The sequence below is a fragment of the Anaerosolibacter sp. genome, assembly GCF_029240175.1.
Classification (GTDB): Bacteria; Bacillota; Clostridia; order Peptostreptococcales; family Thermotaleaceae; genus Anaerosolibacter.
Window position 1 is genome coordinate 1 of the sequence record NZ_JARBTM010000020.1, and the last position, 57,481, is coordinate 57,481.

61 protein-coding genes and 2 riboswitches (1 of these 63 cut by a window edge) are annotated in these 57,481 nt (G+C 40.3%); of the genes, 21 read left to right on the forward strand and 40 right to left on the reverse strand.

Annotation, left to right across the window (positions count from 1 at the left end):
• Nucleotides 1-581 (forward strand): DUF3888 domain-containing protein (locus K0R93_RS14405; protein ID WP_300302667.1); only part of this gene is annotated, 581 nt, incomplete at its 5' end.
• 314 nt (nt 582-895) lie between these two features.
• On the opposite strand, the gene K0R93_RS14410 is transcribed toward K0R93_RS14405, so the two are convergent.
• The 3 genes from K0R93_RS14410 to K0R93_RS14420 all read right to left on the reverse strand — a co-directional run bounded on the left by K0R93_RS14410 (nt 896) and on the right by K0R93_RS14420 (nt 3,747).
• Nucleotides 896-2,638, reverse strand: a complete 1,743-nt coding sequence (locus K0R93_RS14410) for a methyl-accepting chemotaxis protein (RefSeq protein ID WP_300302669.1) — start codon at nt 2,636-2,638, stop codon at nt 896-898.
• 117 nt (nt 2,639-2,755) lie between these two features.
• Nucleotides 2,756-3,448 (reverse strand): hypothetical protein, encoded by a 693-nt coding sequence (locus tag K0R93_RS14415; protein ID WP_300302671.1) that lies wholly within the window; start codon nt 3,446-3,448, stop codon nt 2,756-2,758.
• 119 nt (nt 3,449-3,567) lie between these two features.
• Nucleotides 3,568-3,747: an asparagine synthase gene (locus tag K0R93_RS14420; protein WP_300302673.1), complete on the reverse strand. Its 180-nt coding sequence runs from the start codon at nt 3,745-3,747 to the stop codon at nt 3,568-3,570.
• A 356-nt stretch (nt 3,748-4,103) separates the two neighbouring features.
• On the opposite strand from K0R93_RS14420, the gene K0R93_RS14425 reads away from it, so the two are divergent.
• Complete coding sequence (locus tag K0R93_RS14425) at nt 4,104-4,661, forward strand: hemerythrin domain-containing protein (RefSeq protein WP_300302675.1); 558 nt, start codon at nt 4,104-4,106, stop codon at nt 4,659-4,661.
• A 53-nt stretch (nt 4,662-4,714) separates the two neighbouring features.
• Nucleotides 4,715-4,827: riboswitch (TPP riboswitch) on the forward strand.
• A 61-nt stretch (nt 4,828-4,888) separates the two neighbouring features.
• Nucleotides 4,889-5,410 carry an energy-coupled thiamine transporter ThiT gene (gene thiT / locus K0R93_RS14430; protein WP_300302678.1) on the forward strand — a complete coding sequence of 174 codons (522 nt, stop codon included), beginning with the start codon at nt 4,889-4,891 and terminating at the stop codon, nt 5,408-5,410.
• Between the two features lie 102 nt (nt 5,411-5,512).
• Here thiT and K0R93_RS14435 read toward each other — a convergent pair whose 3' ends face one another.
• The gene (locus tag K0R93_RS14435) at nt 5,513-6,736 is read right to left on the reverse strand and encodes an FprA family A-type flavoprotein (RefSeq protein WP_300302680.1); all 1,224 of its coding nucleotides are present in this window, start codon (nt 6,734-6,736) and stop codon (nt 5,513-5,515) included.
• A gap of 196 nt (nt 6,737-6,932) precedes the next feature.
• Here K0R93_RS14435 and K0R93_RS14440 point away from each other — a divergent pair, with 196 nt between their 5' ends.
• Nucleotides 6,933-8,063, forward strand: a complete 1,131-nt coding sequence (locus K0R93_RS14440) for a zinc-dependent alcohol dehydrogenase (RefSeq protein WP_300302681.1) — start codon at nt 6,933-6,935, stop codon at nt 8,061-8,063.
• Between the two features lie 44 nt (nt 8,064-8,107).
• Here the strand turns inward: K0R93_RS14440 and K0R93_RS14445 are convergent, their stop codons facing one another.
• The 3 genes from K0R93_RS14445 to htrA all read right to left on the reverse strand — a co-directional run bounded on the left by K0R93_RS14445 (nt 8,108) and on the right by htrA (nt 10,214).
• On the reverse strand, nt 8,108-8,461 hold the full coding sequence (locus K0R93_RS14445; protein WP_300302683.1) for a cupin domain-containing protein: 354 nt from the start codon (nt 8,459-8,461) through the stop codon (nt 8,108-8,110).
• A 13-nt stretch (nt 8,462-8,474) separates the two neighbouring features.
• Nucleotides 8,475-8,633 (reverse strand): hypothetical protein, encoded by a 159-nt coding sequence (locus tag K0R93_RS14450; protein WP_300302685.1) that lies wholly within the window; start codon nt 8,631-8,633, stop codon nt 8,475-8,477.
• 309 nt (nt 8,634-8,942) lie between these two features.
• The gene (htrA, locus tag K0R93_RS14455; protein WP_300302687.1) at nt 8,943-10,214 is read right to left on the reverse strand and encodes a serine protease HtrA; all 1,272 of its coding nucleotides are present in this window, start codon (nt 10,212-10,214) and stop codon (nt 8,943-8,945) included.
• A 232-nt stretch (nt 10,215-10,446) separates the two neighbouring features.
• Between htrA and K0R93_RS14460 the strand changes: the two genes are divergently transcribed.
• Nucleotides 10,447-12,249, forward strand: coding sequence for a sensor histidine kinase (locus tag K0R93_RS14460; RefSeq protein ID WP_300302689.1), 1,803 nt, complete (start codon nt 10,447-10,449; stop codon nt 12,247-12,249).
• Between the two features lie 48 nt (nt 12,250-12,297).
• On the opposite strand, the gene K0R93_RS14465 is transcribed toward K0R93_RS14460, so the two are convergent.
• The 3 genes from K0R93_RS14465 to K0R93_RS14475 form a co-directional block, all read right to left on the reverse strand.
• A complete protein-coding gene (locus tag K0R93_RS14465) occupies nt 12,298-13,713 on the reverse strand; it encodes a sensor histidine kinase (protein ID WP_300302691.1) in 1,416 nt (471 codons plus the stop codon).
• Nucleotides 13,706-14,398 carry a response regulator transcription factor gene (locus tag K0R93_RS14470; RefSeq protein WP_300302693.1) on the reverse strand — a complete coding sequence of 231 codons (693 nt, stop codon included), beginning with the start codon at nt 14,396-14,398 and terminating at the stop codon, nt 13,706-13,708. The genes K0R93_RS14465 and K0R93_RS14470 overlap by 8 nt, the downstream gene beginning before the upstream one ends.
• Nucleotides 14,399-14,575: 177 nt before the next feature.
• Nucleotides 14,576-15,430: a lytic transglycosylase domain-containing protein gene (locus K0R93_RS14475; RefSeq protein ID WP_300302695.1), complete on the reverse strand. Its 855-nt coding sequence runs from the start codon at nt 15,428-15,430 to the stop codon at nt 14,576-14,578.
• Between the two features lie 436 nt (nt 15,431-15,866).
• Here K0R93_RS14475 and K0R93_RS14480 point away from each other — a divergent pair, with 436 nt between their 5' ends.
• Nucleotides 15,867-17,015 carry an HD-GYP domain-containing protein gene (locus K0R93_RS14480; RefSeq protein ID WP_300302697.1) on the forward strand — a complete coding sequence of 383 codons (1,149 nt, stop codon included), beginning with the start codon at nt 15,867-15,869 and terminating at the stop codon, nt 17,013-17,015.
• Nucleotides 17,016-17,075: 60 nt separating this feature from the next.
• Here K0R93_RS14480 and K0R93_RS14485 read toward each other — a convergent pair whose 3' ends face one another.
• From K0R93_RS14485 to K0R93_RS14510, 6 genes are all read right to left on the reverse strand, one after another.
• Nucleotides 17,076-17,279, reverse strand: a complete 204-nt coding sequence (locus K0R93_RS14485) for an aspartyl-phosphate phosphatase Spo0E family protein (RefSeq protein WP_300302699.1) — start codon at nt 17,277-17,279, stop codon at nt 17,076-17,078.
• A 281-nt stretch (nt 17,280-17,560) separates the two neighbouring features.
• A complete protein-coding gene (gene asrC / locus K0R93_RS14490; protein ID WP_300302701.1) occupies nt 17,561-18,559 on the reverse strand; it encodes a sulfite reductase subunit C in 999 nt (332 codons plus the stop codon).
• 12 nt (nt 18,560-18,571) lie between these two features.
• Nucleotides 18,572-19,369 carry an anaerobic sulfite reductase subunit AsrB gene (asrB, locus tag K0R93_RS14495; protein WP_300302703.1) on the reverse strand — a complete coding sequence of 266 codons (798 nt, stop codon included), beginning with the start codon at nt 19,367-19,369 and terminating at the stop codon, nt 18,572-18,574.
• Entirely contained in the window at nt 19,369-20,382 is a 1,014-nt protein-coding gene (gene asrA / locus K0R93_RS14500; RefSeq protein WP_300302705.1) for an anaerobic sulfite reductase subunit AsrA, read from the reverse strand. Before asrA ends, asrB begins: the two co-directional genes overlap by 1 nt.
• 107 nt (nt 20,383-20,489) lie before the next feature.
• Entirely contained in the window at nt 20,490-21,332 is an 843-nt protein-coding gene (locus K0R93_RS14505; protein ID WP_330685175.1) for a formate/nitrite transporter family protein, read from the reverse strand.
• A 105-nt stretch (nt 21,333-21,437) separates the two neighbouring features.
• Nucleotides 21,438-21,779, reverse strand: a complete 342-nt coding sequence (locus tag K0R93_RS14510) for a hypothetical protein (RefSeq protein ID WP_300302706.1) — start codon at nt 21,777-21,779, stop codon at nt 21,438-21,440.
• Between the two features lie 234 nt (nt 21,780-22,013).
• On the opposite strand from K0R93_RS14510, the gene K0R93_RS14515 reads away from it, so the two are divergent.
• A complete protein-coding gene (locus K0R93_RS14515; protein ID WP_300302708.1) occupies nt 22,014-22,565 on the forward strand; it encodes an RNase H family protein in 552 nt (183 codons plus the stop codon).
• 50 nt (nt 22,566-22,615) lie between these two features.
• On the opposite strand, the gene K0R93_RS14520 is transcribed toward K0R93_RS14515, so the two are convergent.
• The 5 genes from K0R93_RS14520 to K0R93_RS14540 form a co-directional block, all read right to left on the reverse strand.
• Nucleotides 22,616-23,104 (reverse strand): hypothetical protein, encoded by a 489-nt coding sequence (locus K0R93_RS14520; RefSeq protein ID WP_300302710.1) that lies wholly within the window; start codon nt 23,102-23,104, stop codon nt 22,616-22,618.
• An 86-nt stretch (nt 23,105-23,190) separates the two neighbouring features.
• Nucleotides 23,191-24,222 carry an HlyD family secretion protein gene (locus K0R93_RS14525; protein ID WP_300302713.1) on the reverse strand — a complete coding sequence of 344 codons (1,032 nt, stop codon included), beginning with the start codon at nt 24,220-24,222 and terminating at the stop codon, nt 23,191-23,193.
• Entirely contained in the window at nt 24,219-24,896 is a 678-nt protein-coding gene (locus K0R93_RS14530; protein WP_300302715.1) for an ABC transporter ATP-binding protein, read from the reverse strand. The genes K0R93_RS14525 and K0R93_RS14530 overlap by 4 nt, the downstream gene beginning before the upstream one ends.
• Before the next feature lie 10 nt (nt 24,897-24,906).
• Nucleotides 24,907-27,396, reverse strand: a complete 2,490-nt coding sequence (locus K0R93_RS14535) for an ABC transporter permease (RefSeq protein ID WP_300302717.1) — start codon at nt 27,394-27,396, stop codon at nt 24,907-24,909.
• 138 nt (nt 27,397-27,534) lie between these two features.
• Nucleotides 27,535-27,969 (reverse strand): hypothetical protein, encoded by a 435-nt coding sequence (locus K0R93_RS14540; protein ID WP_300302719.1) that lies wholly within the window; start codon nt 27,967-27,969, stop codon nt 27,535-27,537.
• Nucleotides 27,970-28,385: 416 nt separating this feature from the next.
• Nucleotides 28,386-28,477: riboswitch (cyclic di-GMP riboswitch) on the forward strand.
• A gap of 77 nt (nt 28,478-28,554) precedes the next feature.
• Here K0R93_RS14540 and K0R93_RS14545 point away from each other — a divergent pair.
• The 10 genes from K0R93_RS14545 to K0R93_RS14590 all read left to right on the forward strand — a co-directional run bounded on the left by K0R93_RS14545 (nt 28,555) and on the right by K0R93_RS14590 (nt 35,911).
• The gene (locus tag K0R93_RS14545) at nt 28,555-28,908 is read left to right on the forward strand and encodes a DUF192 domain-containing protein (protein ID WP_300302721.1); all 354 of its coding nucleotides are present in this window, start codon (nt 28,555-28,557) and stop codon (nt 28,906-28,908) included.
• A gap of 21 nt (nt 28,909-28,929) precedes the next feature.
• Nucleotides 28,930-29,121, forward strand: coding sequence for a Flp family type IVb pilin (locus K0R93_RS14550; protein ID WP_300302723.1), 192 nt, complete (start codon nt 28,930-28,932; stop codon nt 29,119-29,121).
• An 89-nt stretch (nt 29,122-29,210) separates the two neighbouring features.
• Nucleotides 29,211-29,735, forward strand: a complete 525-nt coding sequence (locus K0R93_RS14555; protein WP_300302725.1) for an A24 family peptidase — start codon at nt 29,211-29,213, stop codon at nt 29,733-29,735.
• On the forward strand, nt 29,729-30,112 hold the full coding sequence (locus K0R93_RS14560; RefSeq protein ID WP_300302727.1) for a TadE/TadG family type IV pilus assembly protein: 384 nt from the start codon (nt 29,729-29,731) through the stop codon (nt 30,110-30,112). The genes K0R93_RS14555 and K0R93_RS14560 overlap by 7 nt, the downstream gene beginning before the upstream one ends.
• Before the next feature lie 12 nt (nt 30,113-30,124).
• Nucleotides 30,125-31,039 carry a TadE/TadG family type IV pilus assembly protein gene (locus tag K0R93_RS14565; protein WP_300302729.1) on the forward strand — a complete coding sequence of 305 codons (915 nt, stop codon included), beginning with the start codon at nt 30,125-30,127 and terminating at the stop codon, nt 31,037-31,039.
• 8 nt (nt 31,040-31,047) lie between these two features.
• Nucleotides 31,048-31,722: a Flp pilus assembly protein CpaB gene (cpaB, locus tag K0R93_RS14570; RefSeq protein WP_300302731.1), complete on the forward strand. Its 675-nt coding sequence runs from the start codon at nt 31,048-31,050 to the stop codon at nt 31,720-31,722.
• 14 nt (nt 31,723-31,736) lie between these two features.
• Entirely contained in the window at nt 31,737-32,591 is an 855-nt protein-coding gene (locus K0R93_RS14575) for an AAA family ATPase (protein ID WP_300302733.1), read from the forward strand.
• Complete coding sequence (locus K0R93_RS14580; RefSeq protein WP_330685176.1) at nt 32,588-34,021, forward strand: CpaF family protein; 1,434 nt, start codon at nt 32,588-32,590, stop codon at nt 34,019-34,021. Before K0R93_RS14575 ends, K0R93_RS14580 begins: the two co-directional genes overlap by 4 nt.
• On the forward strand, nt 34,018-34,983 hold the full coding sequence (locus K0R93_RS14585) for a type II secretion system F family protein (RefSeq protein WP_300302735.1): 966 nt from the start codon (nt 34,018-34,020) through the stop codon (nt 34,981-34,983). The genes K0R93_RS14580 and K0R93_RS14585 overlap by 4 nt, the downstream gene beginning before the upstream one ends.
• A 4-nt stretch (nt 34,984-34,987) precedes the next feature.
• Entirely contained in the window at nt 34,988-35,911 is a 924-nt protein-coding gene (locus K0R93_RS14590) for a type II secretion system F family protein (protein WP_300302737.1), read from the forward strand.
• A gap of 225 nt (nt 35,912-36,136) precedes the next feature.
• Here the strand turns inward: K0R93_RS14590 and K0R93_RS14595 are convergent, their stop codons facing one another.
• From K0R93_RS14595 to K0R93_RS14635, 9 genes are all read right to left on the reverse strand, one after another.
• Nucleotides 36,137-36,718, reverse strand: a complete 582-nt coding sequence (locus K0R93_RS14595) for a DUF4230 domain-containing protein (protein ID WP_300302739.1) — start codon at nt 36,716-36,718, stop codon at nt 36,137-36,139.
• A gap of 357 nt (nt 36,719-37,075) precedes the next feature.
• Nucleotides 37,076-37,267: a cold-inducible protein YdjO-related protein gene (locus tag K0R93_RS14600; protein WP_300302742.1), complete on the reverse strand. Its 192-nt coding sequence runs from the start codon at nt 37,265-37,267 to the stop codon at nt 37,076-37,078.
• A gap of 86 nt (nt 37,268-37,353) precedes the next feature.
• Nucleotides 37,354-38,325, reverse strand: coding sequence for an acyl-CoA dehydratase activase (locus tag K0R93_RS14605; protein ID WP_300302744.1), 972 nt, complete (start codon nt 38,323-38,325; stop codon nt 37,354-37,356).
• Between the two features lie 18 nt (nt 38,326-38,343).
• A complete protein-coding gene (locus K0R93_RS14610; protein ID WP_300302746.1) occupies nt 38,344-39,444 on the reverse strand; it encodes a 2-hydroxyacyl-CoA dehydratase in 1,101 nt (366 codons plus the stop codon).
• Nucleotides 39,401-40,432, reverse strand: coding sequence for an acyl-CoA dehydratase activase-related protein (locus K0R93_RS14615; RefSeq protein WP_300302748.1), 1,032 nt, complete (start codon nt 40,430-40,432; stop codon nt 39,401-39,403). Before K0R93_RS14615 ends, K0R93_RS14610 begins: the two co-directional genes overlap by 44 nt.
• A gap of 510 nt (nt 40,433-40,942) precedes the next feature.
• Nucleotides 40,943-41,341 carry a hypothetical protein gene (locus K0R93_RS14620; protein WP_300302750.1) on the reverse strand — a complete coding sequence of 133 codons (399 nt, stop codon included), beginning with the start codon at nt 41,339-41,341 and terminating at the stop codon, nt 40,943-40,945.
• Nucleotides 41,342-41,574: 233 nt separating this feature from the next.
• Nucleotides 41,575-42,510, reverse strand: a complete 936-nt coding sequence (locus K0R93_RS14625) for a DMT family transporter (protein WP_300302752.1) — start codon at nt 42,508-42,510, stop codon at nt 41,575-41,577.
• A gap of 98 nt (nt 42,511-42,608) precedes the next feature.
• Nucleotides 42,609-42,752, reverse strand: a complete 144-nt coding sequence (locus K0R93_RS14630) for a hypothetical protein (protein ID WP_300302754.1) — start codon at nt 42,750-42,752, stop codon at nt 42,609-42,611.
• A 335-nt stretch (nt 42,753-43,087) separates the two neighbouring features.
• Entirely contained in the window at nt 43,088-44,557 is a 1,470-nt protein-coding gene (locus K0R93_RS14635) for an aminotransferase class I/II-fold pyridoxal phosphate-dependent enzyme (RefSeq protein ID WP_300302756.1), read from the reverse strand.
• Between the two features lie 317 nt (nt 44,558-44,874).
• Here K0R93_RS14635 and K0R93_RS14640 point away from each other — a divergent pair, with 317 nt between their 5' ends.
• A complete protein-coding gene (locus K0R93_RS14640; protein ID WP_300302758.1) occupies nt 44,875-46,788 on the forward strand; it encodes a sensor histidine kinase in 1,914 nt (637 codons plus the stop codon).
• A gap of 179 nt (nt 46,789-46,967) precedes the next feature.
• Here the strand turns inward: K0R93_RS14640 and K0R93_RS14645 are convergent, their stop codons facing one another.
• Nucleotides 46,968-48,080, reverse strand: a complete 1,113-nt coding sequence (locus K0R93_RS14645; protein ID WP_300302760.1) for a M20/M25/M40 family metallo-hydrolase — start codon at nt 48,078-48,080, stop codon at nt 46,968-46,970.
• A 113-nt stretch (nt 48,081-48,193) separates the two neighbouring features.
• Nucleotides 48,194-49,759, reverse strand: a complete 1,566-nt coding sequence (locus K0R93_RS14650; protein ID WP_300302762.1) for an AbgT family transporter — start codon at nt 49,757-49,759, stop codon at nt 48,194-48,196.
• 332 nt (nt 49,760-50,091) lie between these two features.
• Between K0R93_RS14650 and K0R93_RS14655 the strand changes: the two genes are divergently transcribed.
• Complete coding sequence (locus K0R93_RS14655; protein WP_300302764.1) at nt 50,092-50,262, forward strand: hypothetical protein; 171 nt, start codon at nt 50,092-50,094, stop codon at nt 50,260-50,262.
• 46 nt (nt 50,263-50,308) lie between these two features.
• Here K0R93_RS14655 and K0R93_RS14660 read toward each other — a convergent pair whose 3' ends face one another.
• Nucleotides 50,309-51,493, reverse strand: coding sequence for a SpoVR family protein (locus tag K0R93_RS14660; protein WP_300302766.1), 1,185 nt, complete (start codon nt 51,491-51,493; stop codon nt 50,309-50,311).
• Between the two features lie 255 nt (nt 51,494-51,748).
• On the opposite strand from K0R93_RS14660, the gene K0R93_RS14665 reads away from it, so the two are divergent.
• Nucleotides 51,749-52,213 carry a DUF3189 family protein gene (locus K0R93_RS14665; RefSeq protein WP_300302768.1) on the forward strand — a complete coding sequence of 155 codons (465 nt, stop codon included), beginning with the start codon at nt 51,749-51,751 and terminating at the stop codon, nt 52,211-52,213.
• Between the two features lie 4 nt (nt 52,214-52,217).
• On the opposite strand, the gene K0R93_RS14670 is transcribed toward K0R93_RS14665, so the two are convergent.
• The 5 genes from K0R93_RS14670 to K0R93_RS14690 all read right to left on the reverse strand — a co-directional run bounded on the left by K0R93_RS14670 (nt 52,218) and on the right by K0R93_RS14690 (nt 55,713).
• On the reverse strand, nt 52,218-52,490 hold the full coding sequence (locus K0R93_RS14670; protein WP_300302770.1) for a metal-sensitive transcriptional regulator: 273 nt from the start codon (nt 52,488-52,490) through the stop codon (nt 52,218-52,220).
• 83 nt (nt 52,491-52,573) lie between these two features.
• Nucleotides 52,574-53,047, reverse strand: coding sequence for a DsrE/DsrF/DrsH-like family protein (locus K0R93_RS14675; RefSeq protein ID WP_300302772.1), 474 nt, complete (start codon nt 53,045-53,047; stop codon nt 52,574-52,576).
• An 11-nt stretch (nt 53,048-53,058) separates the two neighbouring features.
• Nucleotides 53,059-53,283 (reverse strand): sulfurtransferase TusA family protein, encoded by a 225-nt coding sequence (locus tag K0R93_RS14680; protein ID WP_300302774.1) that lies wholly within the window; start codon nt 53,281-53,283, stop codon nt 53,059-53,061.
• Nucleotides 53,284-53,309: 26 nt separating this feature from the next.
• Nucleotides 53,310-54,962, reverse strand: a complete 1,653-nt coding sequence (locus tag K0R93_RS14685; RefSeq protein ID WP_300302776.1) for an FAD-dependent oxidoreductase — start codon at nt 54,960-54,962, stop codon at nt 53,310-53,312.
• A 379-nt stretch (nt 54,963-55,341) separates the two neighbouring features.
• Nucleotides 55,342-55,713, reverse strand: a complete 372-nt coding sequence (locus K0R93_RS14690) for a hypothetical protein (protein WP_300302778.1) — start codon at nt 55,711-55,713, stop codon at nt 55,342-55,344.
• Between the two features lie 180 nt (nt 55,714-55,893).
• On the opposite strand from K0R93_RS14690, the gene K0R93_RS14695 reads away from it, so the two are divergent.
• Nucleotides 55,894-56,331 (forward strand): rhodanese-like domain-containing protein, encoded by a 438-nt coding sequence (locus tag K0R93_RS14695; protein WP_300302780.1) that lies wholly within the window; start codon nt 55,894-55,896, stop codon nt 56,329-56,331.
• Nucleotides 56,332-56,354: 23 nt separating this feature from the next.
• Here K0R93_RS14695 and K0R93_RS14700 read toward each other — a convergent pair whose 3' ends face one another.
• Nucleotides 56,355-57,359 carry a M14 family zinc carboxypeptidase gene (locus K0R93_RS14700; RefSeq protein WP_300302782.1) on the reverse strand — a complete coding sequence of 335 codons (1,005 nt, stop codon included), beginning with the start codon at nt 57,357-57,359 and terminating at the stop codon, nt 56,355-56,357.
• A gap of 86 nt (nt 57,360-57,445) precedes the next feature.
• Nucleotides 57,446-57,481, reverse strand: the 3' end of a protein-coding gene (locus K0R93_RS14705; protein ID WP_300302784.1) for a DUF7922 domain-containing protein. Its footprint extends 1,434 nt past the window's final position; only the last 36 of its 1,470 coding nucleotides appear in the window; its start codon lies beyond the right edge, outside the window; the stop codon is at nt 57,446-57,448.

The following is a 57,481-nucleotide window of genomic DNA, read 5'->3' on the forward strand; positions in this document are numbered from 1 at the left end:
ATTCATTTCTATGGTTAGCGTTTATAACCCATAATTTTATTGCAAATGCAAAACAACTAATATTTGCTGAAACAACGCTAGTCGATACTGGAATGAAGGAATTGGTAAAACATGTTGGTAATATTAGAGCATTGGTAGGAATAATCAGTATACCAATTATGAGATATTCTAACCTTAACAAATTTGAGATAACAGGTAAATTACTTTCAGATTTAAAAAAATCGGAATCTTTTAATGCAAAAGACGAACCCTATAAAAACTTAGTTATTATCTTTATACACCCGTATGTTATGGATGCAGTTCATAGCTATTACAATAAATATTTAAAGGAATCTCCAGTTGTCAATCCAAATGATATTAAAATTATAAATATCGAAAAAGATAAGGCAGCCTATTACACCTATTTGTTGACAGTTGAAGCAACTCCATATATTGGTCCTCACAATACAATAGGAGTTGATCATATCACTTTGAAAGTGAAACCATATAACGAGGTCAGTATTGAAAAATTTCAGCATATAGAGAGCTTTCCAATAGCACCAGGTTGGCAAGAAATTATTAAGAAATGGCCTCCAAAATAATTCGATAGAAATTTGCATAATGGCTGTTTTTTACATGAATCGTTGCCATTATTGATTACCCCTTAGAGTGGGTAAAAATTGAGTTTTTTACCCATTTATTGTCTTAGGGTGGGATTTGTGGGAAATGTTGGCGAGACCCCTGTATTAAAAAATCACCTGTTTTTCTATAAAAAGAGCGTCTCCGACGCTTTCGCTAGGGGAACCTAGTTCCCCTTCGACGGCTGCTAGGCAGCCTGAGCACCCCTCTGACTACGGCATGGGAATACTTCCCCTGCACCCCTGATTCTTTGCTTTTTAAGGTTCTTCCCATCTTATTAAACATTAAATCGCTTAATACATCCATTTAACTCTTGGGATAGCTGCTTCAGCTGCTCCATGGAAGAGGCAATGGTCTCAATCGATGCCAATCCTTCCTGGGCTGTGGCAGCTGCCGTCTGACAAGCAGCTGTAGTTTCCTCAGAGATTGCTGATACTTCATTGGATTGTTCTACAATCTGCTGATGACTACGCGCTTGGGTATCAATGGTTTGAGCTACTTCTTGAATGACTTCCTGGGTACTCTTAATTTTTTCCAAAAGATGCTCAAAGGTTTTTCCTGTGGTACCAGCCATTTGCAGGCCATCTTCCACAATTTCCTTCACATTCGTCATATGAACTACAGAATCTTGGGCACCTTGGGTCACAGAATCAATCATGCCCGTAATTTCCCCGGCGTTGTGCTTCGTTTGCTCTGCCAATTTCCTTACCTCTTCTGCCACCACTGCAAATCCCCTACCGGCTTCCCCTGCCCTAGCCGCTTCAATATTGGCATTTAAAGCCAGCAGATTTGTTTGTTCTGATATTTGGTTGATGACTTGAACAATCATACCAATACTTCTTGTTTGCTCATTTAAATTTTGTATGGTATGGGCAGTATCTTCCACCGAATTGGCTATGGCTTGAATTTTGTCAATAATTTCATCGACTGATCTGCCTCCATGTTTGGCAGCATCGTTCATCTCATGGGCAACTTTTTCCCCATAGCCAATACGCTCGACTGCATATTGCATGGACTTGGCTAAATTTGAAAGAATTTGATTTAAAGCTACAACACTGCTGGAAGTACTTTCAGAGCCCGCAGCAATTTCGCTTACGTTTTCCGCAATCAACTTCACTGCCCCTGTGGTCTGATGGGTAACCTCATTCATTTCATAGCTATTATGGGCCAACGTATTGGATACATGGGTAACATGGCTGACAATATCTTGGAGATTATCCGCCATCACCTCGAAGGCATGAGCCAATAACCCAATTTCATCCTTATTTGTAATCTGAAGCTTTTCTACTTTCAAGTCATAGCTTGCAATTTTCCTAGCCTGAATAGCCATACCCTCAATGGGCTTTGAAATCTTTCTGGATATTCCATAACCCAATAGCATTGTTAAAATCCCTAGTCCTACCGCTGTTGTGAAAACAAAAATTTTAGATTTGTTAAACGCTCTATATTCCGCTTCCACATCATAATCTACACCAACAAATCCAACAATCGATCCAGTTTTATCTTTTATTGGATAGTAGGCAGATATCAATGTACCCCAATCAGAAATCTCAATTTCATTGGAAATATAGGTATTTCCATGAATTGCCTCATCAAAACCATCTAACATTTCCTCTTCCACGTCTCCAATATGAGAGATATTCTCAAGATCCAAGCCATCAACTACATAAATGAATTGTCCTTGGTCATTCTGACGCATCGTATATAAGTATTTGGCGCCAGAGATTTGTCTGATATAATTCAGTTCATTATTCATATGTATATATGCTGTAGTCTTTTCATCTCCAACAGTTTTCATTGCTTTAAAATCTTCAACATCGATTTTATTAGCAGCTGTTTCTGCGATCTTCAAAGCTCTAGTACCCAAATTGTCCAATAGCATCTGATAGCTCTGAACATACATCACGCTGGATAGAATGATGACCACCGCCAATACAATCACGAGAAACATTAATGTTAGTTTGGTGCCTACTCTGTTAAAAATATTTAACTCCACTTTCCCTACTTGCTGTCTTTCCAACGAAAATCCCCCTCAAGTTGTACCACTTTTCTAGTTTATTCTTCAAATTTCAATAAATTCCAACAATATTCATTGTTAACATTATAACGGATTTTCATAGGAATAGAAAGGACTTATTTATTGCTGCTTTTTTTCGATCAATCCCAAGGTATAATTGAACATAAAATCATATTCCTTACCCAAGGTACTTTCAAAATGATATAACCCTACACCCTTTTTATAGGTTCTGATTTCTTTATACGTATCGTTTGGCATACCTGCCATAGGTACAGTATAGACAACGGTATAGGTGTCTCGCTTATCTTGGGGATCTATATCTACAGATTCAATCTCTGCTTTCAATGTTTCCTCGGTTCCATTGATCAGCATTTTCTGTTCCCACTGGTTGCCTTCTTCCAAAGGCAGTCTAAGTACTTCCAGCTCTGGGATCTTATGGGGCAATTTTTGCCCTTGAAGAATTTTTTCTGTGATTTTTTCACCATCTACAACATATTGCATTTCCAAGGTAAAATCTCCAGTAGCTTCTCCACCCGAGGGATCGTCTACCATCCCTACCACATGATATATTCTTTTGCCTTCTTCCTCGTCTATACGATCAATTTGTTGTATATGCCCATATTCTGCAAAACCATTATAGAAATATTGATCCCCTGTTTCTGTAGGCAACATCTCCAGCAGCGCTTCAGCCGGCACCTTTATCTCCCCATCGGGTTTTTCTGGCACTGTGGGCGGTTCAACCCTTCGCACACATCCAATCAATAGCAGCAACAGCATTATAACCGTAAACCCTATGTAAATTCGACGTTTCATTATTCTTCCTCCCTTCCATTTATAGATTTATTATACCCCAAACGAGTTTTACCGACTCAGCTTGTTTTCCATTATTGGATATGAACAATAAAAGTGAGGGAAGATCTCCCTCACTAAAATTACCTTCTTTCATCCATATGCTCTACGAGATCGATAGCGCCTAGCACTACATGGGCTAGCCCAAAGCCTACAATACCTGCTGCAATCATTGGTGCCATATCTCTTCTTTTCATCATCGCGCCTGTTGCAGCCACAGCAGTACCTAAAACAGTAGGAATCAATCCTTCACGTACGTCCATGAAAAAATCCCTCCTTATTTTTTTTACTACATTATTAGGATGCAAACATTCATCTCTTTCTATCCCTGTCAAAAGCTTTCATAAATACCAAGAAAATTTGACATTCATCACATGCTGTTTGATTGGAAACAAAAAGCGCATAATATATATATAGCTATCTTGAATTTGTTGATTTTATCAAATAAATATCAAACTTAAGGTGTCATTTCTATCTGGTTAGCAGTTAGCTGTTAGCAGGTAAAAAACAAAAACCGCTAACTGCTATCGGCTAACAGAAGTACGCAGTATTAAGACACTAGTATATTTCTATATTTACATTACTTATCATGAGTATAATTTGACAAGGAGGTACAACAATGAACGCTATTGAAATGATGATTGAAGAGCATAAGCATATCAAGCGAGTTTTAAAGATCACCAGGGATTTTTGTATTCAGATTGTGAATGGCGCCCCTGTGGATGATGAAGCCTTTCGCAAGATTATTGATTTTGTTCGAAACTATGCGGATAAGCACCATCACAGCAAAGAAGAGGATATCCTATTTAAAACCATGTCTATGGAATTGGGCGAAGCTGTAGAAAAAGGGCCTATCATGGGCATGTTTGCTGAACATGATTTAGGCAGACTGTTTATTAGTAACCTTGAACAGGCCTTAAATGCGGTAAGCCAAGGAAATAAAGATGCCCGGGTTGATGTGATTGCCAATGCCATTGCTTATACAGATCTCCTACACCGCCATATAGATAAGGAAGATCATGCCATTTATACCTTTGCCCAAAAGAGGTTGAGCAAAAAGGCCATGGATGCAATTGAACGCCAATGCAAGGAAGTAGAAACCTCAGCCCAAGAAAAAAAGACACAAGATTACTACTTAGCATTAATCCATGAGTTGGAAAATAGGAACCTTTCATAAAATCTTTCATTGATTTTTTTTGTGAAAACTGTTACGCTAAATATGGAAATTGAATAATGAAAAGGGGGAGCTGGATGAGTCTGGCTGAGAGGGAGGTCCTATTGATACTTCGACCCATGTACCTGATCTGGATAATGCCAGCGTAGGAAGTTTTAATTTAATTAGAATGAAATGCTGCATCCATCAGGTGCAGCATTTTTATTGTATAAAATTGAGGAGGATGGATGATGAAAAATTTTACAACAAAAATGCTTGTGGAAGCAGGCATCATGATTGCTTTAGCACAAATTTTAAGCTATGTAAAAATCTTTGAAGCCCCCTACGGCGGCTCTGTTACTGCGGGCAGTATGGTACCCATTTTGTTTTATGCAATTCGATGGGGTGTGGGTCCAGGCATTTTAGCCGGATCTGTTTACGGCATACTTCAATTCGTATTAGGCCCTAAGTATTCCTTCCACATTTTATCAATTCTCTTAGATTATGTGGTAGCCTTTGGTCTTTTAGGCCTTGCAGGCTTATTTAGACAAGATTTCAAAAACATCTTTGTGGGCGTCTTTTTTGGAATTTTAGGCAGATTTGTATCTACAGTTCTCTCAGGGGTAATTATCTGGGCTTCCTATGCGCCTGAAAATATGAACCCTTGGATTTATTCCATCGTTTACAATGGTGCTTATCTGGTTCCTGAACTTATCATCTCATTTATTTTGGTGGGTATTTTATATCGAGCTTTCAAAAGTATTCCAGCGTAATGTAATATACCTCTACAATGACAAACGGGCAGGATGACCCTGCCCCTACGGATTACACATCGGTAGGGGCGGGGTTATCCCGCCCGTTTGTGTTTCATATCTCTATGCAATTAGCAAATCGCCGATTACCTTGCCCACTTCTACACATTGTTCTGCGCCTTCACCTGCTGGTGTAAACTTCACCCGCAGTGGCAGCTGTACATGGGTCATCCCTGTGGATTTAATCAATAGGGATGAATCCACCACCTTCATGCCTGATGCGCTTAGATAATCTTGGATTACCTGAATGGCTTCACCGCTCCAACCATAAGAGCCAAAGGCAATGGCTAGCTTTTCACTTAAATCCATATCTTTTAATTCCTTTAATACATCCTCTAGTCTACCCACCATGTCTGCATACCTAGTTGAACTACCGAAAAATAGGGCGTCTGCTTCTAAAATTGCTTCTTTTATCGTTTCATTATCTGCATTATCTACGTTAATGCTTCTAAATTCAATGCCTTTCTCTTCCAACCCTTCAGCGATGAACTTTGCCACCTTTGTGGTGTTGCCCGTCATGGTGCTGAATAAAATAGCTGCCTTTTTGTTGCCCTTTGGCTTGCTCATTTCATCATAGGCTTCGATATATTGCTTCGCATCACTCCTTAAAATATATCCATGGGATGGAGCGATTATTTGAATGTCCAGGTTGTTGATCTTCTGGAGCATATCTTGTACATAAGGTCTATGGGGATGCATAATCAATTGATAGTATACATTGAAATCAGGCATAATATCTTCCTTTGCAAGATCGTTAAACAGATCATACGTGGCCACATGGGAGCTGAACTGGTCACAAGGATATAAAATCTTGTCCTCGATACAATATGTTATCATGGTTTCTTCTGTATGAAGATATGGTGTTTCAAAGAATTGCAGGTTTTTTCCGCCAATGTCTAATGTGTCTCCGTCTTTAATAATGATAAACTCCCTGTTATGCAGTCTGAACATATGCTTAAGCTCTTCTGCCCCCAATGCAGTTGTCACGATTTTTGCATTTTTCGCTTTTCCTACCAATGCAGGCAAGGCCCCAGCATGATCTGGCTCCACATGATTGATAACAATGTATGCTAATTTCATAGGATCAATGATCTGGCTTAAATTCTCCACAAATATCTTGCCGAATTCAATATCTACTGTATCAATTAATGTGGGCTTTTCTGTATCTAAAAAGTAGCTGTTATAGGTTGTTCCTTTTTCTAAAATCAAACGGTGGAATGGTACCTTTCTGTCGTCCACATAACCAACCCAGTATGCATTTTTCGCAATCTCTAATTTCTTTAACATAGCAAATCCTCCTCTTTCTTAGATCTCTTGGAGATCTCTTTCTTATACTCTCATTATAGGGAAGATTCTTCATAAAGAATGTGATTCCAATCAAATGGAAAAAGATAATGTTTTTTAATTTGAATAAACTTTATACCTAGGGAAAACGCTAATAAAAGAATGTGAAGGATTTCTATCAAAATTAGGAGTGATATCCATGAAAGCTTGTGTTTATGAAGGTATTAAAAATGTACAAGTTGCCAATGTAAAAGACCCCACCATTATGCAGCCTGATGACATCATTGTCAAGGTTACTTCCACAGCCATTTGCGGCTCTGATCTGCATTTAGTCCATGGCAGGGTTCCAAACATGCCGAAAGGATTCATTATGGGTCATGAAACCATGGGCATTGTTGTAGAAGCAGGCCCAGAGGTAACCAAAGTCAAGAAAGGGGATCGTGTGATTGTTCCTTTCCCCATCTCCTGTGGTCACTGCTGGTACTGTGAGCATGATCTGTCGAGCCAGTGTGATAATTCCAATCCCCATGGAGAAATTGGCGCTATTTTTGGCTACAGCGACACCTATGGCGGCTATGATGGAGGTCAGGCAGAATATTTAAGGGTTCCCTATGCCAATGTGGGCCCTACAGTAGTACCTGAAGAACTCACCGATGAACAAGTTCTCTTTTTGACTGATATTCTTCCCACATCCTACTGGGGTACGGATATTGGCAATGTAAAGCCTGGGGATACCGTAGCTGTCTTAGGGTGCGGCCCTGTAGGATTATTAACGCAAAAATGGGCAGCCTATCGAGGTGCCAATCGTATCATTGCCGTGGACTATGTGGATTATCGTCTTGAACATGCCAAAAAATATAATGGTGTTGAAGCAGTAAACTTTAGGGATCATCATGATACAGGAGAATACATCAAAGACACCACCAACGGCGGAGCAGATGTGGTCATTGACTGTGTAGGCCTGGATGGGGTCATGACAGCCTTTGAAAAGCTGGAAACCATGCTCAAACTCCAAGGCGGCTCCAAGTCAGCCATTGAAATTGCTTCCCGCTCCGTCAGAAAGGGCGGCACCGTGGCTTTGGTGGGCGTATACGGCATGCGCTACAATTTATTTCCTTTGGGTGATTTCTTTTCAAGAAATATTACATTAAAAATGGGTCAATGCCCTGCCCATTCCTATGTAGAGCCTATTCTAAAACTAATCAAAGAGGGTAAATTTGATGCCACAGATATTATTACCCATCGACTTCCTTTGGATGAAGGCTCTTATGCCTATGGCATATTCGATGAGAAAAAAGATGGCTGTATCAAAGTGGTATTAAAACCATAAAAAATGCACACTTTGTGTGCATTTTTTATGGCTTTAACATATTCTTATTGATTTCCAATTTCGTCCGCATAGATTTTTAATGATGGCCTTGGTGTGATTACTACGAAACAAGACATATTTTCGCTGGTATCATTTTTCAAACTAAAGGTTTCTTGCCCTACGCAGTATACCACGTCTCCCGTAGTGATGTGCTCAACCTTTCCATCCACCGTTAGTTCTCCGCCTCCTGTAAGCACATGGAGTACCAAATCACAGTCTTCATGCTGGTGGGGTGGAATCACTTGGCCTGGCTTCATGTTTAGTACAAAGTTTAGTATCTTGTCTTCACTGAACAATACCCTCTTCGTGAAGGTTGCATCTGAATAAACAATCTTTTCTGCAATTTTCTCAATTTTCATGTTTATATCCTCCTTAAAATCCTGCTGTTATAATAAAATCTGCGCCCCACCAATCCTCTTCATAATCAATTTCCAAGTGGGAAACAAATTTTGCTTCTTCTTTGTCCATCATAAAGTGCAAATTGTCTACTTGATATAAAAAGTCACTGTCCTTAGGTTCATCCTGAACCATTTGGTAGGTAATACCTGCTCAGGTCTTTATCTTTGGAAAGATTCGCAGCCTTTGCCCTTCAAATTTCTCCATGAGCTGTTTCTTTGCAATATCTGTAATCATAAACTCCATGGAATCACCTTCTTTCACCATCCTAAAAATAATATTTCCTTTTCTCTGCTGTTTTATTGAAAAATCTACTTTATTTCTACTGATATTATTCTATCGAAGTTTAATGCTGCACGATGTGATTCAAATCAAAGAAATGGAAAAAAATATATAAGATTTTTTAAATAAACAAGCCAGTCCTTACGGACTGACTTGCAGCATTTAATAATTATTCGGCACTTTCTCTAATATCACGTTTATGGACTTATTCTCTCCATTTCGCATAACCTTTAAGTCTACCTTATCTCCAGCACGATACTGGTACAATTGTCTAACGAGCTGCCCCATGGTCCCAATCTCCTGATCATCTATTCCGACAATAACGTCACCAACGCTGAGTCCTGCCTTAGACGCTGGAGAGTCCTTAGTGATCTCCACTACATATACCCCTTTGTCTGCCGCTAGCTCTGTACCCGTAGCATTTTCAAAGGTATCCACATTGACTCCCTTGATACCCACATATACCTTGCTGAATTCACCCTTTTCAATAAACTGGTCTACGATAGGTTTGGCTAAATTGATGGGAATAGCAAACCCCAAACCTTCTCCCGACTGAATTTTAGCGGTGTTTATACCGATGACTTCGCCTTTCCCATTGAGCAGAGGACCGCCGCTATTACCTGGGTTAATGGATGCATCGGTTTGAATCAGGTTCTCTATGGTTTCATTGGCACTGATATCAATATTCCGTTCCAACCCACTAATAATTCCTGATGTAACTGTCCTTTCAAATTGCATGCCTAATGGATTCCCAATAGCAATAGCCGTCTCTCCCACCTCAATGTTATCAGAATTTCCTAGTTCTGCCGGTGTTACATTTACGCCATCTACTTTGATGACAGCTAAATCCAATGAAGGATCATTCCATAGAATCTTGGCTTCCTTGTTGGTACCATCATTAAATACCACATTGACCCGTTCTACACTGCCATTGTTCACCACATGGGCATTGGTCAATATATAGCCTCTATGGTCCACTACTACCCCTGTGCCTACGCCCTGGGATTTTCTAGCACCAAAGAAAAGATCTCGCTGCGTAGTTTCCGTCGTAATCCCCACCACCGAAGGCATGGCTTTCTTCGCCACAGCAGAAATTAAAGATGTTGTACTTTGAGGTTCTACATTAATCACCTGCTGTACGTCCCTGCCAAAATAATTATCAGGATAGGGCAGCAGCTTTCCAAAAATATATACTGGGAAAATGTAGCTGGATAACATACCTCCAATCAATGCCGAAATCAAAGCCGTGGTGCCCAGCTTCCAATTGAATCCTCTTTTCTTTCTATGATTTTTCTCTGGCTCCAACAGCGTACATGCTTTTTCATCGATTTTATCAGTTTCTATGGGTTCAATCATCTCTAGCTCTTCCACCATCTCAACTGTCTCTTCTATATTTTCTGCATGCAATGGATTGTGTTCTTCCTCAAATCTCATTTTCGTTACCTCCTCCAATAATATAGTTTTATTATAGAAGCAGGTTATGACGGGAATATGAATAAACTATGAACAAAATCATTTTGTCTTTAAAATAAAAAAATTATTATGGGAAAATCTTCCCATCTGGTCTTGTCAAAAAAAGAAGGAATTAAGGGAATTTTGTCAAATTTCTATAGTCACTATACTTTTTGCTTTCATTAAATTTAAATATATTTTTAGGAGAACGATTATGCATCGATTAAATTCAAAGAACATTACCATGAAAATATTTATTTTTTCCTTGTCTATCAGTATTTTACTCACTACAGCCCTCGTGACCATTTCCTATTATTTGACCGAAGACCTTACCTTTGATCTGGTTCATGATAACAGTTCAAAAAACATTCAAGCCCATGGAGAGTCTGTCAGTCATTGGATCGATAAACAAATCACCATTATGAAAACCTATGCCAGCGGCCCTACCCTTCGCAGTATGGACTGGAATAAGATTGAGCCCTATCTAAGGAATGAGGCTTTGGAAAGCCAAGGATTATATAACCAGTTTTTTTTGGCTGATCCTTCCGGAAATTATCATACCACAGGAAAACGAGATGCGGGCTCTCTTAATGACCGTGACTATTTCCATCAGGTGATGGATGGAAAATCCGTGTTTACCTCTCCATTGGTTTCAAAAACCTTGGGTCATTTTACATACATTGTGGCAGTCCCCATATGGAATGAAGGACAAGAAATCATTGGTCTTTTGGGCGCCAGCATTGATTTCTCTACCTTGAATTCTTATATAAATACATTCCGGGTAAACCATAAATCTTCTTATTCTTATATTATTGATAAAGAAGGTACCGTGATTGCCCATCCTGACACAGAGTATATTACAAAATTAAACATTACAATTCCCTCTGAAGTCATACCTCTGGAGTTTTCTAAAAATGCGTGGCAAATTATACAAAATTCTGAAGGCTACATCGATTATACATTTAAAGATGTAAAAACCTATGCCTATTATAAGAAAATCCCCTATACCGATGGTTGGACCTTGGTGACAAGGATACCCTTTGACTACTTATATGGGCCTATTAAAGAAAAAAATATGCGCCTCTTTATTTGGGGTACTCTGGCAACAATGATCATAGGATTTCTCTCCCTCTTTATAGGAATGCTGGTTTCCAAGCCCTTGGTTCACTTGAAAAGAACTGCTGAGGAAAATGAAGCACTATTAGAAAAAACCCTTCGCCACGATCAGTATAAAACAGAGTTTTTTTCTAACATATCCCATGAACTGAAAACACCTTTGAATATCATCTTTGGAAATATTCAGCTGATGGAGTTGATGAACACCCAGAAAAATCATGATCAAGAGAACTTTAAGTGTACCAAGTACTTGGGTGTGATGAAGCAGAATTGTTACCGTCTCATGCGATTAATCGACAACCTGATTGATATCACACGGATTGATGCTGGGTACATCAAGGTAAATCTTGAGAATAATAATATTGTAGAGATCGTGGAAGAGATTACACTCTCCACCGTTGGATATATTGAGAACAAAGGAAAAGTGTTGGAATTTGATACAGATACGGAAGAAAAAATCATGGCCTGTGATCCAGATAAAATTGAACGAATCATGCTGAATCTTATTTCCAATGCTGTGAAGTTTACAAACCCCGGTGATCTCATCCAGGTTAGGGTTGCTGATGAAAATGATCATGTGTTCATTCGTGTCAGGGATACAGGGGTCGGTATTCCAATGGAAAAACAACAGCAGATTTTTGAAAGATTTGCCCAGGTGGAGAGTTCCTTGAATAAAGGTCATGAGGGCAGCGGTATCGGTCTTTCCTTGGTAAAATCTCTTGTGGAAATGCACGGTGGTACGATTCATGTGGAAAGCCAGGTTGGGCAAGGAACTGAATTTATTGTCAAGCTGCCTGTTGAACAGGTTCCTTCTGATGGTAATACCTCAGGTAATGTTGTCATTGCTACCCAAAGCAAGGTAGAACGTATCCATATCGAATTTTCCGATATCTATTCGTAATAATCAGTGTCAACATAAAACCTCTAGGGTGATCATACCCTAGAGGTTTTATTGCTTCTCACTCAAGGTTAAGCTAAATCGAAAAATTGTACCTTTTCCTAACTCGCTTTCCACTTGAATCTGCTCCCCATGCCTTTCTATGATTTGCTTAGCGATATGTAAGCCTAATCCTGTACCTTCCTTGTTTCTGTTTCTTGCTTTGTCTACCTTGTAAAATTTATTCCAAATCACTTGTTGTTCTTCTTTAGATATCCCTATGCCATTATCCTTTATATCAATCCAGGCTTTGTCACTCTTTTCTTGCACTCTTATACCAATGCTGCCGCCTTCATCCACAAACTTCATAGCATTTTCAATGAGATTAGATAGCACCTGCTCTATTCCATCCCGGTCAGCCAAAACAATGAGGGTATCCTGCCTAAAGTCCAGATTCATTTCAATTTTTCTCCGCTCAATTTCCTCTTCATACTTTAACAGTGTTCTTCGTATGAGTTCATTGATATCAAAATGCTCAGGATGAATAGGATAGGCATTTGATTCCATTCTCTGGACATCCAATAGATTCGATATTAATTTCCCCAATCGTGTGGTTTCTTTCAAGATAATCTGAAGATATTTTGGCTGATCATCCGCCTCCACCGTTCCATCCACAATCCCTTGGACAAATCCTTTCATCAGGGTAAGGGGGGATCTCAGCTCATGGGCAACGGCTGAGATAAAGTTCCTCCGATTCTCTTCCATTTTTTCCAGCTGTTCAGCCATATTATTGAAGGTGTGGGTTACTCTTCCAATTTCATCCTCTGTATAGACATCTACTCTTTGAGAAAAGTCTCCCAAGGCCAGCTTTTTGGCAGCTTGATCCATGGATTGCAACGGCTGGGAGAGCTTCTTTGAAAGAAAATATATCACAATAGCAGAAATTATAAAGGATATGCCCATGGTAGCCCATATAATCTTATGCACCTCTTGAATGGTGTTGGTGATTTCATAGAGGGGTGAATGCATAATAATTGCATTTTCTACCTGACCATTCACCAAGATGGGCATCCCTACGGTTAACATAGGGGTTTGCCAAGTTCCTTGAAATGTACCCTTTTTTACAATAATCCTTCCCTTTAAAACATCCACCATTTCTTTTGCCGTGATCTGCTTCCCAATCCATTCCTTTTCATTACTGGATACTCCATAGATATAACCTCTCTTATCAAGGATCCAGATTCTCGTATTTAGAAATCGCTCCACGGACTGGAGCTCCAAGTCCAAACGTTCCTTTGTAATATAATGATTCATGTAGTCAATCACCAAATCATTGATCTTTGCGCCTTCTTCCAAAAGAAGTTTCTCATGTCGGTCAAAAAAATAATTTCCCAAGAGCTGGGAAAATAGCAATCCTAATAATAGGAAGCTTCCGATGATGATTCCAAAGTATGTGGCCATTAGTTTCTTAAAAACTGTGTTAAGCACCCTCTATCACCTCGAACTTGTAACCTACACCCCAAACCGTCTTGATCTGATACTGTTCTTCCACAGGCACCAGTTTTTCTCTGAGTCGTTTAATATGTACGTCTATGGTACGGTTATCCCCTTCATAATCAAAACCCCATATTTCCTCAATCAGTTGTTCCCGGGTAAATACTCTGTTTTGATTTTTCACTAAAAAATATAGTAGTTCCATCTCTTTCGGCGGAAGTTCATGGACCTGGTTTTGTATCCGAATCTTATATCCTTCTCGATCTACCATGAAGCTGGGAAATATGATTTGCTGCGCCCCCTGACTTTTTCGGTAATATCGTCTTAGAACAGCATCTACCCTTGCCATCAGTTCCCTTGGCTCAAAGGGTTTTACGATATAATCGTCAGCCCCAATTTTTAATCCCAATACCTTATCGAAGGTATCATCCTTCGCTGTCAGCATGATAATGGGAATATCACTCATCTTTTTCAATTCCCGACAAACATCCCATCCATCCATTTTGGGGAGCATAATATCCAAAATCACCATATGGGGGGCCTCTTCCTTCACAGTCTCTACAGCCCTCAGTCCATCATGGACCATCACAACATCATAGCCTTCTTTTTTTAAATAAAGGGCAATCAAATCACAGATATGCACATCATCATCGACCACCAAAATTTTCTTTTCCAGCATATGAATTCTACCCCTTTGCACTCGGGACGACACATAGGTCTTCCCCCACCGATTAAATGAAATATGTAATTCTATATCCTACCTATTTCCCCTAATAGACACTCCCTAACCCCGTGTACCGCCCACCGCGCACCGATGATAGGGATATCGCCAAAAATTAATCGCCTATCCTTGCAATTATAAATTTAAATCACGCTCTAGCGATTCCAGTTCCTCATATTTTTTCATCTTTTCCATCACTTTCTTAGAATATGTAGTCATATAATGCCCTTTTTCTTTATAATAATTTGCAGCTTTATAATATCCTCTGTTATACTCTGTAAAAATCCGATGGTAATCCTCAGGATATGCTTTATACAAGTGCCACAGGTATATGGTTCCTAATGCAATATTATAATCCTCGTCGAAAATCCGTTTGGGATCATAGCTGATGCCAAATTGTTCTCCGTACTTCTTACAAAGCCAAGCTTCTGTCTCTGGAATAATCTGCATGAGACCCCGATCCTCACTGGTTCCCACTGCATCCTTATTAAAACTGCTCTCCTGATCCATAACTGCCAAAACGATTTTTATGGGCATCCCTGTCCGCTGTTCATATTGGAGTATTTGAGCAATGGCATTATCGGATAATTTTGTCCTATTTTTGATTTCATCCGCTAAGTACTCTCTCTGTTTCTGGGCATCTGCTAAGACCCGATGCTCTCTCGATGGAAAGATACTTTTCAGTTTTTCACGGATACCCTTGAATACTTCTCTAAATGAAATGACTGTTTCCTCTCTTTTTTCATTTATTGCAGGTTGTGTGTCTATGGTTTTTCTCTCATTCCTTTTTTTCTCCTCTCGATTCATTACCTTTAGAGGCTCCCTTTTTTCTTGGCTAGTTTCCTTTACCTCGGTTACAACCGTACGCTGTTGTTTCTTTAAATATAGACGAATATCCTCTCCAAAATTCCCCATCATCCAAAAAGCAAAAACGATATCCATTACCGCCAGTAGTACGGCAAAAACGATGTAAGGTTTCCATTTTGTCATATCTTCTCCTCTTTATATCAACTAAGACTCAGTTCAGATGGAGTTTGCACCCGCCGCGGGCACAGGTAACTCCACCTGAACGCCAAATCGTGTTATCCAGGGGCTGTACAACTCTTGTCTCCCGCTTGTATAAGCAGGGATCATAAATCTTTGATTTATTGATCATCGCTTACACAGCGTGCAAGCCTTAGAGTTGTTAGCCATCGGATAAAGGAATCTATGTCTTTCACGGGCTTAAACCTTTAATATCTGTATTATAATCACTGCTCCCTTAAAAATCAATGTGATTATTCCGTGAAAAAAAAATCTCGGTAATTATTCCCTTATTTACTTTCATAAAAATTTCTATGTTATAATATATATCGAAACAATTTCTTACTTTATACAATAAAAGCGATATCCACTAGATCAATAAATATACGAGGAGTAATGCTAAATGCGTCTTATACCAATTAATTGCATAAAAGAAGGCAGTACTTTAGCTCAGGCTCTTTATGATAAAGATGGTCGCATCCTTCTTCATAAGGGTGTGGAATTGAACGAGGGCCTATTAAAAAAAGTAGAAGAAAATGGAATAAACATGATTTATATAAATGATGGATACAGCGATAATGAGATCGAGGATATTATTGAACCAAAAATCCGAATCGCTGCCGTCAATGCCTTGCGTGAAACCTTTACATCCTTTGAAAAGAGCAACCAGGAGTCAAAAGGAAAAGTAAACTCCTTGAAAGAAAGACAAATGCTGAAACAACGGGATGATTACTTCCAAAACCTGAACAAGCTTGCCAAAAACATTGTGGATGAAATATCTTCGGCAAAAAATGTGTTGGTAAGCTTGGTAGATATCAAGAGCATGGATAACTACACCTATGAGCATTCTGTCAATGTGACGGTACTATCCTTGGTTTTGGGTGCTGAACTGAGATTGAGCAAGAATGATTTGTATGACCTAGGTATTGGTGCCATGCTCCACGATATTGGCAAAGCTTTTCTACCCAAAGAAATCCTGCTCAAAAAAGGAAAGCTTACTGACGAAGAATATGCGGTTGCTAAGGAACATACGACGAGAGGCTATAACTATTTAAAAGAGTTATACAGCATTCCAGGGCCCGCTCGAATTATTGCCCTTCAACATCATGAAAAAGTGGATGGCACAGGATATCCCAGCGGCCTGACGGGGAATAAACTAAGCAAATTGGCCAAGATTATTGCCATTACGGATACCTATGATGCCATGACCTCAGACAAGCCCTATAAGAAGGCTGTATCCCCTCAGGAAGCCATCGAATACATCATGGGCAGCGCTGGAACCCATTTTGATTTTGAAATTGCCCAGACCTTTGTCCGCAAGGTTGTGCCCTATCCTGTAGGAACATTGGTCCGTTTAAGCAATGGGGATTACGGCGTTGTTGAGGAAGTTGTTCCAAACTTTCCCCTACGGCCCAAAGTAAAGGTGATTCGCCAAACGGCTGTTAGTGTTGAAATGCTGCAAATAGATCTGTTAAAGGAAACCAATCTCGTCATCGAAGGCATTCAGTATGAAACACCTGATTTGTCCGTACAAACATATCTTAAGAAATAGACCCATATGTCTATAATATAAATAAAACTTCCATGGTTTCCCATGGAAGTTTTATTTATATTATAACAACACACTTAGGGTTTTGCTAATGTTGCTGAGCTTCTCTTTCGTTGTTTCCTTGTTATATTCATTCAATAGCTTATCCAGCTTTTGACTGATATCAATTACCTGCGGAGAAAGGAGGTCGCCCTGTCTTTGGATTCGCCTATGCATTACTTTCCTTAGCCGTTCTATAGACACTGCCAATTCCTCGAGCTTTGTCATTTGAATACCTCCCTTTTTTGCCATAAAGCCTTCGCCCTATGGATTTGTATAAAATATCTCCCTTTCCTTATAAAAATTCCTTTGAACCTATTTTACCTATTTTCCTACTATTTTCCTATAGGCCTCTATGATTATCCTCTCTAGGTAAAACGTATGAAAAGCCATTGCCCAAAACCCATGGACAATAGCTTTTCATAGGACTTTTTTCCTATTTGCTATTGAGGTACAGTTTATTAGTTCATGGACGCCATTCTCTACCAATTGCGGGGTCATAGCGGGCTTTATTTTGTAAAATAAATATTTCTTTCGTATTTATATCCACCAAAGTCAATATGATTCGCCACTTGTGCTTTTGGTCCAAGAACAACATCTTTTAGGGCGTATTCCTTAAACACATGATAGCCTGCCCGGTCTACGATATATCCGATATGTTCTTTTCCTAAAGGTGCCTCCTTATCGATATATTCCTCGATGAAGGTATAGGTATTGGTGATGATCTTTATGATCGTTTCCTCATCTACCCATTCTAAAAATGTTTCTGCTAATCTTGGATTTTTCTTTCCTGTCCTTCCCATAATCACAACGCGATAATATTTTTCTGGGTTTCTTCTCCATGCTCCCGTGGGGCACTTTAAAATACACTCGCCACATCCTAAACAGCGGTCTTCCTCTCTCTTCACCTTATAGTTTTCCATTCTTAAAGCCCCTGTTACCCGCTTCTTGCAGTTCTTTACACAGGCCTCACAGCCTACACAGCGAGAAGCTTCATATATCGGCTCCACTTGACCAATGATGCCAAAATCCTGCATATGGGCCTTAATACAATCATTGGGACATCCCGTACAAGCAATTTTCACATGACGATCATTGGGAAAAATTGCTTTTTCAATTTTAATGGCCAAATCTGTGGTATTGTAATTGGCAAAAGGGCACACATTATTTCCGATACAAGCAGATACATTTCTGGTTCCTGCTGCAGGATAACCGCCTTCTATATCATCGATGCTGACACCATAGTCTAACTCCAAGCCTTGGATAATCGGTGCAATCATTCTATTAATCTCTGGAATTTTATCAAAATCAATGCCCGGCAGCTCAAAGCCTTGACGAATCGTCATATGAACACTGCCATCTCCGTACTTCTCAGCAACTTCCTTGATGATGTCAAAATATTTTACGTCCAGGTGCCCACCAGGTACACGAATCCGCAACGCCGTCTTTCCCCTGACCTTGGTGACACGATAAGCATTTTTCTTTATTTTCTTCGTATTGATATCCATGGTGATCCCCCCTTAATCTATCAGCTTTTTTGCTTTTGTGTAATTGAACACGGGACCTTCTAAACAAACATAGGTTTCATCAATCTTACAATGGCCGCATTTTCCGATGCCGCAGCTCATTTTTCGCTCAAAGGACACCCAAATCTGATTTTCTAAGATTTCTTTTTTCAGAAACTCCAATGCAGTAAACTTCATCATCATCGGCGGTCCCACAATGATAACTTCTAGATTTTCATCTTTACCTATTGATTCTTGAGAAATATATTGGGTAATCAATCCAACGTTTCCTGTCCAGCATTCATCACCCTTATCCACAGTCAAAACAACGTTGAACCGCTCATTTTTCATCCAGTTCTCGATTTCATCCATAAACAAAATATCCTTTGGTGATTTGAAACCAATAAACAAATCTAACCCTTGAATCTCTTGGGAATGTTGGTGAAAGTAATTGATGATACTTTTCACTGGGGCCAACCCTGTTCCCCCAGCAGCAATTACCAATCGCTTGCCTTTATAATGATCTAGTGGAAATCCATTGCCATAGGGCCCTCTTAGATACATATGGTCCCCTGGTCGTAAATTATGAAGATAGTCCGTCACCTTTCCCACCCTTCGTATGGTCATGTCGATATAGCCATCACCAAAATCACTAATAGAAATGGGCGCTTCACCAATCTTAGGGATGGAAAGCTCAACAAACTGTCCGTTCTTTGGTGCTATGTCGCAGGCCACACGGAAGGTATAATCGATATCTGTTTGATGCTGCACGTCAAGAATCATATACTTATTCGGCAAATACGGGTTTTTCATTATTTTCTCTCCTCCCCCACAAGTTTTGTAACCTTGTTGATACAGCTGGAAAAAGATATATATTCAGGACAGACATCATCACAGCGGCCGCAGCCCACACACATGTGATATCCATTTCTTTTCTTAAAATCATTGATTTTATGCATGGTCTTAAAGCGCATGCGATCTCCATAATTTTTTCTAAATCCGTGACCACCTGCCATATCTGTAAATCCATCCACATGGCAGCCCGCCCAGGCTCTTCTTCGCTCTCCACTGCTGTTGTTTTCATCATAGGCAATATCCTGCATGGTCCAACAGCTGCAGGTCATACAGACAAAGTTGCATCTGCCGCATGCAATACATCTTTGAGCATATTCCTTCCACATATCATCCTCAAAAGTCTCTGTTGTAATTTGCTCAATATCAGGAAGCTTAACATTCACTAGATTTTCCTGGATAAACGTAGGCTCAAAATTTACAAACTCTCCCTTTTCTTGAAAGGCATTTATCAAGGCTTCATCCTTGATCTCTACAAGCATATCATCACCAAAGCGAATGGCCGCTGCATACTTTTCTGTTTTATTGGCATCCATGGAAACACAGAAACAGTTATCAAATCCTTCGATGCACTCTATCATGAAAAATTTAACCTTTTCTCTAAGACGCTCATAATAGATGTCCTTATCCTCTCCATTTTCCAGAAAAACCTGGTCTAACCTTGTCACGCCATTGATATCACAAGGCCGCAAGAAGACAATGATCTTTTTCTCGTCATACTTCGGTTCTTGATACTCCCCCTCTGTAAAATAGAATAGGGTCTGGGTAATTGGAAATAGTATCTCCTTTGGTGAAAAATGAGCTTTTTCATGGATTTCAATCTCATCTAGCCCAGAAACTTCTCCATAACGTACCACATCCGTATCCGAAAATCGTCCCTCTCCCTTGATGCGGATCGGTGCGTAGATCTTATATTCTTTTCCTAAATCCTTTAACACATCATCAAAGGCCTCTCTGCTTAGTTTCAATGACATTTGCTTCTCCCCCTTTAAAAAATTCGGTTCGCGGTGACCGGTGTACGGTGTCCGATTTTCCCTTCGATAGGCTCGCTTTCCGTGAAACCGTGTACCGTGTTTTTTAGCTACTCCTTAGACACATACCAATACATTGCTCCGATAAATAGGGCGCCGCCCACTATGTTTCCAGCAGTAGATGCCAATAGGTTTTTTGCATAGCCTGCTATAGATATCATCGATGGGTCATGGGGTATAAATAAAGCCATTCCCAACAAGGACATATTGGCGATGCTGTGTTCAAACCCAGCACCGATGAAGGCAAACAGACACCACCAAATGAGGATCAACTTTGCCATATCTTCCTTGGCTCGGGTAGCTGTCCAAATGGCGAGACATACCAACATATTACACAAAATACCTCGAATGAAAAGCTGTAGGAAAGGGGCATTCATTTTGCCGTCTGCCACTTTTAGAATGAATTCCGATTGCGGCCCGTTGCTGATCAACCCTGACTTTGCTACTAAGTAGGCCAAAAACAGTGCACCCAATAGGTTCCCTATATAACTGAAAGCCCATACCTTTGCCGTATCCCCTAAGGTCACACGCTTGGTTAAGTTTCCTATGGTCATCACCATATTATTGCCAGTAAAGAGCTCTGCCCCTGCGAAGATCACTAGGGTCAACGCTACGCCAAAGGATGCGCCCATGATGGCTTTTGTGGCTGGAGAGCCTGCCGCTGCAAAAGGTGCACCAATTGAAAAAATAAGCATAATACCAAAGCCTACGTAGATTCCTGCCATGATAGAAAGGATCACATATTTTATAATGCTTTTCTTTAAATACTTTGCCTTGTTTACTGCACTGTCTCCCATTTTGTTTACGGTTTCTAAAAACATTTCCTCCACCCTTTCTTCTTTTACTGCGATCGCTGCAAACCTTTTCTTTGTTATAAATATATCAACTATCATGAGGGGATACTGTGAGGAATATCACAAATCTCTTGAAATATTATCCATAATCAACACAATGCTTTAAACAGTCAATAAAAAAACGAACATATCCATGTTCGCTTCTTACGCTTCGCTTATATCAATAATATATTCTTCCAGTACCTCCATGATTTTATCCATCCACTCGTTCTCTTCTTCACAATCGAAGGGATGTGTCCAGTCTTCTGCTTCTGGGCTTGCGAGGATTGTTGCCCGGGTAGTGCCGTGGACATTTTCCACATGGATCATGAGCATCATCGGTCGGTTCTCCCGCTTATGAATATGCTCATAGACCATATAGCCAAAGCCCCTTCCTTGGTCTATGTCGCAATAGTCGCTGTGAATCAAATCCCCGTCAATCTCCCCCATGGACAACTCCAATACTTCCCTTGGGTCGATGGATAATGATACGATTCTGGCACTCATGATAGGCCCCCCTCACCGGATTAGCCGGTACAATCTTTTATTTTTATCTATATTCACAACCTATAAAATTGTTGCAATGAAATTTCACATTTTTGTTATAATAGGAGTTGAAGGGCATGGCTATTCGCTACTCGCCGTTCGCTTCTCGCAAGAGATCTTTGTTTTAAGGTTTGGCCATTAGCGAGTAGCCAGAAGCGAGCAGCCAAATAAATAATTCAAAGTGAGGTAACGCCAATGAAAACAATCAATATATATACCGATGGAGCTTGCTCGGGGAATCAGCATGATGAAAATATAGGGGGATGGGGTGCCATTCTTGCTTATGGCGAACATACCAAGGAACTCTACGGCGGAGAGATAAATACCACCAACAATCGGATGGAAATGACAGCCCTGTTGGAGGCTTTGAAGGCGTTATCTAAAGAACGGCTTTCTATCAATGTTTTTTCTGATAGTTCCTATCTTATCGAGTGCTTTACAAAGAAATGGTATATCAAATGGCAGGTGAATGGTTGGATGACTGCCAGCAAAACACCTGTAGAAAACCGGGAATTATGGGAAGCTCTTCTTGCCCAGATTGATCGTCAAAAAGAAATCAACTTTTATCGCGTCAAAGGTCACTTAAATCTAAACAAAGAGGCAGAGCTAAAAAAGTGGTACGCCAAATTTAAGGTGTGGAATGGTTCTCACTTTTCCATGGATGATTTCCTATTGGCCACGAAAATGAACATCCTAGCCGATGCCCTAGCAAATAAGGGTATGGATACCATAAGGAAAACCCCTTAAACAGACAGCGCTGTAAAAGGGGCCCTTCATAATTTTCTAGGTTCTATAGGTTACTGTAATCCCCCCGGATTACGGGTGTAATTCTTATCAATAATGGCATTGGTCAGTTGATAAAGCTGCCCATGATGGGTAGCGCCAAAGGATAATGTCAACACAAATTGAACATTGTCCATACCCCGACTGCCTTGGTAAACATCATAGGCACTACCTATATTTTCAAGATGGTATCTTTCCTCAATGCGATCCTTTACTTCATCTACAGCAGCATCAATGAAGTACTCTGCCTGTTCTAAGAGGGCGGAAGTATATTCTTCCTCATCGTCGCTCATGTACCCTTCTTCTTCTAAGTCATGTTCAATCTCTGTCTCCAGAATAGATTGATCTAATCTTACCTCATAGGCAAACACATCATCATCATATACAGAATCGCTGATGTCTCGTACTTCTTCAAAATAATTACTATTGCTAACCATCTCTTCAATTTCTCTGCTGCTTATATTGACAGTACCGTTCACAATATTTGCTTTAACCTGCTTCATGTGCATTCCCTCCTCTTCCATATATATTTCTATAATTGGCAGGAGGTCCATGATTTATACCTTGGGTTTTCTAAAATAGTGGGTTACTACTTCATTTGAATCATAACATCTACATTGAAATTGGGCATCAGAAATCCATCGTTGTTATCTATGGAAATCTCCACTGGAATGATTGTCTCTCCATTCTTCTGTATAGCCCGTTGCGCAATGCGGCTAACCTTCCCCTTATAGCTCCTATCCCTGTTTGCAATTGGGATAATCTCTACAGCTACGCCCATGTTCACATCTTTGATAAATTCCTCGGATACCTCAGCTTCTACCACCATGGTGTTCAAATCCAAAATACTTAGTACCTTTTTCTCTGGACTCACCAAATCGCCGCCTTGGTATCCAATATCATATACCACACCACTTTCCACATTGGCAATGATCGTATTTCCTTCCAGGTAGCTCCGTTTGACCTTTTCTTCCATCATTTGCAACTCATAGGAGGCTGAGGCTAACTCTTCATTTTTTATTTTCAAATCATCCCGTTCATTTTTCTTATTCTTTTGAACGTTTTCTAAATCATATCGTGCATCTTCCATTTCCTTATATAGGGTATCTACAGTGGCTTTGAATTTATCATACTCACCCTGGGCAATGGCTCCGGCTTTTAACAATGCCTCTTGGGAAGCCAAATCCTTTTTCCCCTGGTTATACAGCTCCTCTGCCAGTTTCAGTCCGTTGGTTGCCTTCATGATCGCTGGGTCACTTTTCCCATCATCTATCAAGGTATTTTCAATTTTGTTCTTTTCCAGCTGTAAGATATTTACTTTATGGGCCTTGCTTTTTACTTCTCCTAAATGATCCTTTATGTCCAGGCTCACAAGGATATCTCCCTGTTGTATGTGTTGCCCCTCCTGAACATGGACCTTCTCCACACTGGAAGGAAAATCTATGACAATGTTTTGGATATCCTTTGCTTTAATGATGCCAAAGGCCTCTATGACCTCTCTTTCCTTCGGTGCCTCTACCTGATCTATAGTGGCAGCCTCCTCTTTCTTTGCACAACCTACCCCTAGAAATAGGATTCCTATCAGCACCAGCAGCAATACTTCTTTTATCCTCTGCTTCATTTCTCCCACACCTTTCCATCCTTAACATAAACAATGCGCTGTCCATAATCCGCGGCTTCCCTGGAATGGGTTACCTGTACGATATTTTTCCCTTTTTCCCGATTAATCCTCTGCAGCAGCTCCATCACTTCTGTTCCCGTCTTGCTATCCAGGTTTCCAATGGGTTCATCAGCCAATATGATATCTGGATCATTGATCAGTGCCCGGGCAATAGCTACCCTCTGCTGTTGTCCTCCTGACAACTCCCTAGGCGTATGATGTCGTCGATCCGATAGTCCTACAATTTCCAATATCTCATCCAATCGCTCCCCATAATCCTTCATCTTCTTCCCATCCAATAGAATGGGCAGCATGGTATTTTCCTCTACAGACAGATTGGGAATTAGGTTATAAAACTGGAACACAAACCCCACATCTCGTCTACGCATGATGCTTTGCTCTTGATCCTCCATCTCTGCCAGCTCTTTTCCATTAATCCTAATACTCCCCGAGGTTGGCTTATCCAGCCCTCCTAAGAGATATAGCAAAGTACTTTTCCCCGAGCCTGAAGGTCCCATGATGGAAACAAATTCTCCTTTATAGATGGCCAGATCAATATTTTTAAGGACTTCCACATCTAGTAATCCTAGTCTAAAAGTCTTACATAGATTTACTGCTTGGATAATGGCTTCCATTCTCTCACCTCTATTCATATTTGATGGCTTCAATAATGTTTAATCGTGAAGATTTTAATGCAGGACTGATGGATGCCACCACGGTAATGATAATTCCTGAAATCATAGAATATGAAAATAGTTTCAATGAATAATGAATCGGAATAGGCGAATCCATAGCCTTTAATACGTGGGGCACGATGGAAATCATCAGCAGACCTGTGAGAGCACCTGCAATCCCTCCTATAAGCCCCCCTGTAAATGCCTCTATAAAAATCATTTTGATAATTTGTTTTTTGCTCATTCCTACCGAACGGAAAACTGCCAGGGATCTCTTTCTCTCAATAAAGCTAATGATCAGATTATTGAGTACACCAAAGATACCAATCACTAGGGTCATGATAGAGAAGCCTTTTAAAATCACAAATAGTTGGGCATTTGAAAGCTTATCATTCAGTTCCATCTGCGTTAGCGTCTCAACCCAGGGACTTCTTCTGGCAAACTTTTTCTGCAGTGCTATTTTTATTTCATCATTATTTTTTGATGTTTTAACAAAAATGTCATCATAATAGACTTTATTCATATCTTGTTTAAGATATTTTGCAGAAATCAAGGCATAATTGCCATTCCACATAAGGGAATTAAAAAAGCCAATGACCTTATAGTCTTTTTTCCCTTTCTCCATTTCCAAGGATAGAATATCTCCTGCTTCTACCCCGAACTTATCCTTTAAGGAATAGGTCAATATAATATTTCTACCCTCCTCAAGATTTTCCATATCTTCCGGCCCAATATCGTTTCTCCAATAATTCAAATGCTTGGTCGTATCTACGCCATGGACTAGATTGATTTCACTGTTTGAACCTGCAACATCAACACCATTTGCCGCGTAAACACCATAGGTATCCTCTACCCCTTCTACTGTTCGTATCAATCCGTCTACCCTGCGATCTCCCTCAGCTACCCACATCCAAACCCCAAAATCAGCATCCTTATAAAAACTCATCAACTCCGTCATAACGCTGTCACTGATGGTATTGATTAATAAAAGACTTGATATGCCAATAGATAGTAGAGAAATATTGTTCAGAATACTCTTATTTTCTCTTAGATTTTTGGCAGCAAGAATTCCTTCATTTCCAAATAGATAGACATAAAGCTTTTCAAATCCCTTTACAAACCCATTGGTCATATAGGGGACCAGCATGGTAACAGCCACCCCTGATGACACCATACACAAGGTGCCTACTGCCATCATCATCGTTTTGGGCACTATCCAAGGGGCAACCAATGCAAAGACCAATAAAGCGATCCCTAGGGGCAATCGGAAAGACTTGCCCTTTTTATATGTGTCAACTTTATTTAAAACGATATCCTTCACAGATATCTTGGATACCTTAATAATAGGTATCAAAGCACTTACACAAGATAACACGACTGCCAGCAAAAACGCGGTGATTAATTGCCCTGTTGTAAATTGAATACTGGTCTTCATTCGTCCCCCTGACCATGGATTATCTGCCATGGTATAGGTCATCGCATACAAAACCCCTACGCCCAATCCACAGCCAAGGAATCCCCCGATAATCCCATAGGCCATACTCTCTATGAACAATACGAAATCTGTTACCTTCTTTGTGGCACCAATACTCCGAAAAGTTCCTATGACAGGCAATCGTTCCATGGTGATTACCTTAAAAGAGGTGTAAATGATAAATATACTCATAAACAACACGATGGTGGTCATGAGCATAAAGGGTGTTGTCATCCGGCTGGCATACCGTTGGATTTCTTCCATGGACAAGGGCTCCCGAACCGTATAACGATTGTACGCCTTTTCAAGGGCTGGGATCAAGTTCTCCCGCTCTACTGGGTTTTTTAGCTTCAGATAGATAACAGAAGCCTTTCCTCGCTCTCCATATATCCTGCTCAGGGTTTCCCTAGGCATGACGATGGTCACAGTTCTTCCATCTTCTTGGAATGGACCTGAGGGTTCAGAGACGGCAGCGATTTGAAACCTGTGTTTATATCCATTGATTTCAATATCTATGCTATCCCCTTGGTCTAGGTGATACTTATCCGAAGTAATCCGACTCAAGATCATCTTTCTTCCAGCGAAGTCAGCTCCAGTTATAGGTATCTCCATGGAAAAAGGATTCATTTTTTGCAATTCCTCCAAATGAAATCCTTGAAGATCCAATTGCACCGTTTCATCTTTGGTTGGCTTATAAAAGCCGCTGCCTTGAACTGCTCCCACAATGTATTCCATGTGCTTCTTATATTGTTCTGCTTTATTTGTATAAAAAAATCTCGATGGGGAGTTTTCTTCCGCATGGATCATCCATTCAGCACTGCCAAAATACTTTTTCATACGATCTACATACATCTTTTCCATCGTATCTCCTATGGCGCTGGAAGCAAAAAACAACGCTGCTGAAAGCATTACCGAGCATAGAATTAAAGATGTTCTAAATTTTTTCTCCTGTATATTTTTCCATATAAACTTAAAGATAATTTTCATCACTTCACCACCATTATTTTGCAATGTACATTCATATTTACGTGATATTTTTGTCAATGTCTGGCATTTCACAGATTTATTTCCCAAACTTTATAAAACAAAAGGAAGAAGATATCTAGGACCTTCTTCCTTAATCTATTACATTCTTCCTTTGTAAATGACTTCTGCTTCTCTCTCGATATAATCGTTCCTTCTCCCAATGAGCTTCTCAAAGTAATTTTCCATTTCCTCATCCTCTAAGCCGACGATCTCTCGCATGTTGTCAAAGTTCTCCATCATTTCCAAGCCCATTTCTAAATACGCTCTAGAGATATCCAGCTGGCACCAGCTATAAAGAGAATCATCTTCCGCCTCATATTCATTGATGATTTTTTGGTAAATGTCAATGGCTTGGAAGTAATCCCTTAATCCCATATAACCTACCACATCTGCCAAATGCTTCAGGGCCCAATAATATATTTTCTGCTCTTCACCGGCCTGCTCCATAATTCCTTTATAATGCTCAATGGCTTCTGCCAGCTTACGCTCACTTACTAGCTGCTCACCTTCACGGAATAATTTATTCCAATCCATCCCAATTCCTCCCTAACATCTATTTTACTATTTAATTCTCCCTCGCTACCTAAAATCCTTCCATGTGTCTTTAATCCTATCTAAAGATTCTATCGACTATACATTACGTAAACTCCTCTGACTCGTTTTCTGAAAAGGAGAACTGATTTAATAAATTATATATTTTATTCTATGCCATATCCTTTATCCAATCCTAAAGCTTACGGGTGTTAGGAAATTGGAATTTCAACGGGGTTACAGCCTCTTTTAGGACGAAGCCTCTGCATCCCCTACTCCAGTAGTAGGTACATCTATTCAAGGCTCTACATTTATTTTAATCAGAATTGCCTATGGAATTAGTCCTGCTGTTGGATTGTTATGTAAACAGAACCCCATTATAATAATCTTAGAATCGGATGAACATATCTTTGAAACAGTCTCGACAATGGCAAACCTGATGAAAATCAGCGACGCAAAGCTACAGGGGCTAAGGTGTATCATGGATGCACTAAGCCAGCCAGTTACCGAAGGATTTGGGTATTTGTTGCTAAGTAACCCTGCCCCTCGGTAAAGGCAGGGTTACTTTATTTATAGGAGGTGATGGTATTGAAGCTCATCAATCTAGATACGGGTCAGGTCATTGCATGGCAAATCCATGAAGCCAATTCCTTTTTCACTCGGCTGAAGGGATTGATGTTCACCAAAGACCTCCCGTTAGATTGTGGACTACGTATTCGACCCTGTCAACAAATTCACACCTATTTTATGCAGTACGATATTGACGTGTTGCATCTAGATTCCGACCAGCAGGTAGTAGCCATAGAAGAAAACCTTACCCCAGGTAGGCTGGGCATGAAGCATCATGCTGCCGTAGAAGTCGTTGAACTACCAGCTGGACTCATTGATAAAACCAACACCAGAGTAGGTCATAAGTTGAAATTCACTGAAAATATTCTATAACTTACAAAAGGAGAGGATTATATGTTAAATAAAATGAAGGCATTATTTGTAGAGGAGCAAGGACAAGGGATGACAGAGTACGGTTTGGTATTGGGAATCATCGCAATCGCTGTTGTGACAATTCTAGTAACGATGCGGGGCCAAATCACTTCATTGTTCCAACAAGCCAGTGAAAAACTTACTGAAGGCGGCGCTGTTACACCAGCTGAATAATCCCAGAGTTCAAATTCTGATGAAGGGCAAGGGCTCTACATGTATGTGTAGAGTCCTTTTCATACACTTTCCTTAAAGGAGGGATTTTTATGTGGTTTAACCTACTCCTGATCATGATCTTGACAGTCTGTGTGATTACCGATATTCGATCGAGAAAAATCTATAATAAAATAATCTACCCTAGCCTCTTGATTGCGTTTCTATCCCACCTATTCCAAGGGGGATGGTCTCAGTTCCAATGGGCTATCCTTGGCTTTTTCCTTGGCTTTTCCTTGCTGTTGATTCCTTATCTGATGGGGGGCATGGGTGCTGGAGATGTAAAGCTATTGGCCCTCATAGGTGCATTAAAGGGTAGTTCCTTTGTTCTCTATACAGGGATTTATATGGCTTTGATTGGCGGTGTTATTGCTTTAATTTTGCTGATTCATCACAAAAAACTGTTACAATTTTTAAAGCAGCTGCCCTATTTGCTTACCAGCATCCGCCTTTTAGGCACTGATGCTACCATGACTGAAGAATCCAGTATTTGTACCACTACTTACCCCTATGGAATCGCCATCGCCGGGGGTGCAGTATTTACTTTACTCCTACAAGGGAGGCTGCTCCTATGGTAAAAAATGAACACGGTCAATCTCTTATTGAATTTGCGTTGATTGTTCCTATTTTGATCCTAATGGTTTCAGGGATTTTTGATTTTGGTAGAGTGCTCTACACCTACATGAACCTAAATCATCTGACCCAGGAAACAGTTCGACTGGGTGGACTGGGTAAAACCGACACAGAAATCACCCAATTTGCTAAAGAGCGTTTCCACATAGGTGATCCAGCATCCCTTAACATTGTCATATCTCCCAATCAAGCTTCACGTAAATCAGGAGATTATGTCACTGTAACCCTAAGCTATCCAGTGGAATATGTAACGCCTATGGCTTCCTTGGTCCTTCCTTCTCCTTATCAGGTAGTCACTGACTCTACCATCCGAATGGAATAGGAGGTTGAATTTATGGGAAACTTTATGAAAAAATTTCTGCCTGCACAAACCGGAAGTGCCTTAGTCCTTGTATCTCTGTCTATCGCCTTATTGATGGGAGTCACAGGCTTGGTCATTGATGGTGGTGTTCTTTATACAACCAAAAGTCACCTGCAAAAAACAGCTCGAGCTGCTGTATTGTCAGGGGCCCAGGAATTATCCAATGACGTTCCTTCTGTGGAAAATGTTGTTCAAGATATACTCCTTGCCCATCAAGCCAAGGATCATCTTTCCAATTTGACCATCGACCCTGGTCAGCAGGTCAGTGTAACCCTGAGAAAAGAAGTATCCATGTCCTTTATGAAAATATTAGGCTTCCATCATGTACCTGTGGAAGCATCGGCCACAGCCAAGATTCAGCAAATGGGCCGAGCCCAAGGGGCAGCCCCTTTAGGTATAGATGAAGCTATCCCTCTGGAGTTTAACAAGGAGTATAAGTTGAAAGTAGATCAAACGGAGGTCAGCTATGGAAATTTTGGCGTCCTTGCCCTCAGTGGTCCTGGCGCCCAAACCTATGAAGAAAATTTGCGATTCGGTTATCGCGGTGAAATTAAGATTGGTGATATTATCGATACCCAGACAGGAAATATTGCTGGAAAGACCCGTACTGCCATCGACGAACGCATCACCAATTGTTCCCTTCCTGACGACTTGGATCATCGAGATTGCTCCCGTATTCTTCTGGTCCCTGTTTATCGTACCCATAACCATGAGAATAACCAACTGAAACAGATCAAGGTAACAGGCTTTGCGTACTTCTATATCAAAGAACCTATGTCTCCCCAAGACACATCTATCACAGGTATGTTCATCAAGCGGGTGGGTACTGGTTATACCGATTTCAATGCCCTTGATAAGGGCGCATACAGCATAAAACTAACGGAGTAGGTGAAAAAATGAAATCAAAATTTATTCTTGTATTGGCAATTATCATGGGCTTGATCACAACTTTTCTCTTTTACAACTATATGAAATCTGTTGATGCTACCAAGGATATGAACAATCACCTGGTGGATGTTATCCTAGCAAAGCAAGTCATCAAGAAAGATCAAAAGATCACCAGTGAAATGATTGTTGTTTCCCAAGTTCCTGAGCTAGGTTTGGCCCCTGGAACAATAAAAACTACATCTGAAGCCGTTGGGAAGTTTGCCACGGCAGACATTACATCCGGTGAACCTCTCTTATCCCATCGCCTGGGAAGTGAAAGAGATGAAAAGATTTTTGTCTCCAGGAAGGTAAAGGATGGATATCGTGCTGTATCTGTTGGGACAGATTTCGTACAATCTGTTTCCAATCTGGTTGAGCCCGAAGATTGGGTCGATGTGCTGTTCAGTGAAACCCAGCCTAGAACTGGGGACTATACTCCGATTAAAACAGAATTACTATTAGAGAAGGTCCGGGTCCTTGCTGTAGGCCGGCGTATGGTGGAAACCACACCAGAGGATGCCTATGTGGAATATACCTCTGTTACTTTAGAATTAAATCAGGTAGATGCCTTGAAGCTGGTCAACGCTAAGGAACGAGGCCGTATCCAGCTCATTCTCCACAGCAAAATCATCCCACCGAAGTAAGGAGGCGATAACCAATGCCAGATCACGAGATTCAAGAAACAAAAGGAACTACCAAGAAAAAAGGAAAAATCATAGGGATTTGTAGTGCAAAAGGCGGCATTGGAAGAACAGTCATTACAGCAAATTTGGGGATCGCTCTTTCTTCAAAACGACTAAATACTTGCATCTTAGATGGATGCTTTCAATTCGGTGATATTAATATTGCCATGGACCTTCAACCGATGTTTACGATCAAGGATGTTATAGAACAACTGGATACCATTGATGAGCATAATATTCTAAACTATCTTTTTCGCCATGAGAGCGGTGTAAAGGTACTATCCGCTCCCCATCGGCCTGAATATGCAGATTTGGTAACAACGGAATCTCTAGAAAAAATATGCAATCTTTTACAATCTCATTTCGATTACATCTTGGTAGATGTTATGGCAGGACTCCCTGACAAAAGCTTATATTTTGTTGAAAAGGCTGATCAAATCCTTCTGCTGACCGATTTAGAGATGACCACCTTGAAAAATACAAAGCTAATGCTTGAGATATTGGATACCTTAGAGCTAAGACATAAAGTGCAGGTAGTCGTCAATCGTTCTACTATGCAAAGTGTCATTCAGTCCTCTGATGTGCACCAAATCCTTGGAGAACCTTCTTTGCTCTATGTTCCCAATGATTTTGATATCGTCTCGAAATCATTGAATATTGGTATTCCTTTTGTCATAAACCATCGTCGCATCGATATGGCAAAGGCGATCTTTGGTATCACTGATTTCCTGACAGCGGGGCAAGAGATCGCCCTTTACAAGCCCAAGCCTGCGTCCTTTACTCAAATGCTCTTCGATAAATTTAGACGTCCAAAGGAGAGATCCCAATGAGTCTTCTTGAAAAGATACAAAGTAAAACTGAACAGCAGGTGGATTCCCTATCCTTAGAAAATCAATCTGAAAAAAATCATGGGAAAATGATCACCAAAAAGGACTTGTTAGCCAATGTACGTCCATCTAGCCTCACTCCTCAATCTCAAAAGGAAAAGGCTGTACCCGTAAACAAAAATCAAGAACTAAAAGAAAAGCTCCACAAACAGATTCTTAGAGATATGACCGACGAAAATGTAGATGCCATTATCCCTAAAATTGAAGATATGGCTGTGGAAATCATCAAAGAGGATAGCAGTTTTGTAGGGAAGGTAGATCGCAAAAAAGTTGTAGATGAGCTGGTGAACAACCTAACGGGTTATGGTCCCATCAACCCACTGCTGCTAGATCCAGAGATTTCTGAGGTGATGGTGAATGGCCCCCATCATATCTATGTAGAACGTAATGGAAAAATTGAACTATCTAATATTTCTTTTCGCGATAATGATCATGTGATGCATGTGATAGAGAAAATTGTAGCGCCTTTGGGAAGACGGATTGATGAAAGCAGCCCCATGGTTGATGCCCGACTTCCTGACGGTTCCCGTGTGAATGCCATCATCCCTCCTCTAGCTTTAAACGGCCCTACAATTACCATACGAAAATTTTCCAAAGATCCTTTTCAAATTGAGGATCTCGTTCAGTTTGGTACCCTGACCAAGGAAATGGCTGCATTTTTGGATGCCTGTGTCAAAGCCCGGCTCAATGTCTTTATCAGTGGTGGTACTGGCTCTGGTAAAACAACAACCCTGAATGTTTTATCTTCCTTCATCCCCAATGATGAACGGATTATTACCATCGAGGATGCTGCTGAACTTCAGCTTTGGCAGGATCATGTAGTTTCTCTGGAGTCCAGGCCTGCCAATATCGAAGGCAAAGGTGCCATAACGATTCGAGACTTGGTTCGTAACTCCCTGCGTATGCGGCCTGAACGGATTGTCATCGGAGAAGTACGAGGCGGTGAAGCCCTAGATATGCTTCAAGCCATGAATACAGGTCATGACGGATCCCTTGCTACAGGTCATGCTAACAGTCCTCGAGATATGATTGCCCGTTTAGAAACCATGGTCCTTATGGCTGGTATGGATCTTCCCGTGAAGGCCATCCGAGAGCAGATTGCCGGTGCCATTGATGTGATTATACAACAAACCAGACTCAAGGACGGCAGCAGAAAAATTGTGAATATCACTGAGGTTCAAGGATTGGAAGGAGATGTAATTGTCCTTCAGGACATCTTTGTTTTCAAACAGCAGGGAGTAGATGATCGTGGAAAAATTATCGGAAAGTTGGTACCTACAGGCATACGACCTAGATTCTATGACCAACTGGTGACTTCAGGTATTCATGTTCCTGCTACGGTATTTATGGAAGAGGAGGATTGGAACCTATGATGTTGTGGATTATTGTCATTCTTTTTCAGCTTACTTCTCTTTTGTTTTTTATCGGCCTGTTTAATACATTTTTTGTTTCCAGCAACCGCCTTGATAAGCGCATGCAGCTGTATCTCTCGAGCCAAGATGAGAATCCCTTGGACCGTAAGCGTTTTAACCTTCTTGTACAAATACAAATTTATAATCAACGTCTCAGAAAAGGTCTTTCCCTAGGCAAAAATAACACTCGGCTGTCCCAGCGCCTCCATCAAGCTGGTGTACCATTAAAATCTGAAGAATTCACATTGTTTCAACTGATGTCTACATTTTTGTTAGGAGGCTTACTTTTTATCTTCTCAGGCAAAGTATTTTTCTTTATTGTGGGCGGTATTCTAGGCTATCTCTACCCTCACTTGTGGCTCAACCAAAAACAGCGTAAACGCATTATGAAATTCAATGACGGTCTTCCTGATATGATCACCATCATTGTAGGCTCCCTTCGGGCAGGCTTTAGCTTTCCTCAGTCCCTTAAATCCGTGGTTGAAGAGTCCGACGCCCCTGTTCGAGAGGAAATTGATATGGTTTTAAGGGAAATGCAGTATGGTGCCAGTATTGAAGATGCTCTCCATCATCTTCATGAACGAATGCCCAGCGGCGATTTGGACTTAATGATCCAGGCGATTCTCATCCAGCGACAGGTTGGAGGCAATCTAGCAACCGTATTGGATACCATTGTTCAAACCATACGGGATCGCAATGCAATTCAGCGTCAGGTAATGACCCTTACAGCCCAGGGCCGCCTATCTGGCACGGTTATCGGTCTTCTTCCAATTGTACTGGGGCTTGTGCTCTATTTTATCAATCCTGAGTATATTGGAACCCTGTTTAAGCATCCTGTAGGCATGGGCATGATGGGGGCTGGTATTGTTTCAGGAACCATAGGGTTTATTCTCATTCGAAAACTAACGTCAATCGAGGTGTAACGATATGATTTATTATACTTTTTTCTGTACCACAACCCTCCTGATCATGTTTTTCTTTTCCCTAACAGGCGAAAAAAAAGACAGAGTTCAGCGTAGATTATCTCGTTTTCTGAATGCTGAAGGCCTTCACCATATTAAATCAAAATCTGAAATGGAATCCACACCACTGCTTCGGAGGACTCTGTATCCCCTTATTCACGAGCTTCGCCGCAGCTTCAGCAGAAAGATATCTGAAGAAAAAGAAGCCCAGATTGAAACAAAGCTCTTACAAGCCGGCAGTCCTTTGGGAATGACCCCTGTAGATTATCGCCTTTTACAGATTTCCTGCATCACTGTGCTGCCTCTCATTTTTGGCACGATTGCATTTTTTTCTATCGGTGAGCTTATCCTAATCCTACTCATGATTTTTTTGGGATTCATTATGGGCCTTCTTCTTCCCGCTTACTATCTACAAATAAAAACCAAGGAGAGGAGTAGGCAAGCCCTACGGGAGCTACCAGATGTGGTAGACCTGCTTACAGTAAGCTTGGAGGCGGGGTTAGGCTTTGATTCAGCTTTAAGTAAGCTCATCTCTAATAAAGATGGCATACTCTCTCGAGAATTCCACCGATGCCTAGAAGAAATTCGCTTGGGTAAAACAAGACGAGAAGCCTTGAAAGGGATTCGCCACCGCCTGCTGGTGGATGAAATTAGTATTTTGATCAGCAGCATTCTTCAAGCAGAAAAGCTGGGAATTAGTATGGTACAGATCCTAAGGATTCAATCCCACGAAGTACGCCAGCAGCGAAAGCAGCGGGCAGAAGAAGCTGCCATGAAAGCACCAATCAAGATGCTCTTCCCATTGGTACTCTTTATCTTCCCCAGCTTATTCATCGTATTGCTGGGCCCAGCAGTCATTCAGTTTATCACCACCTTTGCAAAGCAATAATAGGAATATTGAGATCAAGATCGCCGTTGTAGGGGTGATTCACGAATCACCCATAGACCTGAGATTTTTATGTAGGGGTCGCATAGTATGCGACCCGAGACCCAGAGAAATAGCTAAATCTCAGGCGGGTTGCATACTATGCAACCCCTACAGTGAACGGTCGTAATCTATGATACTTGCATCGCTTCCCTTATCCACCGCAAACACAAAAAAAGAAATGATCTTTTACTCAAAGATCACTTCTTCATAACCAACACCTTTTAACAGCTGTCCGATGGACAGCTTTGCATTTTCAGCTGCTTTTTCTAAAATTCCCATCTCTATAGCCTGCTGCTCTAAATCCTTTTGCAACGTCTCTAGGGCAGCAAAGGTATCTTCATTTTTGATTCCATTAAATACACTATCTTTCTCATCATAGGACGTATATTCTAATATCTCCTTGGAGGTAATCACAGCTGTGGGCAACTTAATTTTTACCGTGGTTTTATCCACAATCTCTATATCTTCTGTGGTTAACTGATGAAGATTAATACCCGCCTTTACTCTGGCCTTCACTGTAAAGATAAACTTCTTTCTCGTAAATGGGAGCTCCACCTCACGGAAATACTTTGCATCCTCATAATCCACAATATCATGGAAATACATTTCCACCGTATTCAACTCAGAAATAGGCTTAATTTGCTCCAGCACACTGGATACATTCATGGATGCTTGATTCTTAAAACCCAGACTTGTATATACCCAGCTAATCTGCAGCAATATAATCACCAGAAGGGCCGCTATGATACCCGTTCTTCGCGTTTTCATGTTGCTTTTCCCCCTTGTCACCATGGCTTTCCTCTATTATACCAATAAATGCCCTATTATGCTATATTATGTCTACCACCCGCGGGTGGTGAAAAAAAAAGAGAAAAAGATAGTATCCATGAGTGTATAGAGTCGAAGACCCCTGAAAAGCCTAGTTTTATGTCATTCTGAATGTAACGAAGTGAAATGAAGAATCTCTAATTCCTTTAACGTAGTGAGATTCTTCGCTGCACTCAGAATGACAATCTCAGATACTAACCGCTGTTTCAGAGTTTTTCAGTAACCTATAAAACTGTCCACTTCTACGAGTTATCTATCCATAATAGACTCCAAAAAATACAAAAACTGCTGAGTTTTTCAGCAGTTTTGTTCCAAAACATTGATTTCCCTTGTTCCCTCTACCATTGCATTGGTACAGAATGGACAGGTGGGATTTGCTGATACAGTGAACTCCTTTTGCATCCAACCAATGCAGTCGGGACACTGCCATACATCTACTGTTTGTTGTACATATACTGGTTTAACTACCTCTTGCTGATGAAAAAACATATTCTCTCCTCCTCGATGTCTGACTCAAAAAGATGTTTATAGTATATCCTGGGAGAAGAGAATGTTATACTAGGAAAAATTGGTATTTATATGCTCTTTACACTATTGGTCCACTTGGCACATTTATCGCCCCACATGGCTGCTGTTTCCCCATTGATCTCTACCTTGATTACTTCGCATAGATTGCTGCAGCCGCTGCACTCAAAGCTGGATGGTGTGAACTCAATATCGGCGGCTTCAAAGCCCCTAAATTTTGTGGTGTGTCCCGTGTGCTCCACATATTCCTTGGAAAGAATCGCTGATCCTAGGGCACCCATCACATCAAAATACTCTGGGACTGTAACCTGCTCTCCTAGTTCCTTTTCAAAGGCTGCTCGAATGCCTGCATTGGCAGCCACTCCGCCTTGGAATACATAGGGTGGTCTGATTTTTTTCCCCCGACCCAAATTGTTGATATAGTTCCTTACCAAGGCTTCGCATAGACCGTTAATAATTTCCTCTTTTGAGAAACCGAATTGCTGCTTAGAAATCATATCAGACTCAGCAAACACAGTACATCGTCCTGCAATTCGCACCTTCCGCTGGGCGCGAAGGGCATAGTCCCCAAACTGCTGAATAGGAATACCCAACCGCTCTGCTTGATGATCTAAGAAGGACCCCGTTCCCGCAGCACAGACTGTATTCATGGCAAAGTCTGTAATCAAACCCTTATCCAAAAATATAATTTTAGAATCCTGTCCGCCAATTTCAAAAATGGTATTGGCACTTGGTACATAATTGATGGTTGCAGTAGCATGGGCTGTGATTTCATTTTTGATCACATCAGCACCTATCATAATACCTACCAGCTGTCTGCCGCTGCCTGTGGTTCCTACACCAGCAACTTTATACTTTCCATCAATGTCATTTTTCAGTTTTTTAATACCTGTTTTTACAGATTCCAAGGGCTGTCCATTGGTTCGAATATATTGCTTTGATAATACCCTGTTGTTTTCGTCGATGGCAACCACATTGGTACTTACTGACCCAACATCTATACCTAAATAAACTTTGTCCATGATCTGTCCCCCACATCTCTAGGATACTTTGCTCAGTCTGTTTCTTTTCTTATTGCGAATGAGATCCAAAAATGCTTCAATCCGTGTTAAGTTATTAGAAGTTCCTGTCTGTTCATCCAAGGCAATGGTTAACACTGGAATATCTAGGTCATCCATCAGCTTGGGCATGATGCTTTGGGATACCAATTCTGGTAAGCAGCCAAAGGGCATCAAATGGATGATTCCATCAAACCCTTGTTCATGGAAATCTACGATATTCCCCATGGTTTCCTTGGCATGGCCTCCTATTTTAATTTCAATATATTTTTCACCTTTTTTAAGGATTTCTTCTTCATGGGACTTGGAGAATGCCTTTGGAATCATATTGTGTTCAATCCACTCTGATATATAATGACTTCTTCGCACTTCACAACCAAGACTTCCCAGGGTCTCTTCCATCTTCATATTGGCAGCAGACTCCATCACCACATAGATCTCTCCCACAATGCCAATTCGAATCTTCTGATCCTCTGGGATTATCATAACGGGAATCTCGTCGATGAGATTCTGACATTGCTGTCTTGCTTCTTTTAAACCTTTTTCATCTTGAACACTATTATAAATATGCTGAATCTTATCCCAGGCCCGTGTACAGTCGCCTTTTTTTGTTTCATAGGCCCTCTTGGTCTGCAGCTGCATCTCAAAGCCATCCACATCCTTTGTCACCTGATACAAAAGCTTTAAAATGGTCCATAGCCTCAACCAAGAGTTATCACCCTTTAACTTTTTTACGATATTCATAAAGTTCTTGTAATCTCTTTTAATCGAGTCAAACACCCACACATCCACTTCATACCCAAGATTATTCAATATCCGTTTGTGCATTTCTCCGTAAAAGCCTGCTCTACAGGGGCCGTGACCTCCAGAAGTTAAAATGACCTCTGCTCCCTTCTCCAGTGCCTCCACATAACTGCCCATAATGACCTTCATGGGAAAACATGCAAATTCTGGGCTATACTTTACGCCTAAATCTATGGTTCTCTGACTGGGCTTTGGCGGCGTTATGGCTTCGTGTCCCAGCATTTCCACTAGTTTCCTATATACTAGTGTTGAGCCCATATGGGGAAAGGTTACTTTCACGGGACACACCTCCTGCCATCTTCTTTCTGCGAATCATATCTATGAAGGCTTCTACCCTAGTTTGTAGATGGCTCTCCCCTGTATGCTCATCAATACGAACTGTCATAAAGGGCTTTTCAAAATGATTAGACTCTAGCTCCAGCATCTTTCCAATCATGGAATCCGGACCACAGTTAAAGGCTGTCACTTGAATGATGCCATCTACCTTAGGATTCTGGTAAAAATGATACCCTGCACCTAAAAGCTTGTTGCTGAAGGTCCAAAACAGCTTTTTATGCATAAACTTGATACTGTCCTTAATTGCTTGATCCTCCAGCATCTCAAAGGTAAGAACATTCACATTTAGTTCTTTCAGCTTATCTGTAATATCCATACTAATAAATGGATCATATATATCATACACATATCCTAATATTCCGATGGTAACTTCCCCATCCTTGAAAGTCGGTTCTTTAGATGGTACTTTTTTTCCTTCAAATATATCTAAAGCATCGGTTAAGATATATCCTTTTTTGCTTAAAGCTCTAAAGTTATTCCAAGCCTTGTCTGCTTTCTTCAGTGCCCTGTGTAAATCCCAGGTACTAATGCCTAACCGGCTTTTTAACTCCCCATAAAACTTAGGGTTTGCAATACTATCGCTATCCGATTTGATCTTGGGACTTAATATTTTATTTAGTGCGCCTGGTACTGTATACTTAATCATATCTGGTAATCCCATAAATTTCGGACAAAAATATTCTTTGTCTGAAATAGATACCATCCTTGGTATAAACACATAGTCTACTTTATCAATAATCTGCTCCACATGACCTGTATAAACCTTCATAGGCACACAAATTTCAGGCACAGAGAATTCGATTCCTTTGTTCACGATCTCCTTTGTAGTAGGACTAGACACAATGATTTCTACTTTCAATTCTTCAAAAAAAGTTTTCCAAAAAGGATAATAGTATTGATACAAAAGTCCTCTAGGAATGCCCACCCTCATTTTTTCCATCTCCTCATCCGATAGGGTTACTGGTTCATTGCTCTAACAAATACTTATGACTTTTAAAATTCTTTTATTCACTGGGGTACGTACAAATTATATTATTTTTCATGTGGATAATCCAAGCTCATTTTTACCGTTTTTTGCCTTGTTCTGTGTTATTTGTTTCACCTATAGAAATCATGCCCTTCCTGTATTCATTCTCTTGCCCTAGACCCTTTAATCGTACGTTTACACCATTTATTCAACTTCACATACCTATTATTTTATAATTTTTTCTTTTAAATTTCCTATATATAAAATCAATATATCTCTATAAGTTTTATTGATAAATCAGACAAGCACAAAAAGACCTTTAAAAGGTCTGATAGATTTCCTTATGTTGTTGAATTCCCTGTCTGCTTTTTTATCAAGATAGGCCCGCCAATTGCCAATACAAGAAAAATAATCATTACGACAATTACACTTATGGGCATATACGTAAACCTCCTTACTGTGGAATGATGGGTTTTAAATCCACAGTAAAGAAGCTTTATATTTACTTCCATTGTCTTTAGCATTAAGCAACATTCTTAATTTTTTAAATAAAACAAAATAAATATCCTGTTTAGGTGTATTACGCTTATTCATTTTGTGTAAATGGAAGATATAAGCAAAAAAAGCCCAGAACAAGAAAGCGTTGTAGAGAAGATGTAAGCTTCTTATATTTCTATTTCTCTCTATAGGTCTTAACACCTGTAAAAAGATATAGGAATCATATGATGTTAGATAGGTCTCAGAGAAGTTGTTTTCATCACTAATAGATTGTACAGGAACAATAAGAGACTGGCCTAGACAAAAAAAAGCAAGCAAAATAACCATTTGAAAGACCAGCAATCCATTTGTAATTTTTCTATTCAAGAAAATCATGGCCATATATTCCTTTCTACTAGAATGAAAAAGTGCTTTTCTATTAAACAGGCAGTAACATCTATTCGTTTTTTCCTTATAACCACTTCATACTGCCATGGGATAAACTACTGGTTAATGTCAATTATACCACACTGCAACACCCTAAAGAAAACAAAAAAAGCCGTCCATAAAAGGAATCTGACAAAGCACGCCGCCATTAAAAATTTAAATACTGCCTGCGTGATGAATTATCAATTCTCCATTTCCTTCAGTTCCTCGACGCTCTTCCTTCTTCTGCTGATGGCTAGACCAGTAAAAATAAATACGCCACCTAGCCCTTGGATGATTTTTAATTGTTCTCCTAATAATAGTCCTCCGCATATTACCGATACAACAGGGGTCACATTGTTATACAAAGAGGTCCGTGTGCTCCCCACTTTGCCCACACCCATATTCCAAAAAACTGTACCCATGGCGATGGAAAGACCTCCCGAATATAGTATAGCCCATACACTTGTCTGATTAAGATGCTGCCAATCCTGGGCAAAAATATCAGGCATCCATAGGAAAAACATAAATAAAAAGCCAATGGTAATGCCATAGGTTGTAAGCTTTAAGGCAGAATACTTGAATAAATACTTCCTATTTAAAATCGTATAGACAGCCCAAGAGGTCGTTCCAAAGAATGCCATGATGTTGCCATAAAAATACTGGTCGGTCAGACTTATCTTCTGTCCTGTACCCATGACAATCAATAGAATGCCAGCAAAGGACGTGACAATGCCAACGATTGTTCTTTTATCAATTTTCTCTAATCTAAAAAAAATGCTTATACAAGCTACTATCATTGGCAGGCCCGCCATGATCAACGAACTATTCCCTGCAGTCGTATTATTGACACCCATGATAAAAAATGCCTGATTTACAAAGTTTCCAATAAAGCCTACCCAAAGAATTCCTAGCAGATCCTGTCCTTCAACCCTCCAGTCTCTTTCCTTGACCAGCAAAATGACCCAGCAGACAATGGTTGCTACAAAACAACGGGCAGCGTTAAAGGCAAAGGGAGACACGGTTCTGAGTCCTAGTTTCACCACTGTGGGGTTACTTCCCCAAATCATCACTGTTATGAGGAGCAATACATCTATCATAGTAACCGCTCTTTTTTTAGGCAGCACTTCTTCTATCATTTTCTTTCCCTCTCCCCCAATGCAAAATTTTCACACTCGAAATAATTATATACCTTAGATTAAAAAAAGAACACCCTTAGGCATCCTCTTATTGTCTTTTAGTATTCTTCTTGGACTTCTTCTAGCTTCCATCCCCTCAAATTAAGCTTCCACTTATACACCTGCTCCTGCCAACGGGAACGGAAGTGCATCTCCTTGATGTAGTAGAGACATCCTCGTCTTAACTTATACCGCTTGATCATCTATGTCCTCCAAATCTAATATAGCAGTCTATGAACCTTTGGATAACAGAGGAAGAATCATATTGTCTATGAGTCAGCTGTGATCCTAGTTTCATCCTTGCTACATACAGAATAAACAACCATTATTTTTTCACCAATGTATATAAGTATACAATGTCCATCTTCATTATTCAAATCCCGGAAAATCACCATTTTCTATCAAATTACCTTATTACGTTGTCCTACAACCCTATAGATTCTTCCTGCGTTTCCGCAAACGATTTGTCGTCAATTTTCAAATACTGTTTTTCCACTTCAAGCAACAGCCTCCATATCGTACGATATGGAGGCTGTTATTATCTTCTACCATTTATTCCTAACACCCTAATGTAGTCTACATATGGATCTTCTGTTCCCTGAAGCAAGCTTTCTTCTTCTTTCAGAACCTTAATATACTCAATGATCTCCTTGCTGATTCTCTCTCCCGGTGTCACCACTGGAATGCCCGGAGGATATGCCATGATAGACTCCCCACTGATTTCTCCCACAGCGTCCTCTAACTTGACACTGCGTTTCTCACTATAGTAAGCATCTCTCGGAGAAACAATGATATCAGGATTTTCCAAAGCACCCTTCGTCAGCTTCACTTCTTCGTCCCTACGATACTTAACTGCAATATCCTTTAATGCATCTACAAGGGCACTTAAAGCTTTCTGGGTATCGCCAAGACTGATAATCGCTAGAATATTATACATGTCCCCAAGCTCAGTCTGAATGTTGTACTCATCCCTTAAGATATCATAGACTTCAAAGCCTGTGAGGCCTATATTTCTAACGTTTACGCCTAGCTTTGTTTCATCAAAATGATGAACCCCTGGTGTACCAATCAATTCTTTTCCGAATGCATAGAGTCCGTCAATCTTATTAATCTCATCCCTTGCCCAGCGGCTTAATCTTAAAACCTCTGTAAGCATCTCTTCACCCTTGGTAGCCAACTGCTTTCTAGCCAGGTCTACACTGGCCATCAGCAGATAGGAAGCACTGGTTGTCTGGGTCAGGTTCAATGTAGTCTTGACTGTCTTCGCATCTACGATACCCTCTCGAAGCAGCAGCAAAGAACTTTGAGTTAAAGATCCCCCCGTCTTATGGGTACTCACCGCACACATGTCTGCTCCCAACTCGATAGCATCTGGAGGTAATTCCGGATGAAAATTCATATGGGCACCGTGGGCCTCATCTACCAAAACAGCCATACCATTTCGATGGGCTATTTTTACGATGGATTTAATATCAGAGATTGCCCCGTAATAGGTTGGATTCACAATAAATATTGCCTTAGCATCGGGATGTCTTCCCATGGCCTGTTCTACACTCTCCACACTTATACCCATGGCGATCCCTAGGTCCTCATTCACTTCTGGCTGAATATATATGGGAATTGCACCACTTAAAATCAATGATGTTACCGCTGATTTATGAGCATTTCGAGGAAGGATTATCTTGTCTCCCGGTTCACAAACACTCATAATCATGGCCTGTACCCCTGCTGTCGTACCATTTACAAGAAAAAAGGAGTGATCTGCATAATAGGCATCTGCTGCCAATTCCTCTGCATCTTTAATCACACCAATAGGATTACAGATATTGTCCAAACACTTCATGGCATTTACATCCAACTCCAGCATCGTAGAGCCAAAATATTTTGCCATCTCTGGTATTCCAACACCATGCTTGTGCCCAGGCACATCAAAGGGGACTACATCTTTTTTGTGATAATCCACCATTGCCTCAAAAAGAGGAGCCCTGTTTTGATCAAGCTTTTTCAAATCTATCACGCCCTTCCTACACAAATACTGCTTGTATAATTATCCAATATGTCTGTATGCTCAGATGCCAATAGATATATTAAAATATATTTTCGTAAAAAATGCAATAGTTTTTTTAAATATAATGCCTCTATATACAAGGCATTTACATGTATTCTACCCATTTCCCACCAAAAAGAAACACCCCGATTTTTCTACATATTTTTCGCCTAACGAAAGAAATCTTTTCTCCATGGAAGGAATATGGAATGTTATGTAGAAATTGGTAAAATTGGTGTGTAAATCTACGATATAAATATATCTGGGGGAATTTCACTGTGTCAAAAAATGTTGCCAAAGAAAATAATGAAAGAAAAATTAGATTTTTAAACTTTAATGATCTTGTCTTTCCAGCTGAGAAGATCATCGCCCTTAAAATTACCTTTGCCTATATATTCTTCGGACTACTTTGGGTTTTTCTAAAAGGTATGTTCTTCTGGGGAACTGACCTTGAAATCCAACAAATACAATATCTTCATACCTTAGCCAGTGTATTGTCCGTTTTAGGTACAGGAATGATTCTCTTTTTTCTGCTGCGTAGAGAGCTTCATCTCCTCAGTAAGCTAAAGAATATGGTCACCCTCCGTACCCAGCAAGGTGAGATCATCATTGAGAATTTGACCGATGGATTATGGCAGTATGATCTAAATACCCATGAGGCCTATATCTCTTCCAAATGTAAGGAATCCATTGGATATAATAATCAAGAATTCCTTTGTACATCGGAAATAGCAAGAAGCTTATTTCATCCCGATGATTATAGGTGGTTTCAAAAAGAATTGTCTGATTGCCTTCAAAAAAACCTTCCTTCTTATGAAACGGAGCTCCGTATAAAAACAGGAGCAGATAATTATCAGTGGTTTATGGTACGCGTCCAAGCATTGTATGACCAACAAGGTCTGCCTGCCAAATTAATTGGCACAATTATCAATATTAATATTCGAAAATTAGCAGAGGAAGCTATCACAAAAAATGAAAAAAAATTTCGTAAGTTGTTTCATAATGCCAACGATCTAATATTCCTGTATCAATTTCCTGAGGATGGAACCCCTGGCAAATATATTGAAGTCAATGACATTGCCTGCCAGCGATTAGGCTATCATCGAAATGAGCTCTTAGCCATGACGCCCTGTGATATAACCTCCCCAAACCAAGTACCAGAGGGTCAGGAAACCCTAAAGAAATTACTGCATCATGATCATATCACCTTTGAAACTGTTCTGGTCACAAAACATGGTCAGCAGATTCCCTATGAGAGCAGCGCCCACTTTTTTACCCTGAATGGTGAACGGGTAGTGCTTTCCATCTCCAGGGATATTACGGAACGAAAAAGGGCGGAGGCTCAACTGAAAAATATCATGAATCAAAATCAAAAGCTGCTAAAAGAAACCTTAGAATATGATGCCCTAAAAACTGAATTTTTTTCTAATATTTCCCATGAATTCAAGACCCCGTTAAATGTAATCCTTGGCGCCCTTCAGCTTATCTATACCAAGCAAGGAAACGGTCCTGACCAAAACTGTATGGGTATAAGCAGAGACCTTAATATAATAAAACAAAATTGTTTTCGTCTTCTTCGGCTTATCAACAATCTAATCGATATCACCCGGGTAGATACGGGCTTTATGAAAGTTCAATTCGAAAACCAAAATATTGTTGCAATCGTCGAGGATATCACCCTTTCCGTTGCCGGATTCATAGAAAGCAAAGGAATTACTTTAGAGTTTGATACCGATATGGAAGAAAAAATTATCGCCTGTGATGCAGATAAGATTGAACGAATTATGCTAAACCTTTTATCCAATGCTGTGAAGCATACACAGCCTGGGGGCAGAATCATGGTAAACATCTTAGCCCAAGAAAGGGATGTGCAAATAACCGTCGCAGATACTGGCAGGGGAATTCCTATAGATAAACAAAAGATTATTTTTGAAAGGTTCCGTCAAGCCAACCCTCTCTTAAATAGGACCCATGAAGGCAGCGGCATCGGTTTATCTTTGGTGAAATCCTTTGTAGAGATGCATAAGGGAAAAATTCTTGTGGACAGTAAAGAGGGCATAGGCAGCCAATTTATAGTGACTCTCCCTGGAGATCGTATCCAAGGTGAAACAGCCAGTACGACTATGCATACAGACTTTGATTCTTCTAAAGTAGAAAAAATTCGTATAGAGTTTTCTGATATTTATTCGTAATGCCGGTACACGGTTCGCGGTGTCCCGGGTTAGAGCAGATTCAGATGGATACTCTAATTCCCTAGAGATAGCATCTTGTAGGGAACGACGCCCCTGTCGTTCCGTTGCTCTAAGGATTAATTTATTCTATTGCTAATGTAGAAATCCCTCCAGGGCTAAATGATCCTGGAGGGATTTTATTATGCGACGGTTTTGATGATTTCTAATACCAATCTTGCTGTGTTTACTAAGTCTTCGATTTTTAAATGTTCTTCTAATGTATGAGGTTTCTTCTCTCCGATTCCTAGGTTTACTGAAGTGATCCCATTACCGTTAAGGATGTTTGTATCACTGCCGCCTCCTGTTGAATCGGTAAATGCTTTTAATCCTAAGCTGTCGCATGCTTTTCGCACCACATGGACAATTTCAGCATCCTCTTCGATAACAAAAGCACCATACATTCTTTCCGTTTCGATTTCTACCTTTGCTCCGAACTCCTCAGCTGCTTGTTTTAGGCATTCCACCATATGGGCCGTCTGCTTGTCAAGCTTCTCATTGCTTAAGCTTCTTGCTTCTGCCTTTATTTCCACTTCAGGACAAACGATATTAGTTACCTGTCCCCCTTGAATCACACCTATATTGGCTGTGGTTTCTTCATCGATTCTTAATAGGCTCATCTTTGTAATAGCAGCTGCAGCTACTTGAATGGCACTGATACCTTCCTCTGGTGCTACCCCGGCATGGGCAGATCTACCGATAATCTTTGCATTAATCTTGTCTTGGGCAGGACCCTTTACGACGATTTGTCCTGGATCTCCACCGCTGTCTAGCACAAAGCCCATCTTTGATGCGAGTTTGCTATAATCAAAGTTTTTAGCCCCAAACAAACCACCTTCTTCAAAGATGCTAAAAGCCACTTCAATAGGACCATGGTCTATATTGTTTTCTTTGATTACTTTCAATGCTTCCACCACTGCCGCAATCCCAGCCTTGTTGTCTCCACCAAGAATTGTGGTTCCATCACTGTAGATTACATCATCCTTGATGATAGGTTTAATCCCTACTCCAGGAGATACGGTATCCATATGACAGCTAAAAAGAATAGGCTCTGCTTCCTTGGTGCCTTTTAATTTACCAATAACATTTCCTGTATTGGAACCTACTTTCTCACCAGCGTCATCTATGTATACCTCTAGGCCTAGAGCTTTCAGTTCCTCGCTGATGAACTTTGCAAAATTGCCTTCCTGCTTTGTGGGGCTGTCAATCTGAACATACTTTAGAAACTCATTAACGATTCTCTCTCTGTTGATCATCTTTTTCCCTCCGTTTTTCTAGATATTTTTTCTATTCTCTAATCTTTCATATTTCCCTGCATTTCATACACAAATAATAGAAGAAAAGGCACCAAAAGGTGCCTTTCATGTTACTACATTGGTAAATACATTCCTGCGCCAGGTCCTAATGGTAAACCTAATACTGTCCAAATCACAAGTAGTATTGTCCATCCTAGTAAGAATACCATGGAGTAAGGTACCATTGTAGAAATCAATGTACCGATACCTGTCTCTTTATCATATTTCTGAGCGAAGGCAATGATTACTGCAAAGTAGGACATCAACGGTGAGATAATGTTTGTTGTAGAGTCACCAATTCTGTATGCTACCTGGGTAAACTCTGGTGAATATCCTAGACGCATTAACATTGGCACGAAGATTGGTGCCATGATCGCCCACTTCGCTGAAGCAGAACCGATAAATAGGTTAATGAACGCTGACACTAAGATAAATCCAATGATTAGTGGGAAGCCTGTCATACCCGTTGATCGTAAGAAGTCAGCTCCCTTAACTGCTAAAATCGTACCAAGGTTTGTGTATGAGAAGTATGCTACGAACTGTGCTGCTACGAATGCCAATACTAGGTATCCGCCCATGGAAGCCATAGCTTTACCCATGGAGCTTGCAACATCTTTATCATTTTTAATTGTTCCTGCAAAGATACCGTAAGCAATACCAGGAACTAGGAAGAATAACATAATGATTGGTACAAGACCATCCATAAATGGTGAATGTCCCATGATTGTACCATCTGCTGGATTTCTTAAGATTCCGTTAGCAGGTACTACCATCAATGCAATTGCTGCGATGAATAGCACGAAAGAAATCAATGCAGCACTTAACCCTTTCTTCTCTGCTGCCGTTAAATCATGAAGATCTACTTTTTCATCACCTTTGTATTCACCAAGTCTTGGCTCAACAATTTTTTCAGTGATCCAAGTACCTACGATCGTAATTAAGAAGGTAGATACCATCATGAAATACCAGTTTGCTGCAGGAGATACTAGATATCCAGGATCAAGCATTTTTGCTGCTTCAGTACTGATACCTCCCAATAATGGGTCTACTGTACCAATCAACAAGTTGGCACTGAATCCACCAGATACCCCTGCAAACGCCGCTGCAAGACCTGCCAATGGATGACGTCCAAAGCTTAAGAATACGATGGCACCAAGCGGAACCAATACAACATATCCTGCATCAGAAGCTACGTTAGACATAACTCCTGCAAATACAACCACCGCTGTGATTAATCTCTTCGGTGTACTTAATACTAACTTTCTTAATAATGCTTGGATTAGGCCTGTACCTTCAGCTACCCCAACCCCTAGCATTGCCACAAGCACTGTACCTAACGGTGCAAAACCTGTGAAGTTAGCAACTGCTTTTGAGAACATGTAACGAATACCATCGGCATTTAACAAGCTTACGGCTGTAACAGTTTTCTCAATAATACCTTCAGCTTTGTCATAGGTTGTAAACGTAACGCTTAGCCCCGCTTTTGCCGTAATTGCTGAAACGATGGCTACGATCACACTGAATAATACGAAGATTGTTACTGGGTGTGGTAGCTTGTTTCCTACTACTTCAACCATGTCAAGAAACTTCGCAAACAAGCCTTTTTTTCTTGATGGTGTTACTTGTTTTACATCTGCCATTTCTTCTTCCTCCTCTGTTTATTATTTGTTCATGATTACATCGCCGGACAAATTACGTCCATGTATGGCTATGGTAGACAAATATAGATAAGTGCTCTTGGGAAAACGTTTCCCATTAGTAATAATTATAACTCTCCATAAGCCTATGTTATAGATGATACCACACTCCCCCCTAGCTTGTGTTTTACATTTCCGTAATAGGCTCAAGCTAAATGTTAAAAAAATATAAATACTATTCCAGTATTTTTCCTATTATGTTATACACTGGATCTTCTCTGGTACCTTTAGGTTCCCAAAGGAATACTATGGGATAGAGGGAGGTGCATACAGTTATGGCTAGTTTAGGTTCAGCCAAAGTCTCTCGAGACAGCCTTTTGTTTTTCTTTCTACTGTTGATTCTATTACTTAAAGATACACCCTATTGCAGCCAGCATCCTACAAGCTTCTTGTTCTTCTTTCTTCTGATAGTGATTTTGTTTGGAAAGTATTATATTATCCTTTAAATAGAATAAAAGAATGGATGCTGCTGGCAGCATCCATTCTTTTATTCTATTTCCCTTCTGTCTTTATAGCCAGAGTCTGGTGTTCATCGCAAAGAACCAATTTATTAACTCCATTAAAGTTGGTTTTCAAAATCACCTTGTTCCCCCAGAGATTTACCAGGGCTTTTAACAGTTCAAATACATATTCCTGTTGCAGTTCCCTGCCATCAAAGACATGTTCTATGAAGAGGGTGCCATCCTGTGGTCGTACCTCTTTTATTTGTATTACAGGTATTCTCTCTTTTCCCATTAGGTTTAATAGGTGCTTTTTATGTTTCTCTAAATCATCCTTTGCAAAACCGCAGATCTTGCTCAATTCTTCATATACTGGTTGATCCAAGTATTTTTCAATAAAGGTTCTATCTGTCTCTCTTTGTCGCACATCAAAAATCTTGGTGTCTCCATATTCTTTTTGAATTCTCTTGAAAATCATGGTTCCCAATCGTTCTATACTGATGTAGCCTGCTCCATCATAAAAAACGAGTCCCTGAAGCCTTAAACATGCTTCTCGAATTTCTTTCGGCAGCTCTAAACGATCTAAGATTTTTTCATACCAAAAGCCTGCCCAGCCTTCATACATGACCATGGTTTCCAGATGAGGTATAAAATATGCTGTTTCAACTGTTACAATATTCATTAGCTCTCGCTGCCATTCTTCCATCTTTTCTCGGTTCATCATAAAGTCAAGAAGATGATCTTCCTGAAATCTAACCATATGAGCGCTTTCAAGAAATTTTTTTACTTCTTTGTTTTCTAATCTCTCCTTCCCCATGGCCTCTGCAATATATTCTTGATTTCTTTGAAAATGTTCAAGACCTTCTTGCTCTTGATAAATTTTGTGCAATATCCGATTGTGCTTTACAAAATCACTATAGATATGGAGATGGATCAAAGCAAATATCTTCTCCTCAAGACTGCTTTTATCCAATAGATATGCAATGTTTGGGTGCACGTTGATGGCCATCCTATAAAACAATCCTCTATGATCCAAAAGATTAAATGGCTGCTGCTTTTTACTGAACCTCCACCGCGGCAGCTGCAAAGGTAATCCATAATGCAGTCGATGTACGGCAAAATCCTCTTCATTTAGTACATATACTTCCTGAGAATCAGGTTCTAGCCCAAAACTTAAAGCAGCCGATGCAATGGGTTCCTTCCACTTCATAAAATAATCCATTTTGTCCTTTTCCATATTTCCCTCCTAAGCCCATTCAAGTGTTCCGCCTATTTGTATGTGCAATATTTGTACGATCATCCTTTCTATTGGATATTGCACCATGTTCTACCAATTTATTATTAATATAATATACATCTATATGCCCAATGGCTCATAATGATGTGCATTTTATTTCGAATAGGTATGTGGATGGCTTAAAAAGGTATACTTTTAGAAAGATAGTAAAAACTAATATCATTCATTTTTCAATAAACTCTATTGAGGTGGGTGATGTTTTTGTATGTGGTGTATCATGATCCCAGAGGAACCCATTCTTCTGTCATTGCGGCTGCAGTTCACTTAAACTTGCTGCCCCTAGATAAAATACCTTCCAAACAGGATATTTTAAATGTTCCTCTTTTTGATCATTTGGGGAAAAAAGATTTAGGCAGGCTGATCTTTCACGGAAAGGACGAATATGAAAACCAAATCTATACCATCGGTTGTCACCATGCTTCCCAGTTGATAACCCATGCCTTACCATCGGTTTTTCAAATGATTGATAAGGATGCAAACGAAATATTGTGCATTGATACCACTAGGACGATGAATCTATGGATACAGGCTGGCAGTTTGAGTTCAAGACAACTGGGTATCGTTGACATAGGGCGATTCCTGCTATCCCACGGTATTCTAAATGCTTATCCAAAAATTGTATCTATCGTAAAAAATACAAAATTAAAAGTAGCACCATAAGGCGCTACTTTATAAATTTTACAAGGGTATTTAATACCTTCTCAACTTTATCCTTTTGAATCATTTCTCCTTCGTCTACATTGATGAGACACTCTTTGGCATGCTCCTCCATAATCACAAGGCCCACCTTGTGGATGGATGCCTTTATTGCTGCAATCTGGAGCAATATATCATCACAAGACTTATCCTCTTCCACCATTTTCTCTATACCAGCTATGTGTCCCTTTATGGTTCTCAATCGATTGATTACATCACTCTTTGCCTTTTCCCTAGACATATGGCACTTCCTTCCTCATTGATCTATTATCTATATTGTGCCATAAAAATAATTATATAGAAAGGATTATCCAATATTTTCTCTTAGATAAATAGATTCACATTTGCCTCATCGGCTTCACCAAGATAACTGGCTACACCAGCTAGCTCTACACCATCAATGAGTTCCTCTTCTTTGATGCCCATTACATCCATGGTCATGGTACAGGCAATCATCTTAACCCCCATCATCTGAGCACTTTCAATAAGCTCTGGCAGGCTGTTTACATTCTTCTTTTTCATAATACTTTTCATCATTTGGGTACCCATGCCGCCAAAGTTCATTTTGGATAGACTTAATTTTTCTGCACCTCTAGGCATCATCCATCCAAACATGCTTTCCATGAAATCCTTTTTCACCTTGACTTTTTTAGCCTTTCTAAGGGTATTTAATCCCCAGAAAGTGAAGAACATGGTTACTTCACTACCCATGGCTGCAGCACCGTTGGCAATGATTAAACTGGCCATTACCTTATCTAGGTCACCACTGAATACAATAATTGTCTTCTTATCTCCCATAATTTCTCCCCTTACTTTCTAAGGATTTTCGCTTGTATTTCTGTATCTCCATCCACAAGCTCCAACAATTCATGACCTGTTTTCTTGCACCAAGCTTGAATATCTTTCGTGAATCCTCTATCTGTCACTTTTACATGAATTACATCTCCAACAACAGCTTCCTTCGCAGCCTTGAATACCTGCATAATAGGCCCGGGACACTGCAAGCCCTTACAATTTAAATGAATATCTGCCATTTATTTTTCCTCCTCATTCTTCATTTCTATTCTCGTTCGAAAGGATAGGCATTCATGCCGCCTTCAAGAATTCTAAGCTGCTCAAAGCCTAATTCCTTAAGTTTCAAGTATGCCAAATAGGCATTTTTACCGATTTTACATACCAAAACTGTCTCTTTGTTCTTATCTAGCTCTTCCGCCCTCATATATAATTCTCCAGAAGGGATATTTACTGCACCTGGAATTGTACCAATCATAAAGGAGCCTTCATCCCGTACATCGATTATTTGCAGCTCTTTCGCTCTGTTTCTCATCTCAATAGGACCAATTCCTTTTACTCTTCCTGTCAGCTTATTGCTTAGTACGTTGGCTGCCAAGATCGTAGATGACATGGCCATGGAAAACGGCGGCGCATAAGCTAGATCCAACTTTTCTAAGTCTTCTACCTTTGCCCCAAAGGTGATGGCCGTTGCAATGATATCAATAGGTTTATCCACAACCCCTTCTCCTACCACCTGAGCCCCTAGAATTTTATGACTTGCTTTATCCACAATGAGCTTTGTAATGATCTCTCTATAGCCAGGGTAATAATGGGCTCTGTCATTGGCAGGTACCAATGCTGTCTCCACCTCAAAACCAGCCTTAACCGCGTCTCTTTCTGACAATCCTGTTTTCCCAGCATTCAATTTAAAGAGCTTCACGATGGTTGTACCCAGCACACCTTTTAAACTGTCTTTTTCCCCTTTGGCCAAATTGATGCCTGCAATTCTACCCATCTTATTTGCTGTCGATCCCATAGGGTACCATGCGGGCTGTCCTGTGATGAGATTTACATTTTCTGCACAATCTCCCACGGCGTAAATGTTTTTTTCGCTTGTTTCCATGTACTCATTTACCCGTATGGCTCCCGTGGGCCCTAACGCCAAACCAATTTCCTTGGCCAACTGGTTGTTTGGTCTCACACCCACCGACATAATTACCAAGTCTGCTTCAATTTCTCGTTGATCTGTGATTACCTTTCTCACGTTATCTGCCTCACCTGTCAAGGAAAGTACTTTTTCACTGGTATAGATACGGACACCCTGATCTACCATATAGTTTTGGGCATAAAGGGCCATCTCTTCATCAAATGGGGGTAAGATATGGGGTACCAATTCTACGATAGCTACTTCAATCCCCTTTTCATGAAGGTTTTCAGCAACCTCTAATCCAATAAAACCACCGCCAATGACTACAGCTTTTTTTACAGCACCTTGATCCACGAGTTCACGGATGGCCTGGGCATCATTTACCGTTCTTACAGGAAAAACTCCCTTTAGATCCCTGCCCTCAATAGGGGGTACAAAGGGGGATGCGCCTGTGGCAATCACAAGGTCATCATAGGTATAGTGCTTCATCTCCCCCGTGGATAAGTCCTTCACATCTACACGCTTTAAGGCTTTATCGACACCAACCGCTTCATGCTTTGTAAAAACATCGATACCCGTCAACAGCTTGAAATCTTCAGGTGTCTTTACCACCAATTCCTTCTTTTCTTCAATAACACCACCAATATAATAAGGCAGCCCGCATCCTGCATAAGAGATGTACTCATCCTTGGTTACAACCACAACCTCTGCCTTAGGATTTTCCCTTTTCATTTTGGCTGCAGTCTTGGTACCCGCAGCTACAGCGCCAATTACCAGTACTTTTCGACCCATTTCCATTCCTCCTATTACTATTTTTCCAATTGATTCAATCGGTCTAATAATGCATCTACATCAACACGATAATTTTTGCAAGCATATCCTATGCTTTTATAAAGGGCTCCGCCTCAACCAAAACATCGAATGCCGAATTCCTTAAAGATTTTCTCTGCCTCGGAATGCTTTGCCAACACATCATAAATAATGGAATCTTGATCAAACAAACCCTCTCACCTCTTATTCATTCCCTACCCCCTGGGCGGGGGTATTTCTAGTTATATATTATTCCTTCCTTCGCAAAAAGTCAACAAAAAAACACACTCCGTGTGCTTCACTTTTCTATACAGCCAAAAAACTAGTTGTAGCGGGAACGAAAGTTCCCGCTACAAACTCTTTAATAATAGTATCCTGGATACCCTGGGTAATGGCCTGGATAGCCAGGTCTTCTTCTCCGGGGGTAACGTCTTCTATCAAGAAGTTCTCGGATCAATAAGGCTCCAACCAAGCCTCTCAAAAGATTTTGAGGGCCATATGGATAACCATCTGGCGATCTATACATTTCATCGCCTTTGATTTGCTCGTAGACTTCATCTACCATCTTATCTACCATTTCTTTTTTAGGAAATGGCTGCATCATATGATTATAGGGATGATCTTCTCTCTCACAGATGCGATTGATGTGAGGATATACCCTATGATAGATTTCTGGATACATTTTTTCTGCTTCTAACTCACAATAGGTTAGATAATCATAATATGGATACATGCTTATTCCCCCTTATTTTAGCTAGGTTTCTCACCTATTTTCATCATATGAAGGAAATTTCTATTGGTTCCAATGAAGAACAAAAGCATCTCATCAATTTGTTCATGAAATTTCAGTAATAAAACCGCCAAACCTCAAATATATTATTATTACGAGACAAGGTAGTGAGGTGATATCTACATGTTAAAAGTATTGATCTTTAAGAAACGAACTCTGTATGTGGCTCTAGGTATACTCCTGGCAGTAATCATTGGTATTGCAATTATGGTAACAATGTCAGGTTCAGACGAAACGTTTTCAGAAACCATAAAGTACGCCTACAAAAAGATTTCTCCCGAGCAGGCGAAAATACTCATAGAAAAAAATCAAGATGTGGTCATATTAGACGTTCGCAATGAAAAAGAGTATGACCAAGGCCATCTTCCTCAAGCCACCCTCATGACTTTTCGGGAACTAAAGAAGAGCCTGTCTGATTTTGATCGTGAGCAGATCTATATGCTCTACGGTGAAGATGACCGAGACAGTGCAAAGGTCGCTCAATACCTAGGAAACAATGGATTTGCGAGAATCTATATGCTAACGGGCGGCATAGAACAATGGCCCTATGAAATTGAGTAATAAAATGAGACTGGATTCCAGTCTCATTTTTTTCTTATCTCTCTCATCAAATAAGGCACTACTTCTTGATTTTCCTCAATAAAACGATAACCCTCATCTGCACCAATCTGATCATAGCGCTGATCTCCAATTTCTATGGTGTACCCTGGCTTCTCGAACACCTTTACAAACCAGTCCTTATATCCTGCTGCAATACCCTCGCTGTCTTCCTTCTCAACCAGCTTATACCTTGTAATCCTTCCAATCTTTTTACCAATCTTTAGATCTCTTTTATAAGCCTGATCCTTTTGGTTATAGTACCAAAAAATTACAGAACCGCTTAAATGATAGGCTACGGCCATCTCAGGTTTCTCCTTTAGGGTATAATTGGCCACTGCCTGGCTTTCAGGTTGATCCAAAGGGAAAGTCCCTTTATAATTTTCAAAGGAGGGCCCTTCCTTGCTCTCTGTTTCCTCCCAATCTGCTGGAAACTGTCGATTCAAATCTACACCTGCGATATTGGCCTTCCATCGAGAAAAATCCTCTTCTCCTTCGTTCATCGCTCCCAATAATTCGAGGTTTCTGTTCCCAATACCATTTAGCACCAGATCAATTCCATCGGGATTCATCATAGGTATAAAACTAACTGAGGCTTCTTCTAATAGCTGATAAATAGGATAGCCTTTTAGCTTTTTTCCTTCTTTGTCATGATTTAAATATACCTCTATCAGGCTCATCAGCAAATAGCTGGTCATCCATTCTCTGGCATGGACACCGCCTATAACCACCAGCTTCTTCTCCCCATTTCCTATGCGGGCTGCATAAATTTCTCTTCCTTCTACAGAGACACCTATCGTATCTACCTGAAGTTTCTCAGGATGGGCCTCTTTCAGTTTGAACAGATCCTCTTTCAGCTGCTCATAGTCATAATCTACTTCTGTGTGAACAATTTCATTTCTATATGCTTTCTTTTGGGAGATTTTATATGGTGTACACCCTTCTAAACACAGCAATGCAATAATAATAGCAGCTGCAACCCATCTTTTCAAACAAATCACCTCTACTGCCTATTATATGTAGCCATAACCTGTTTTTATTAAAAATAAATAGCACACCCAAGGGTGTGCCATCATCTTTAATAGTTTGGTGGTGGTGTTGGTTTTAAAGGCAT

What these genes read in the sequence shown, in the direction of transcription:
- K0R93_RS14670 (WP_300302770.1), bottom strand. Translation starts at nt 52,490, where the DNA reads ATGTCTAGGGAAAAGGCAAAGAGTGATGTAATCAATCGATTGAGAACC.
- K0R93_RS14535 (WP_300302717.1), bottom strand. Translation starts at nt 27,396, where the DNA reads ATGAAAATTATCTTTAAGTTTATATGGAAAAATATACAGGAGAAAAAA.
- asrC (WP_300302701.1), bottom strand. Translation starts at nt 18,559, where the DNA reads ATGGATATCAATACGAAGAAAATAAAGAAAAATGCTTATCGTGTCACC.
- K0R93_RS14540 (WP_300302719.1), bottom strand. Translation starts at nt 27,969, where the DNA reads ATGGATTGGAATAAATTATTCCGTGAAGGTGAGCAGCTAGTAAGTGAG.
- K0R93_RS14565 (WP_300302729.1), top strand. Translation starts at nt 30,125, where the DNA reads ATGGGAAACTTTATGAAAAAATTTCTGCCTGCACAAACCGGAAGTGCC.
- K0R93_RS14415 (WP_300302671.1), bottom strand. Translation starts at nt 3,448, where the DNA reads ATGAAACGTCGAATTTACATAGGGTTTACGGTTATAATGCTGTTGCTG.
- K0R93_RS14445 (WP_300302683.1), bottom strand. Translation starts at nt 8,461, where the DNA reads ATGAAAATTGAGAAAATTGCAGAAAAGATTGTTTATTCAGATGCAACC.
- K0R93_RS14425 (WP_300302675.1), top strand. Translation starts at nt 4,104, where the DNA reads ATGAACGCTATTGAAATGATGATTGAAGAGCATAAGCATATCAAGCGA.
- K0R93_RS14645 (WP_300302760.1), bottom strand. Translation starts at nt 48,080, where the DNA reads ATGATCAACAGAGAGAGAATCGTTAATGAGTTTCTAAAGTATGTTCAG.
- K0R93_RS14420 (WP_300302673.1), bottom strand. Translation starts at nt 3,747, where the DNA reads ATGGACGTACGTGAAGGATTGATTCCTACTGTTTTAGGTACTGCTGTG.
- K0R93_RS14550 (WP_300302723.1), top strand. Translation starts at nt 28,930, where the DNA reads ATGTTAAATAAAATGAAGGCATTATTTGTAGAGGAGCAAGGACAAGGG.
- K0R93_RS14695 (WP_300302780.1), top strand. Translation starts at nt 55,894, where the DNA reads ATGTTAAAAGTATTGATCTTTAAGAAACGAACTCTGTATGTGGCTCTA.
- K0R93_RS14630 (WP_300302754.1), bottom strand. Translation starts at nt 42,752, where the DNA reads ATGATCAAGCGGTATAAGTTAAGACGAGGATGTCTCTACTACATCAAG.
- K0R93_RS14650 (WP_300302762.1), bottom strand. Translation starts at nt 49,759, where the DNA reads ATGGCAGATGTAAAACAAGTAACACCATCAAGAAAAAAAGGCTTGTTT.
- K0R93_RS14505 (WP_330685175.1), bottom strand. Translation starts at nt 21,332, where the DNA reads ATGATAGTTGATATATTTATAACAAAGAAAAGGTTTGCAGCGATCGCA.
- K0R93_RS14440 (WP_300302681.1), top strand. Translation starts at nt 6,933, where the DNA reads ATGAAAGCTTGTGTTTATGAAGGTATTAAAAATGTACAAGTTGCCAAT.
- K0R93_RS14480 (WP_300302697.1), top strand. Translation starts at nt 15,867, where the DNA reads ATGCGTCTTATACCAATTAATTGCATAAAAGAAGGCAGTACTTTAGCT.
- K0R93_RS14560 (WP_300302727.1), top strand. Translation starts at nt 29,729, where the DNA reads ATGGTAAAAAATGAACACGGTCAATCTCTTATTGAATTTGCGTTGATT.
- K0R93_RS14520 (WP_300302710.1), bottom strand. Translation starts at nt 23,104, where the DNA reads ATGAAGCAGGTTAAAGCAAATATTGTGAACGGTACTGTCAATATAAGC.
- K0R93_RS14690 (WP_300302778.1), bottom strand. Translation starts at nt 55,713, where the DNA reads ATGTATCCATATTATGATTATCTAACCTATTGTGAGTTAGAAGCAGAA.
- K0R93_RS14470 (WP_300302693.1), bottom strand. Translation starts at nt 14,398, where the DNA reads ATGCTGGAAAAGAAAATTTTGGTGGTCGATGATGATGTGCATATCTGT.
- K0R93_RS14600 (WP_300302742.1), bottom strand. Translation starts at nt 37,267, where the DNA reads ATGTTTTTTCATCAGCAAGAGGTAGTTAAACCAGTATATGTACAACAA.
- K0R93_RS14660 (WP_300302766.1), bottom strand. Translation starts at nt 51,493, where the DNA reads ATGGAAAAGGACAAAATGGATTATTTTATGAAGTGGAAGGAACCCATT.
- K0R93_RS14595 (WP_300302739.1), bottom strand. Translation starts at nt 36,718, where the DNA reads ATGAAAACGCGAAGAACGGGTATCATAGCGGCCCTTCTGGTGATTATA.
- htrA (WP_300302687.1), bottom strand. Translation starts at nt 10,214, where the DNA reads ATGAGATTTGAGGAAGAACACAATCCATTGCATGCAGAAAATATAGAA.
- K0R93_RS14525 (WP_300302713.1), bottom strand. Translation starts at nt 24,222, where the DNA reads ATGAAGCAGAGGATAAAAGAAGTATTGCTGCTGGTGCTGATAGGAATC.
- K0R93_RS14515 (WP_300302708.1), top strand. Translation starts at nt 22,014, where the DNA reads ATGAAAACAATCAATATATATACCGATGGAGCTTGCTCGGGGAATCAG.
- K0R93_RS14475 (WP_300302695.1), bottom strand. Translation starts at nt 15,430, where the DNA reads ATGACAAAATGGAAACCTTACATCGTTTTTGCCGTACTACTGGCGGTA.
- K0R93_RS14510 (WP_300302706.1), bottom strand. Translation starts at nt 21,779, where the DNA reads ATGAGTGCCAGAATCGTATCATTATCCATCGACCCAAGGGAAGTATTG.
- K0R93_RS14485 (WP_300302699.1), bottom strand. Translation starts at nt 17,279, where the DNA reads ATGACAAAGCTCGAGGAATTGGCAGTGTCTATAGAACGGCTAAGGAAA.
- K0R93_RS14655 (WP_300302764.1), top strand. Translation starts at nt 50,092, where the DNA reads ATGGCTAGTTTAGGTTCAGCCAAAGTCTCTCGAGACAGCCTTTTGTTT.
- K0R93_RS14460 (WP_300302689.1), top strand. Translation starts at nt 10,447, where the DNA reads ATGCATCGATTAAATTCAAAGAACATTACCATGAAAATATTTATTTTT.
- K0R93_RS14555 (WP_300302725.1), top strand. Translation starts at nt 29,211, where the DNA reads ATGTGGTTTAACCTACTCCTGATCATGATCTTGACAGTCTGTGTGATT.
- K0R93_RS14575 (WP_300302733.1), top strand. Translation starts at nt 31,737, where the DNA reads ATGCCAGATCACGAGATTCAAGAAACAAAAGGAACTACCAAGAAAAAA.
- K0R93_RS14450 (WP_300302685.1), bottom strand. Translation starts at nt 8,633, where the DNA reads ATGGTTCAGGATGAACCTAAGGACAGTGACTTTTTATATCAAGTAGAC.
- K0R93_RS14530 (WP_300302715.1), bottom strand. Translation starts at nt 24,896, where the DNA reads ATGGAAGCCATTATCCAAGCAGTAAATCTATGTAAGACTTTTAGACTA.
- K0R93_RS14615 (WP_300302748.1), bottom strand. Translation starts at nt 40,432, where the DNA reads ATGAGGGTGGGCATTCCTAGAGGACTTTTGTATCAATACTATTATCCT.
- cpaB (WP_300302731.1), top strand. Translation starts at nt 31,048, where the DNA reads ATGAAATCAAAATTTATTCTTGTATTGGCAATTATCATGGGCTTGATC.
- K0R93_RS14620 (WP_300302750.1), bottom strand. Translation starts at nt 41,341, where the DNA reads ATGATTTTCTTGAATAGAAAAATTACAAATGGATTGCTGGTCTTTCAA.
- K0R93_RS14580 (WP_330685176.1), top strand. Translation starts at nt 32,588, where the DNA reads ATGAGTCTTCTTGAAAAGATACAAAGTAAAACTGAACAGCAGGTGGAT.
- K0R93_RS14665 (WP_300302768.1), top strand. Translation starts at nt 51,749, where the DNA reads ATGTTTTTGTATGTGGTGTATCATGATCCCAGAGGAACCCATTCTTCT.
- K0R93_RS14675 (WP_300302772.1), bottom strand. Translation starts at nt 53,047, where the DNA reads ATGGGAGATAAGAAGACAATTATTGTATTCAGTGGTGACCTAGATAAG.
- K0R93_RS14685 (WP_300302776.1), bottom strand. Translation starts at nt 54,962, where the DNA reads ATGGGTCGAAAAGTACTGGTAATTGGCGCTGTAGCTGCGGGTACCAAG.
- asrB (WP_300302703.1), bottom strand. Translation starts at nt 19,369, where the DNA reads ATGAAAAACCCGTATTTGCCGAATAAGTATATGATTCTTGACGTGCAG.
- K0R93_RS14590 (WP_300302737.1), top strand. Translation starts at nt 34,988, where the DNA reads ATGATTTATTATACTTTTTTCTGTACCACAACCCTCCTGATCATGTTT.
- K0R93_RS14680 (WP_300302774.1), bottom strand. Translation starts at nt 53,283, where the DNA reads ATGGCAGATATTCATTTAAATTGTAAGGGCTTGCAGTGTCCCGGGCCT.
- K0R93_RS14625 (WP_300302752.1), bottom strand. Translation starts at nt 42,510, where the DNA reads ATGATAGAAGAAGTGCTGCCTAAAAAAAGAGCGGTTACTATGATAGAT.
- K0R93_RS14605 (WP_300302744.1), bottom strand. Translation starts at nt 38,325, where the DNA reads ATGGACAAAGTTTATTTAGGTATAGATGTTGGGTCAGTAAGTACCAAT.
- K0R93_RS14435 (WP_300302680.1), bottom strand. Translation starts at nt 6,736, where the DNA reads ATGTTAAAGAAATTAGAGATTGCGAAAAATGCATACTGGGTTGGTTAT.
- asrA (WP_300302705.1), bottom strand. Translation starts at nt 20,382, where the DNA reads ATGTCATTGAAACTAAGCAGAGAGGCCTTTGATGATGTGTTAAAGGAT.
- thiT (WP_300302678.1), top strand. Translation starts at nt 4,889, where the DNA reads ATGAAAAATTTTACAACAAAAATGCTTGTGGAAGCAGGCATCATGATT.
- K0R93_RS14585 (WP_300302735.1), top strand. Translation starts at nt 34,018, where the DNA reads ATGATGTTGTGGATTATTGTCATTCTTTTTCAGCTTACTTCTCTTTTG.